Genomic DNA, 57,671 nt, shown 5'->3' with positions numbered 1-57,671 from the left:
TTTCCATCGTTGCCGGAACTGTCGAATCTTCAAAGGGTCATTTCGTTGCTCAATCGTCTGGATGGTCACATGCAGGCGCGAGCCACGGGCCAGTTTCCGTTTCAGGAAGGCCTCGATGCGGGTCTCGAGATCCCGGAACCTCGAAGGATAAGGTTTGTCCTCCGGCTTCTCGGATGTGGCACCGTAGACCGGAAGAACGATGTAGTCCAATCCCGAATCGAGAAGCTGCTCTGCGCGCTGAGAATCCAACAGGGTGCCGTTGCTGGAGAGGGAGACGATCTTACCGAGTCGTTTGGCATGTCGGATAAAACCAAAAATCTGCGGGTTGAGCAGCGGTTCTCCCAGACCATAAGGCCAAACGGCTTCGACGTCCGGATGACGATCGAGGACGTCTTCAAAGAACTCAAGACTCATGTCTTGCGCAGGAACGTTGACCGCTTGTCGGGGACACGTGGCACAGGCCAGATTGCATCGATTCGTGGTCTCCACCATCCATTCCCGTGGGGCGACGCGGCATTCAATGCGTCGTCGGACGAAATCGGCCAATTGATACAGTGCGGAGACAATCTTCAATCTGTCCTCTCTTTGGTGGGACCCGCCTGAATCAGGGTCCGGAGCAGGGAGACGTACGATTGGCTCATCCCCTGGAGGTACTGATCCCCCACATAGCTGTGGAAGCGTTTGAGCAGCCAGGAACGCAGCTGCAAAGGGAACACCCGGACAAAGGTGAGGCGAAGGACCATTCCCACGGCGAGTGAGACCCTGAATATCTTGGCCCTCCAAAAGCCAAATTCCCTTCGCACGTAGCGCTCCTGATCAGAATAGAAGTCAGAATAGTGGTCAGCCAACAGGCGGTTGACAAGGGTCGGACGGTTGGTTGAAACGAACATGGCGCCCGGATCGAAGTAGACTGGATGCCCGTCTTGATTGAGTTTGCGGCAAACCTCCACCTGGTCAAACCATCCGAACCGGTAGAATTCCCCGAACCCTCCCAGATCAATCAACAACCGCCGCCGGGCCATGAAGACGCTGTCATTAGAATGGTCGGCCTGGCAAACGCTCGAATAGTCGAAGTCGTGCATCTTGTAATGACGCGTCGTGCGGTTCCGCGGAAATAGTTTGTTAATGAAAAGGACATCCCAAAGGAGCGCGCGAAATGTGGGGAACCGGCGGACGTTGTAGCCCTTCTCAACAAGACCGCGCCCATTGCGCCAACAACCCGTCACAGCCCCCCAATCGGGATGAGCTTGAAGTTGGGTCAAAAGGTGATCTATGGCCCCGGGCTGAGGCTCGATGCCGGGGTAAAGAAAGAAAACCATTTCTCCTGAGCTGGCTCGCAATCCTGCATCTTTGGCTTTGGGGAAGCCTTGATAGGAGTCACAAAATATCACCTCGATATTGGCTGCCCGGGGCAGTCCGACGGAGAGGTCTGCTTGGCGTGATGGATCCAATCCAATGAGGATGGATTGGATCTGTTCTGCCGTTTTCACCTGAGAACGGGTCAACTGGGCAAGTTCAATGGCTTCCTGGAGATCGTCATAAAAAGGGATCAAGATGGAAAGTGATGGCACAGTTTCACCTGAATGCAATCGGCTCACACGACGGGATTGATAGGAAGGTTTGCGACCTGTACAGTGGCAACGGGGGCCGTGTGAGCTCAGAGTAAAATTTAAGGGCGACAGGGCGGCATCAGCAGTCGTGCTCCCGCCACACCTTGAACTACCCACACAGAGTATATCTTTCAGAGAATGCGGAAACAACCCCAAACAACACCTACCCATGAAAGCAGGCGCAGGTAGGTCGCCGGGCAATGCGACATTCCATGCTAAGATAAGGCTCGATTGAGGTCCATGCGAGAATCATGGCCAGGGATAGGTTCGTTGAAGAATTGAAGAATCGGGATGGGAAGGCCCAGGATTCTGGAGCAAGCCGGGAGTGAATCATGAATGGACCAACCTCATGCGACTCTTTCGGCAATCCTCAAATGAGATCTCCAACCGAGGTCCCGGTTCACCGATAGCGAAAATATGCGAGTATTGCTCCTTCGGCCACCCTACCGATCAAAGAGGATAGCCCCCAATTTTCCTATCGGGCTTGCATGCCTTGCGGCCTCGCTCGAGGAGAGCGGCCATGAGCCTACCATACTGGACCTTCCACTGACCCCGGCACCGATTGAAAGCTTGAAGAGAGCGCTTGGACAAAATGACTACCCCCTGATCGGGATCGGGGCGCTCACGGCGCAATTTGCCGGCGTGCAGGAAGTGATTCCACACCTCCGTTCCTTCTCGCCGGAGAGTCGAATTGTGCTCGGGGGGCCGCACGCCTCGGGATGCCCGGAAGACGCAATCGAACAAACGAGCGCCGACTTCGCCATCCGCGGCGAAGGGGAGAAGAGCCTCGCTGCACTCGCCCGTGCGCTGGAATGTGGCGCTGACTTGGGCTCAGTGCCTGCGTTAGTGTATAGACACAAAGCCGGCTTCATTCGAAACCCGCCGCAAGAGCCCCTGCCCCCCATGGATGAGCATCCCCTCCCCGCTTATCATTTGCTGGATTTGGAACCCTATATCCGGATGATGCTCTCGGAGTGTGTACGCCCCGGTTCCCGACCGATCCAAATTCTGACGAGTCGGGGATGCCCCTATCGGTGTACCTACTGTCACAATCTGTTTGGCAAGCGCTTTCGCGCGAGATCGCCAGGAAACGTCCTCAAGGAGATTCTTCTTCTCAACTCGAGGTACGGCGTCGACGAGTTCCTCGTCCACGACGACATCTTCAACTTTGACATGGATCGCGCCCGCGAAATATTCCGGCTCGTCCTCAAGTCCGGTTTGAAGGCGGGCTTCTCCTTTCCCAATGGACTCAGGGCGGAGTTCATGGACGAGGATTTGATGGGGTTGATGGCGGCCGCCGGCGTGCATACCGTGGGAGTCGGAATTGAATGTGCAAGCCAGCGCCTTCAGGAGTCAACGAGAAAACACCTGGCAATTCCTGATGTAGACCGGTTTCTCAGAATCGCAAAACATTGCCATATGCAGACCCAGGGATTCTTCATGATTGGTTTTCCGGATGAAGATGCTGAAGAGATCCACCGGACCATTCGATATGCGCGCCGCACAAAAGACCTGGATACGGCTTTCTTCTCTTTTCCAACGCCTTACCCGGGCACCGAACTGGCAAGACAGCTCTCAGAAAAGGGCGAGCTGGTGGAATTGGCCTCCGAAAACTCGGATACCTACACCCCTCATTTCAGGGCGGGAGGGCTTGGCTACAGGAAGCTGGTATGGTTGCGCATGAAAGCTTATCTCTATTTCTACCTCACGCCCAGGCGCCTCTGGGCAGTGTTCAAGGATCTGGGAAACCCTCAATTTACAGCGTTGTATTTGACCCCGTTGCGCCGGATGGTTCAAATGCTTACATGGAAGCCCCGTGGCCCCAGTCGCCCTTGAAGGAGTCCCGCCGACGTTCGCCGCCGGGAGTCATATTGATTTTGCGCTGTCGGTTTTATTTGTACCGCTTGGAAGTGGGCCGGGTGGCGCAGACGTGCGTGTTCTGCGTGTCTGCGGAGCAAGCCTCGACAAAAAGGATTCGGACCTTTCATCTTCCGACGCAGGCATGCCAAAAGCGCATGTCTGCGGCACCCCGAAAGGTCAGTCGGAACCCTCGAACCTCATCCTTTGCGGATTCGCGTGGGCCTATCGCAATAGTCCCAGGATCTCAAACTACTTCTCATATCGCATCGGCAAGTACTTGGGCTCCCACATGGCCTGATGAAGATTTTCCTCCAATCCTTCGAGGATCTCCTCATTCGCGTAACCTTCCTTCACTGCCTGCCGGGCCGTCGCACAAGCCACCGAGAGCGAGCATTCTCGAATCCTGGAAAGCTCGGGGTAAACGGCGGATTCGTTGAGGTCCTGCGGCGTGACTTTGGCGGCGAGGGCACGGGCGGCTTCAAGAAACATCCTTTCGTTGACACGGGTTGCGCCACCCGCACTGATTCCCAGGCCAACCCCCGGAAAAATGAATGCATTGTTCCCCTGGCCGATGCGATAGCGCTTTCCATTATGGGTCACCGGGGCGAAGGGGCTGCCGGTTGCCACGATCGCGCGACCATCCGACCACTGAATTGCGTCACCCCCGGTACACTCCGACTTGGAAGTGGGATTAGAGAGCGGAAAAATGATGGGTCGATCGTTGATCTTTGCCATGAGCTCGACAACTTCCTGGGTAAACGTGCCCGCGGTTCCTGAGGTTCCCAACAAAATGGTCGGCTTGACATTCTCAACCGTTTCCAAAAGAGTGATCTTCGACCGATCCTGACATTTGTAAGTGGCGATTTCATCCACGGCTCTGGCATAAGTCGCCTTGAAATCCTCCAGCTTGGGACGAGCCTTGGTCACCAAACCGGCGCTGTCGACTGTCCAGATGCGCTTGACGGCCTCGCCACGGGAGAGCCCATCTTCCATCATGGCCGACACGATCAGGTCCGAGATGCCCTGCGCCGAAGCCCCCGCACCGGCAAACACGACGCGCTGTTCTCGCATGGGCTTCCCCGTGATGCGCAATGCGCTGAACAAGCCTGCAACAATGACGCCGGCGGTGCCCTGGATATCGTCATTAAAGCTGCACAGCTTGTCCCGGAAGCGTTTCAGCTGGTGAAGTGCGTTCGCTTTGAGAAAATCCTCCCATTGGAGAAGCGTTCGCGGGAAGACCTTTTGAACGGCGGCCACAAAAGCGTCGATGAAGGCCTGGTAGGGTTCCCCGCGTACCCTTTTCTGCCGGAGCCCGAGGTAGAGGGGGTCCTTCAGCCGGTCCTCGTTGTCTGTTCCCACATCCAGGGTAATCGGCAGAGTGCTGTGTGGAGAAATCCCCGCGCACAGGGTGTAGAGGCACAGTTTGCCGATGGGAATACCCATGCCCCCGGCTCCCTGATCCCCCAAACCTAGAATCCTTTCGCCATCCGTGACGACGATAATCGAAGGATTCGAGATTCCGGAGTTGATCAAGAGTTTCTCGAGGATATCCTTCTGGTCGTAATTCATGTAGAGCCCGCGGCCCCGACGATAGATGTGAGAGTACTTCTGGCAGGCTTCCCCGACCACCGGAGTGTAGACGACCGGCATCATCTCATCGATATGATCGAGGACCAACCTGTAGAAGAGCGTTTCGTTTCGGTCTTGAAGGCTGGAGAGATAAATAAACCTCTCCAGGTTAGTCGTTTTGGCCAAGTAATTCTCGTAGGTCCTCTCCAGTTGCTGTTTGATAGTACAGACCGCCGGGGGAACGAGGCCATGGAGGTCGAGCTCGTCTCGTTCCCGGCTGGTGAAGGCGGTCCCTTTGTTGGTCAGCGGGTTGAGGAGCAGGGCCCTCCCTCTCTCCGAAACCGCCATGTACTTCTGCCCTGTCGCTGGATCGATCTTGATGCTTATATTCATGCCGATGATCTCCTTAGACAAAATAAGAATGTATGAAATGCTGGGACCACTTGAATGGGGGGTCTCCCCTGCGATCTGCGTGTTAAGCTCCCAAGGGAGCAACTCCGGAAGTCTCCTTCCGTCCTTGGAGCCGAAAAGAAGCTTGGAAACACGGCGAGGAGGACGAAACAGCTCCTGGAATCCCTGGCTCCAAATAACGACTCCCCACTGAACCCTGGGATCCCCACCCCTCCGTATTGACTAGGAATATACACCCGACCGCGTACTCTACTCCACCTCAATCTTTTATCTTGTGCTTACGACACCCCGTTGTGGATCCCTCCCCCAGTTCCGCCTTTCATAAAGTGTCCGGTTCTGCGACGCCTCGTCCCGCAACCGGTCAATCCAATCGCGGATGCCGGTAGAGTACATCCTCCTAAACGGCATATCCGACAAGGAGATCGAACACTTTGGAAACTGGCATTCGAGTTGCTTGCCTCGAGGGGTATAGACAATCTACAGCCATGGTAGTAGGACGCCTACATCCGGGGGAAACATGAAGGTACGTTATCAAAATAGAATCGAGTTACTGCAAGGGACGCTCGACCTGCTCATCCTGCAGACCCTGCAGTGGGGACCGCAGCACGGCTACGGGATCAGTCAGGCCATTCGGGCCAACTCGGGCGAGGTCCTGCGCGTCGACACGGGTTCACTCTACCCGGCGCTGCATCGTTTGGAACGTCAAAAATGGATTGCCGCGGAGTGGGAGGTTTCGGAAAACAGACAACGGGTCCGGGTCTATCACCTCACCCTGAAGGGGAAAAAGCAGCTGCTTGCCGAGCGCTCCCGATGGGAGCAACTGCAGGACGCGATTGCGGGGATTCTCAGTCCGGCAAAGGGAGAGAGCAAGGCATGAGATTCTTTGGGCGAAATCGCCGGCGAAACGAGGACATCCAAGAGGAATTGGACCGTCACCCGCAAATGGCGGAGCAGGAGCGAAGCGAGCTTGGGGATGCGCCTGAGGAAGCGCGCCACTCCGTCCGCCGGGAGTTGGGCAATATCGATCTGGTGCGTGATGTGACGTTGCACCAGTGGGGCCGACGATGGCTGGAACACCTGTTCCAGGACATTCGTTTTGGCGCGCGGATGCTGTGGAAGAGCCCCGGATTCACGGCCGTGGCGGTGGTGACCCTGGGGCTGGGCATTGGGGCGGTGACTACGATCGTCAGCATCGTGAATGGCTTCCTCTTCCGGCCGCTTCCCTACCGCAATCCTGCCGGACTGGTTACGCTCCACAGTCGCAACTTGAGGGCCGGCTCCGCCTGGATGAGCAATTCGCTTCCGGATTTCTCCGACTGGCGGAATTCAAATCGTGCGTTTGAAGATATGGCTGCCTATGTTGAAGACAGTTTCAATCTATCTTTCAGTGACCGGCCCGAACGAGTCCAAGGGGCAGCGGTCTCCGCCAGTCTCTTCCCGCTCCTCGGGGTTGCTCCTGAACTGGGCCGGGGCATTTTCCCCGAAGAAGACAGCGCCGGGGGCGCCCGCGTCGTGGTCCTCGGACATGACCTCTGGCAACGCCGTTTCGGCGCCGATCGGACCATCATAGGACGGACCGTCAGGCTGAACGCCCAGGCGTTCACCGTGGTTGGTGTGATGCCGGCTGAATTCAAGTTCTATGAGTTCGCCGATTTCTGGATTCCTATGAGCGAGTATGCCGGCACCGCTCTGACCGATCGCAGGGCCCGTGCCTACGAGGTCATCGGGCGACTTAAACCGGGAGTCTCCTTAGAGCAAGCTCAGACCGAAATCGATATCCGGGCACAGAATCTGGCCCTTGCCTTTCCTCAGACCAATTCTGGAATAGCAGTGGATATCGCTCGGCTCGAAGAGGAGCGCAAGGAGTTCGGATCGTCAATGCCTCTGCTTCTGGGGGCCATGGGCTTCGTCCTGTTGATCGTCTGCGCGAATGTGGCCAATTTATTGATTGCCCGGGGCGTGACACGGCAGAGGGAAATGGCCATCCGCATCGCAGTTGGCGCCGGCCGACTGCGCTTGATCCGTCAGTTGCTGACCGAAAGCTTCATGCTCTCTCTGCTCGGTGGGATCCTGGGTGTGGTGACCGCTCTTTGGGCCTCGGACTTAATCTTTGCTTCCATCCCCGTGCAGATTCCCTTCTGGTTGAAGTTTAAAATCGACGCCCGAGTACTCGTCCTGACTTTCCTGGTCGTGGCGATCACCGGACTTCTGGTCGGCCTGCTGCCGGCCCTTGATGCCTCCGGCATGAACGCCAACAAACAATTGAAAGAAGGCGGCATGCCCTCGGGCGGCCCGCGCGCGCGCCGCTTCCGCAGCGTCCTGGTCGTTTCCCAAATTGGTTTCGCGCTGGTGCTGATGTGTGGTGCGGGGGTGCTGATCCGGAGTTTTTTGCGATTGCAGGCTGTGAATGTGGGGTTGAACCCGACGGATGTTGTAACGATGCAGGTCGACCTGCCAACAGGGCAGTATCCAAGCCCCCTTCAGGTGAATGCATTTCAGGATCACCTGCTCGAACGGATGCAGAGGCTTCCGGGCGTTGAGTCTCTGGCCCTCTTTGCATCGGTCCACGGACTCGGGGATCGGGTCAATCTTCCTGGACAGGAGCCGGTGATAGCGGGGGATGGACCGCCAGTAAGGTTTCTGAGTGTCAGCCCTGATTACTTCCGTGTAATGGACATACCACTGCGAGGTGGGCGGTTTTTTTCGGAGCAAGATAGAGCCACAAGCCCCGGCGTGATCATCATCAGCGAACTCGTGGCCCGGGAATTTTGGCCTCAGGGAAATTCGGTGGGTCAACAGTTGAAGCTCAGCAGCGCGAACCGACCGGACACCCTGCTGACAGTTGTCGGTATGGTTGGGGACACCAGCCAACCGGGACTGTACGCCCAAGGTGTGGGCATCCGGGCGGGACTCGACCTCTATGTTCCAATGGCGCAATACCCGGGGCGGGCAATGACGCTTGCGGTGCGCACTCCCGACAGGCCGAACCGGGCCGCTGCCGGCGTCCGGACCGTGGTCGGGGAACTCGACGCAGAGCTTCCCGTGTTCAATGTCCAACGCATGGAACGCCGCGTATTCGGCGGCCTGTGGCCGCTCCGTACCTTGACTCTACTACTCGGCATTTTCGCAGGGGTCGGTCTGCTCCTGGCTTCGGTCGGGATATATGGGGTGGTCCTCTACTCCGCGTCTCAACGCACCCATGAGATGGGGATCCGGATGGTCCTGGGAGCAAGAGGGAGTGATGTGTTGAAACTGATCGTAGGTGAAGGTGTGATGTTAGCGTTGGGCGGGGCGGGGATCGGTCTGATGGCAGCTTTTGCCTTGACTCGGATGATGTCGAGCTTGCTGTTTGGGGTAAGTGCCACTGATCCCGCAGTTTTTATTGGCGTCGCTATCCTGCTGGTCGCGATGGCGATGCTGGCCAGTTACATCCCGGCGCGGCGAGCAACGCGGGTCGATCCCATGGCGGCGCTGCGGGTTGAGTAGGTCGCGTGAAGTGAGAAATAACGAAAATGAAGTGTGAAGTCGGAGGTCTGAAGTCGGACTTCCGGACCTGGATTCGGGATTTCTCGTTCTTAACTCGATTAAAGGCGGGGACGAAATCATGAACTTTGCTTTCTGGCGGCGTCGACAACGGGAAGAAGATCTCAACCAAGAAATTGAAAGCCACCTCGCCATGGCGGCCAGCGAGCACGCGGAGCGGGGCGAGGCTCTCGATGCAGCGCGACATGCGGTCCATCGGGAATTTGGCAATGTGGACCTGGTGTGCGAGGTGACCCGGCAGCATTGGGGCGGGCGATGGCTGGAACATCTGGTACAGGACATCCGCTACGGCGCCCGGATGTTGCGACGGAATCCCGTTTTTGCTCTGATCGCGGTGTTGACCTTGGCGCTGGGTATTGGGGCGAACACGGCGGTCTTCAGCATCGTCAATGCAGTTTTTCTCAGATCGCTCCCCTTTCCGGACGCTGGTCGAATCTACCAGGTCGGCCGGACCGGAAACCGAATTGGGGGATCCTCGATTTCCCTTCCGATTTTTCTCGAATGGCAGGACCGACAAAACGTCTTCGAACATCTCGCCCTTATTCGTTGGTCCGGGCCGGAAACCCTCACCGGCGCCGGTGAGCCGCTACAAATCAAGAGCCTGTCGGTCTCCACGGAGTTCTTCCCTGCCCTCGGCGTCCAGCCGGCCCTGGGACGCGCCTTTCTCCCTGAGGAAGGGAGACCGGGCGGACCCCACGTGCTGATGTTGGGAGAGGGCTTCTGGCAGGGCCATTTTGGCGCGGACCCGAAGGTGCTGGGTCGCGCGCTGACGTTCGACGGTGAACTCTTCATCGTGGTGGGTATTCTCCCGCGGGGTTTCGAATTGCCCATTCCGGGCGCGCGAGACGTGCAAGTGTGGTTTCCGGTTCATCTCCCCAGGGTGAGCGATAACCCGAGCAACGAGGTCTTGTGTGTAGGGCTCTTGAGACCTGGAGTTACAACGGCTCAGGCCGAAGCAGCACTCACGCCTCCGCTGGCGGATTTGTCCCGACAATACCCGAAAATGATCGGGTCGAACGAGCAAGCACACCTGGTGAGACTGCGCGACTTTGTTTCGCATCGGGCGGGTTCCGCCCCCCTCCTTTTGCTGGGTGCAGTTGTATTTCTGCTGCTTATCGTATGCGCTAATGTCGCCAATCTGCTCCTGGCCCGCGCGGCCGTCCGAAAGAGAGAAATGGCTATCCGTGGGGCCATTGGGGCCGGCCGTGGGCGAATCATCCGTCAACTCTTGACGGAGAGCCTCCTGCTGGCGCTGCTGGGCGGATCAATCGGGGTGATGGTCTGTTATCTCTGTTTTGATTTCATTGCTCGGCTCGTTCCCGCCGGCCTTCTGCGGGTGGGTGCGGTCCGGATCGATTTCCCGGTGCTTGTCACCTCCTTGCTGGTCAGCGTCCTGGCGGGTACTGTCTTCGGCCTGGTACCGGCGCTCGCCGCTTCGCGCCAGGATTTGAACATTTCGCTCAAGGAGATGGCCCGGCAGTCCAGTTCAGTGGGCGCATGGTGGCTCCGCTCGGCGCTGGTTGTAGCCGAATTGGCTCTCGCGCTGGTTCTTCTGATGGGAGCTGCACTGCTGATAGAAAGCTTTGCCCGGCTGCTTCGCGTCCAGCCTGGATTCGACTCAAGCCATCTGTTGACATTCCAAGTGGCCCTTCCCTCGAAAAAGTATGATTCACCGGACCGGCGATCGCAGGTATTCGCGCAAGCAACACAGGAATTTGCGGCACTGCCCGGCGCCAAGCAGGTCGGCCTTGCAAACGTCGTGCCTCTCAAAGGCGGGCCGGACTTGCTCTTTAACATCGTCGGAGGGACGCGTTCAATCCCACCGGAAACTGCCCTGGATGCCGAGTACCGCATCATCAGCCCGGGTTACTTCTCAGCCCTCCAAATTGCGCTGCTGCATGGGCGAAGCTTCAACGACACTGATAATCGTGCATCGCGGGCTGTCGCCATCGTAAACCGGTCGATGGCCGATGCCTTTTGGCCCGACATTGATCCCATCGGACGTCAAATCCGGATCGGCAGGCCTATGGGACCCGCCTGGACCGAACCCGCCCCACGGGAAATTATTGGGGTCGTCGAAGATATCCGCGAAGGCTCGCTGGCCGAGGGCCCCGAGGCCACCATGTACATCCCATATGCCCAAGCGCCGCAATCGGACACTGCATTTTTTCTGGTCCGAACGGCAGGTGATCCGGCCGCGTTTGTTCCTTCCATTCGGAGCGCATTAAAGCGGGTGGATGCCGCCTTGCCGCTTTTTAATGTCACGACGATGGAGGACGTTGTTGCGGGGTCCTTGGGCGATTGGCGGTTTCGCACGACCCTGCTCGCCCTCTTCGGTGGCATCGCCCTGTTCATCGCAACCATCGGTGTTTATGGCGTCGTCGCCTACTCGGTCACGCAGAGGACACATGAAATGGGGATCCGGTCGGCGCTTGGTGCAAAGCCGGGGAGCTTGCTGCGCCTGGTTATCGTCCGCGGTGTCCGGCTCGCGGGGACGGGTGTGCTACTTGGCATGCTGGGGGCGCTGGCGTTGACTCGATTGATGAGGGGCCTGCTGTACGAGACAAAAGCGACCGACCCCTGGACCTTCACCGGCGTTGCAGTCCTCCTTATGCTGGTGGCGGTAGCAGCGTGTTACTCCCCTGCCCGGCGTGCCTCAAGAGTGGATCCCGTGGTGGCGCTCCGGTATGAGTAACTCGCGAGTGCCAGGGATGACAGGATGAAGTCAGAAGTCAGAAGTCAGAGGTCGGAAGTCGGAGGTCGAAAGTCAACGCTCAGGTGATGCCAGAGGCCAGAAGCCAGACTGACAGATCTGCCGATCTGAGTTGTTTTTGGTCTTGCTCGTTTGTTGTGAATCGGTTCTGAATTGGCAATCCCGACCTCAAACCTCGACTTCAGGACCAGGAATTCTTAGGGGGATTGAAACGGAGATGGAACGATGAAATTTCCTTTCTGGCGACGTGGACAGCGAGAAGACGACCTCCAGCATGAAATTGAGATCCACTTGCAGATGGCGCGTAAAGAACGGGTCGAGCGAGGTGAAACTCCCGACAAGGCGCAGCATGCGGTCCATCGGGAGTTCGGGAACGTCGATCTGGTGCGAGAAGTCACCCGGCAGCAGTGGAGATGGAACTGGTTCGATGGCTTCCTTCGCGATACCGGCTATGGCGTGCGGATGCTCTGGAAGAACCCCGGCTTCACCGCCGTCGCCGTGCTCACGCTGGCACTTGGAATCGGCGCCACGACGGCGATTTTCAGCGCTTTGAACCCGATCCTGTTCGAGCCGCTCCCGTACCCTGACGCCAGTCGGATCTTGATGATCTGGGACATCTTCCAGGACAAGCGCTCCGACGTAACGTTTCACACCTACCGCGAACTGGCGGCACGGAGCCGTTCCTTCGACGCGATCGGCGTATTCGAGCCCTGGCGGCCGACCATGACTGGGTTAGACCTACCGGAACGATTCAACGGGCAAAGCGTGAGCGCAAGTTACTTCCGGGTGCTGGAAGTGTCGCCCGTCCTGGGGCGGGACTTCCAGGCCTCCGACGATGTGCTCAAGGGCCCCAAGGTAGTGATGCTCAGCGACGCACTGTGGCGGAGGCGCTTTGCCGGCGATCGCGCCATCATCGGGCGCCAGATCACCCTGGACGGGGACCTCTATACCGTCATCGGCGTGATGCCACACGCGTTCGAGAATGTCCTGGGTCCCTCGACAGAAATCTGGTCGCCCATGCACTACGACGCCGAGAATATCGCTAGTTTCGACACCGCAGAGTGGGGTCATCACCTGCGTATGGTGGGGCGGCTGCGTCCAGGCTTCGGAATCGACCAGGCCAGACGGGATCTCGAATCGATTGCGCACCACCCGGTGGCGGAGTTTCCCAGGCCGCGTTGGGCGTCCCTCAGGTTAGGGTTCATCGCCAATTCCTTGCAGGACGAAATCACCCGCGGGGTGAAACCGGCCCTCTTCACCATTTTTGGGGCGGTGATCCTGGTGCTCCTGATCGCCTGTGTGAACGTGACAAACCTTCTGCTTGCGCGCGGGGTGCAACGCCGGGGCGAATTTGCGCTGCGCGCCGCGCTCGGCGCGGGGCATAGCCGGCTGATCCGGCAACTGCTCACCGAGAGCCTGCTCCTCGCGGCAATGGGCGGCGTGGCCGGCACGGCCGTGGCGATGCTCAGCGTGCGCGCTCTCGTGGCGCTCAGTCCATCTGAGCTGCCGCGCGTCGCCGCGATCGGTCTCGATGGCACGGTGTTCGCCTTCGGATTGGGCGTCACCACTTTGATCGCACTGGCCTTTGGATTGATCCCGGCGCTTCACGCGGCGCACAGCGATCCTCACCGGGACCTCCAGCAGGCCTCACGGCGCCTTGCCGGCGGACCGGGGCGCCTACGCGGCGCACTCGTCGTTGCGGAGGTCGCGCTGGCCCTCGTGTTGCTGGTCAGCACAGGATTGCTTCTCCGCAGCCTCCAGCGCCTGTTTGCAGTTCCTGTGGGCTTCGATTCGCCACACCTGCTCACTATGCAGGTGCAGACGTCCGGCCACCGGTTCGACGACCACAGCGCCAGGCGCCGGTTCTTCGAGCAGGCCCTGGAAGCGGTCCGCAACGTTCCCGGCGTCGCGTCGGCAGCGTTCACCAGTCTATTGCCGCTGAGTGGCGATCAATATGGCGAGTATGGGGCGCAGTTCGAGAAGGACAAGGGCGCTTACGACGTATTTCGATATGTGGTGACCCCGGGGTATTTCGTGACCATGGGCATCGCACTCCGCCGCGGCCGCCTGCTCGACGCGCATGATGGAGCCGACGCGCCGCCCGCCGTTCTGATCAGCGAATCCCTGGCAAAGAGCGAATTCCCCGGTCAAGACCCCATTGGCCAGCGTCTTCATGTCGGGCCCGTGAATCGGCCGTGGTACATCATTGTTGGAGTCGTAGGGAACGTGAAGCAGGCCTCTGTGGCGTTGAGCAATCCGGATGCAGTGTACATCACGATGAACCAGTCGTGGTTCGCAGATGAGATGATGTCGCTTGTGGTCCGGGCACAGGGAGGCGCTGCGTCACTCGCCCCTGCCATGAGAAAGGCGATCTGGTCGGTGGACAAGGACCAGCCGATTGTGCGTGTTGCGACGATGGAAGATCTGCTGGCCGCGTCGGCGGCGGAGCGGCGCTTCGCGTTGATCCTGTTCGAGGTGTTCGCGCTCGCGGCCCTGGTGCTCGCGGCGGCCGGCATCTACGGCGTGCTCTCCGGCAGCGTGGCCGAACGCACGCATGAAATGGGGATCCGGAAGACCCTTGGCGCTCAGCGAGGTGCTGTACTGAGGCTCGTGCTTGGACAAGCCACACGGTTGACCCTCGTCGGGGTGTGCATCGGTATGGCGGGCGCGCTTGAGGCGACACCGCTCATGGCGAGCCTTTTGTTTGGGATCTCAGCGACCGACCCCGTTACCTTCTTCGCCGTGGCGGCTCTGCTCACGTTGGTCGCGCTGGCGGCTTCCTTCCTGCCGGCATGGCGCGCCATGCGAGTGGATCCGGTGGTGGCGTTGCGGTATGAGTGATTAGTGAGAAGTGGAAAGTATCGAGGGTGAGGTCGGAAATCGGAAGTCGGACCTCAAACCGCAAGTGATGCCAGAAGCAAGAAGCCAGACTAACAGATCTGCTGATCAGACCTGTTTTGGGTGTTGGCTGCTTCCATCGGCGTCTCTTCTGACTTCGGACTTCCGACATCTGACTACCAACTCAGGACTACCATTTTTGGCTTGAGGGAAACGGAGATGGACTCATGAAATTCCCGTCCTGGCGGCACCGACAACGAGGAGAAGGCCTCAAGAATGAAATTGAGAGTCACCTGCAAATGGCCGCGCGGGATCGTGCCGAGCGCGGCGAGTTGCCCGATGAAGCGCGACACGCCGCGCGCCGGGAATTCGGCAATGTGGAACTGGTGCGTGAGGTGACACGTCAGCAATGGGGATGGCGGTGGCTGGAGAATCTGCTTCAGGATGTCCGTTTCGGCGCACGCATGCTGCGCAAGAATCCTGCCTTCTCGGCCGTCGCGTTGCTGACGCTGGCGCTTGCAATCGGAGCCAACACAGCCATTTTCAGCGTCGTGAATAGCACGCTTCTTCAGCCCTTACCCCTAAGAGCTGCAAACCGTATTGTGGTTATTTGGGTCAATAACCTTCAACAGGGCTGGCCCCGCGTGGGGCCATCGGGCCTGGATTACCTGGACTGGAAGGAGCAGAACAAGTCCTTCGATGACTTGTTCCTGTTCGAGCACGGCACCGGCACGGTCACGGGCGAGGGAGAACCTGAGCAAGTGGCCGGGTTGCGCGTGACGACTAATTTCGGCGACTTCTTTGGCTTCCAGCCTGTTCTTGGCCGGACTTTCCGTCCGGAGGAATCCGCAGCCCGCCACAATCTCGTCCTCCTCTCCTACGCCTACTGGCAGCGCGGCTTTGGTTCGGATCCCGCTGTCATCGGAAGAGGGATGACCTTGAACGGCGAGTCGTACACCATCATCGGGGTGCTGCCGGCTTCCCTGGCTGCTTTTCGTCCCGTCGACGTTGTGGTTCCCTTTGATACCGGCTGGGTGAAGCGGGCGGACTCCAACCTCGGAGTCTTGGGCCGTCTGAAACCCGGAGTTACGCTAGAGCAAGCCTCCGCAGAGATGGGTACAATCGCGGAGCGAATCGGGAGGGAGCGGCCGAATCGCAAAGGATGGGGCACGGTCCTGGTTCCGATCGAGGCGGCCCGGGTGGAATACATCCGCCCGGCGTTGCTGCTCCTTCTGGGCGCCGTGGGTTTCGTGCTGCTTATTGCCTGCGTCAACGTCGCTAATTTGATGTCAGCGCGGACCGTCACGCGCCAGCGGGAGGTGGCTATCCGAAAGGCCCTGGGCGCCGGGCACCTCCAGCTGGTCCGCCAGTTTCTGGCGGAGAGCATATTGCTGGCACTCGTGGGGGGTGCCGCGGGCTTGCTTCTGGCGCTTTGGGGCACCGACTTGTTGATAAAAGTGGTGCCATCCCGCATTCCGGTTCCCCATGCCGCAGACTCAGTCTTGTTGCCCAAGGTTCACATGGACGGAACGGTGGTCGGTTTCACGGTGCTGGCTTCTCTGCTTACAGGGATCGTTTTCGGGTTGATTCCCGCATTTCAGAGTTCCCGGTGGAGTCTCAACGAAACGCTCAAGGAGAGAGGCAGGGGCACTCTTGCCGGCCCGCGAGGCCATCGGACGCACGCCACACTGGTGATTCTCGAGGCTGCCCTCGCGTTCGTGCTGGTGATCGGAGCGGCTCTAATGATCAACAGCTTTTGGCGCTTGCTGAAGGCCAATCCGGGTTTTAACCCTGAGCACCTGTTGACCCTGCGAATCAAGCTCTCATTGGACGCAAAGGATTCGAAATACCGGGAGCCGCGGCAACGGGCCGTCATCTTCCAGCGGTTCCTGGAGAATGTTGAAGCTCTCCCCGCAGTCCACTCGGCCGCGCTCACCGAGATCGTCCCTCTGAGCGAGCAGGAGCAGGACAGGTGGTTTTTCGTGATTAAAGAGGCGCCCCCCCCACCCGCTGGAGAGCAATTCGCAGCGGATTTCAGGGACGTCAGCCCCAGCTATTTTGGAACGATGGGCATCCCGCTGCTTCGGGGCCGGGCTTTCACCGATCATGACAATGCAGATGGCCCCCGGGTCGTAGCGATTGACGAGACTCTCGCCCGCCATTTCTTCCCCAACCAGGATCCCATTGGCCGGCATCTGCAAATTCCCGATGGGACTCGACCCGGGCGGGAAATCGTTGGCGTCGTCGGAGCGGTTCGGGACACAGGTTTCGACCAGGAACCACGTCCAACGATTTACTTTCCCTACCTGCAGAGCCCTGACCAGACCATGAGCATAGTGGTCCGGACGAACGCAAAGCCCGGAACGATTTTGCCTGCCATCAAGAGCGCCATCTGGTCGGTGGACAAAGATCAGCCCATCTTCGATGTCAAGACTATGGACGATATCGTGTCGGGGGTTGTTTCGGCCCAACGCCTTGCTTTTGTGCTGTTGGGGATCTTTGCGCTTGTGGCCCTGGCGCTGGCGGCAGTGGGGATCTATGGCGTCACTTCTTACGCGGTCAGCCAGAGGACTCAGGAGATCGGCATCCGCATGGCTCTCGGGGCCGGGAGGTACGACGTGTTCTGGTTGGTCGTGCGACGTGGATTGACGCTAACGTTGGCAGGCGTGGGACTGGGCGCCGGAGCAGCGTTGGTTCTTACGCGCTTCCTGTCGAGCATTCTTTACGCGGTCCGCCCCAACGATCCACTGACCTACCTCTTCGTGGCCATCGTTCTCGGTCTGGTGGCCTTGCTGGCCTGTTCCCTTCCGGCGCGCCGGGCCATGCGAGTCGACCCGATGGTGGCGCTGCGGTATGAGTAACTGACGGAAGATTGAGCAAAATGAAAGTGAGGTCAGAACCCGGAGGTCGGAAGTCAGAAGAGGACAGAAATTCTGATGGTCTGGCTTCTGGCCGCTAGTTTTCAGTTCTTTTCCGATTTCTGACGTCCAACCTCTGACATCGGATTCAGGATCGGGCATGTTCGATTCCACGAAGAAGGAGATGGCGCCATGAAATTCACCCTCTGGCGACGTAGACGTCGAGAAGAGGATCTCAAGGTGGAAATTGAAAGCCACTTGCAGATGGCGGGGCGAGACCGCCTCGAGCGGGGTGATGCACCCGAGCAGGCGCGACACGCTGTCCACCGGGATTTCGGCAATGTGGATCTGGTGCGCGAGATAACCCGGGGCCAGTGGGGCTGGCGTTGGCTGGAGAACCTTTTTCAGGACCTTCGATTCGCCCTGCGGATGCTTGGGAAAAACCCGGGCTTTACGGCGGTTGCCCTCCTCGTCCTGGCATTGGGGATCGGCGCCAATTCCGCGATTTTCAGCGTTGTCAATGCCGTGTTGCTTCGTCCCCTGCCGTTCCGCGATCCCGGGCGGCTCTTCCTGGTCTGGCACGTGCCGCCCCAAAAGAGCTTTCCCGGGACCCCCACCTTTTCTGTATCCCCGGCGAACTATCTCGACTGGCAGAAACAGAATCATGTGTTCGAGCGAATGGCGGCGCTGGGCTTGGGGCGGTTTACCCTGACGGGCCGGGGTGAGCCGGAATCGGTGGCAGGTTCAAATGTCGCCGCCGATTTCTTCACCCTCTTGGGGGTCTTGCCCGACCGGGGCCGTAGTTTTGTTTCCGACGATGACCAGCCGGGGCACGGGAATGTCGTGGTGGTCAGCCATGCCTTCTGGCAAAGCCATTTTGGAGGAAACCCGAATGCCCTGGGGCAAACGCTCCGGCTCGATAACAAGAGTTACGCGGTGATTGGCGTCATGCCTCCTCAGTTTGAATTTCCGTTTCAATCACAGCTTTGGGTCCCCATGGCTTGGTCTGACAAGGACCGCGCCATCCGCGGCATTCACAACTACCTCGTGATGGCGCGGTTGAAAGTCGGGGTGGATGTGAAAAAGGCCCAGGCGGAGATGGACACCATTTCAAACCGCCTGGCGCAAGACTATCCGGCTGACAATGCGGGATGGGGCGCGGTGGTCTTGCCCCTCCGTGATCAATTGGTGGGAGATGTGCGGCCTGCCTTGATCGTGCTGCTGGGCGCCGTGGCCTTTGTGCTGTTGATTGCATGCACCAATGTGGCAAACCTGACCCTGGCCAAGGCCCTGGGGCGCCGGAAGGAGATCGCTATCCGCACCGCCCTGGGGGCCGGTCGCGCGCGCGTGTTGCGGCAGGTTCTTTCCGAAATGGTGCTATTGTCGCTGCTGGGGGGGGCCCTCGCACTCGGCCTTGCTCGCTTTGGAGTCGCGGGGATCGCATCGTTTCTTAGTGGCCAGTTGCCTCTCAGCGTGGAAATCGGCTTGGACAAATGGGTCCTGACCTTCACCCTGGGGATTTCGATCCTGACCGGAATCCTCTCCGGCCTGATGCCGGCCTGGCACCTGATGAAAACAAACCTAAGTGATTCCCTGAAGGAAGGACTTGGAAGGACCGATGCCGTCTCCGGCGGCAGGACGCGGGGCGTGCTCGTCGTCTCCCAAATTGCGCTGTCGCTGGTGCTCCTCATCGGAGCAGGGTTGATGATTCGTACGCTGTGGCTGCTCAAAAGCGTCAATCCGGGGTTCAACCCTCATAATGTTCTGACCGTGCCGCTCGCTATTTCGGAAACGAAGTACCCAAAGATGTCGCAGCAATCCGCTTTTTTCAACGCGGTTCTCGAGCGCGTCCACGGGTTGCCCGGGGTCGAATCCGCCGGACAGATCGACAGCCCACCGCTGCAGGGCGGATCGACGCAACCGGTTGCCGTCGAAGGCCAACCGGTGGTGCCGATGGCGGACCAGCCTGAGGTCGCGGTCCGCCTGATCACGCCGGGCTATCTTCGGGCCCTGCGGATTCCGCTCCTTGAAGGTCGCGACTTCACAGACGGGGACAATGCAGACTCCCAGCGAGTCCTCCTGGTCAGCGAATCGTTTGCCAAGCGTTTTTGGCCGCATCAGAACGCGATCGGGAAGCACGTGACCCTCACCTTTTATCCGGGAGTCCTCCGCGAAGTGGTCGGCGTGGTGGGCGATGTGAAGCTGAATGGACTGGAGCTGACAAGATCCGTTGAGACGGTCTACCACCCGATGGCCCAAAACCCCGAGACCACGCGCATGGTTCTTGCGGTGCGCACCTACTCGCAACCGACCAGCCTGCTTTCGGCAGTGAGCCGCGCGGTGCACGAGGTGGACCCGGATGAGCCCATCATCAACGTGGCTACCATGGACGATATTGTCAACCAATCACTCCTTCAGCGGCGGCTCAGCATGTTTCTCCTCGCATCTTTCGCGGGCCTGGCCCTGATGCTCGCGGCGGTCGGCATCTACGGAGTCCAATCCTATGCCGTCAGACAGCGTGTACAGGAAATCGGCATACGGATGGCCCTCGGGGCGCAAGAAGGTGACGTCTTTCGCCTCATCGTCGGACAGGGGTTGGTGCTAGCGGCCATTGGAACGGGGATCGGCCTGGCCGCCGCTTTTGCCCTGACGCGCTTGATGGCAGGGCTGCTGTTTGGCCTCAGTCCCACCGATCCGGCGACCTTTGGCGGGGTCGCTTTCCTCTTGATGATCATCGCGCTGGTGGCCTCCTACCTCCCGGCACGTCGCGCCACGCGTGTCGATCCCCTGGTGGCCTTGCGGTATGAGTGAGATGCGAGGAGTGGGGCGTGATGGAGACGAAGTCAGAAGTCAGAGAAACACCCTGACATCCGACCTCCGACCTCCAAATTAATTTACTGGTCCCTACTCAAGGAGAGTGGCTCATGAGGTTCGCGTTCTGGCCTCGAAGCCGGCGAGATGAACATTTCAGGCAGGAAATCGATGCTCACCTGCAGAGGGCGACGAAAGATCGTATCGAACGCGGGGAATCCCCTGAGGAAGCCCGTCACGCTGCACATCGTGAATTCGGAAATGTGGATCTGGTGCGGGAAGTAACACGCGGCCAGTGGGGATGGAGATGGATCGAGAATGTGCTTCAAGATCTCCACTTTGGCGCCCGCCTCCTCACCAAGAATCCCAGCTTCACCAGTGTGGCCGTGCTGACCCTGGCGTTGGGCATCGGGGCGAATACCGCAATTTACAGTCTCGTGGACGCTCTCCTCTTGAGGGCGCTTCCCGTGAAGGATCCGCAACATCTCGTCCTGGTCAATCGCACCGTACCGCAGGGCGGGATGGAAAACGACTTTCCCATTTCCACCTTCGAGCAATTTCGCAATCGGAGCCATTCCTTCGCTGGAATGTTTGCACGCGACGACTCACGGGTCAGCATCACCGTGAATGGCCAGCCGGAACTGGTCTGGGGAGATTTCGTTTCTGGAGGATTCTTCGATGTCCTTGGAGTCGAAGCAATGCTGGGCCGAACCTTCGGTCTTGACGACGACCAGCCCGGGAAAAGACCGGTCACGGTCATCACTTTTGGCTTCTGGGAGCGGCGGTTTGGCCGCGACCCGTCCGTCATCGGGAAGACCATCTACCTGGGGAAAATTCCATTCACGGTGATTGGAGTCACCCCGAAGAGGTTTCATGGATTGGGTCGACGGATTGAAGGCCTGGATATCATCCTTCCTATGTTCATGCAGCCTCAGCTTGCATTGAAGGACCACGATACATTCGAGATTATCGGGCGATTGAAGACAGGGGTTCATCCAGAACAGGCCCGGGCGGAATTGAACGTCCTTTATCAGCAAGTCCTCAGGCAGGCCGCCGGATCTTCTATCTCGGCAGCGACAGCGGGAAGAATTAGCGCGAGCAGAATCGAGCTCAAGCCCGGTCAACGGGGCACGGCAGATCCGCAGGACAGCTTTGCACGAGAGCTTCGTATTCTGATTGCTGTTGTTGGGATCGTTTTGCTGATCACCGGCGTGAACGTAGCCAACCTGCTCCTGGCGCGGGGAACGGTGCGCCAAAAGGAAATAGCTGTGCGACTAGCGCTCGGGGCAAGCCGTGGCCGCTTGATTCGCCAGTTGCTGACCGAAAATCTTTTACTGGCGGCGCTCGGGGGCGTGCTTGGACTGCTACTGGCGAGCTGGGCCACCAACGGTTTGCTTGCTGTCCTTCTCAATAGAAAGGATTTCGTTCCCTTTGAACCTGCGCTCGATATAAGAATCTTTCTCTTTACCGCAGCGGTCTCCCTGTTGACCGGGATCCTGATTGGATTAATGCCTGCTCTTGCGGCAAATCGGGTGGAGGTTAATTCGGCTCTGAAAGGAATTAACGGAGCAGCAAGAGCTCGCCCGATCCGTCACGTCGCTGCGAAATCGCTGGTCGTCACGCAGGTTGTTCTTTCCCTGGTCCTTCTGGTGGCGGCGGGTCTATTGATTCGAAGCATCCGCCAGCTCTATGCCGTGGACACCGGATACGAGGGGAACAAAGTCATGATGATGTGGGCCTTCCCTGCGCTCATCGGTTACGATCACACCCGAGAATTGAATCTCTATCGCGGATTGCTTGAAAAGATGAATGCGATGCCAGGGGTCGAATCGGCCAGCGTGTCGCGGTTCCGAATGGTCTTCGGGCAGTGGTATCGAAAGCTTTGGGTGTCGGGTCGGTCGTCAGACCTCAATGAGGTGAGCAAGGTCTATTGCGACCCGGTTGGCCCCCGCTTTTTCGAGACCATGGGAATCCCATTGCTTCTTGGCAGGGAATTCACGACGGCTGATTCAGAAACAGCTTCCCCGGTTGCCGTCATCAGCGAGTCCATGGCACGGAAATTCTTCCCGGACGGGAACCCTCTTGGGCGGCGGATTGGGTTTGACGGTCCCCAATCCAGTTCTAGAATTCAAATTGTCGGCGTCGTAAAGGATATCAAACACCACCCGGCAGGTGACCGGGCGTCAGATGCCGTTTTTATTCCTTACACACAGTCACCGGCAGAGATGCTGGGACAAATGAACCTGGTGCTTCGCGCCCCCGTTCGACGGGCTGACCTTGTTCCCGCGATCCGCCACCAGGTCCAGTCCGTCGAAGCTGACCTTCCGCTGGCCGACATCGAGACGGAATCGGCAGAGATGGACGAGTTCCTCGGCGATGAGCGATCCCTTGCGACCCTGTTGAGTTTCTTTGGCGCTCTCGCGCTCGGACTGGCCTCGATCGGCTTGTATGGCACCATGTCACACGCTGTCACGCACAGGACGAAGGAACTTGGCGTCCGCGTTGCACTCGGCGCGCGGCCGGAAGACATGTTCTGGCTGATCCTGCGTGAAATATTAGTGCTCATCTCCCTGGGAATTGGGATCGGCATTCCAGTGGCCCTGGCGGCCTCCCGATTGATATCAAACATGCTGTTCGGAGTTCAAACGACAGACGCTGTGACCATTACCCTCTGCATTCTTGTGATGTGCGTGGGATCTCTGTTGGCAGGCTACATTCCCGCTCGTAGAGCCATGAAGGTGGATCCCATTAGGGCCTTAAGGTACGAGTAACCAGACACTTTGGAGTGCGCCGCCTAAGCGGCGTTTTGAGACCTTTTCAGCCTGGATTCCAATCGGTGAAACACTCAGAAGCGGCTGTGCATTCTCCCCGTTGCCGGTGGCCATGCGGGGCAGATGGCTCCTGCTAGGGTTTAATTTCAACGGGTGTTCCTTTCGGGACCAGCCGCCAGATCTCTTCGATTTCCTCATCGGTCACTGCGACGCATCCCAGCGTCCAGTCGTGAGCCGTGTGCGCCTTTCCCAACCACCCGTAGCCATTGGGCAATCCATGAATGAAAATGTCTCCCCCGGGATTACATCTGCGTTTCCTGGCAACGGCTCGATCCGTTTCGTTTGGGTAAGAAACGTGAAGTGACCAATGGTAATGGCTGTTCTTTTTTCGTGCGTCGATGATGTAATGTCCCTCGGGAGTACGTTGATCACCCTGACACTGTTTGGGGCCGATGGGGTGAGATCCCAAAGCGATGCGGTACGTCTGAATAACAGCAGTGCCTTGCAATAGCGTAAGCTTGCGCGCTTTCTTCTCAATCAACACCTTATCCGCCCGCTTTTCAACCGAAGCGCCAAAAACAATTCCGCAAAGAAAAACAGCGTGAACGAGGGCGATCAACAAAACAGGAGTAAGTTTCTTCATTGCTTTCTATAGGGATCATTGACGTCCGGTTTTAATACACAAAGACCGAGTTCTGTGAATTGTGAGACGAACCCCGATCGAATCGCCCTCTCCCCTATCGAGGGTGCGAGCCGGAGGCCTGGAACCGCCACAGGATGTTCACGATGACCCACTTGCCATTGCACTTTGCCAGGCTCAAATATTCATAGTACTCGGAGGACGAGGCCCGCGCGACCGCAATGTCTCCCGAGACCTCCAGCACTTGAACGGCGATGTTGCGGTCGCCAGCAGGCACCTTCGCCCCTCCGCCCGCGCGTGTCATCTCAATCATCAGGTCACGGGTGGCGCTGTGAACCACCTGCCTTCCACCCGGCAGGGCATCAACATATCGTTTGACCATGTCCGGATGGAGGGCGCGTGCCATCCTCTCCGGATCAGCCGTGTACCAACCCTCAAAATAATCCCGCGCGATGCGCTCGACCATCAGGCGCTCGTCAGGCTCCCCCAAGCTCCCCGCGGACCAGGCGGGCAGGGCCGGGCTGCTCATGAGGAACAGCAGGGCTGCCACACCGGACACCACTGTTTGCTCTCCCCACATGGATTCCTCCCTTCTGTTGCACGGTGACAGGCCGATCGAGTTGAATGCGCTATCCATTCATATCCGCCATTTCCCCCCATTAAGGATGTCCCTTACTCTACCAGATGGTCGCATCCACGTCAGCTTAAGGATATGTCAGCCCTCCCGCCTCTCTCTTGACATGCAAGTATTTACTTGCATATACTGGAAGGTGTGGACATGAACAAGGTGTTCAAGGCCCTCGCCGATCCGACGAGAAGGCGGCTGCTCGATGCTTTGCGAAAACATAGCGGGCAGACCTTAGGGGAACTCTGTGGAAACCTCGATATGACCCGCCAGGCGGTCACGCAGCACCTCGGACGTCTGGAGGACGCCAACCTCGTGGCAACGATTCGCCGCGGGCGCGAAAAGCTGCACTATCTCAACCCCGTGCCGATTCACGCGATCTACGAGCGTTGGATCGAGAAATTCCACCGGCACCACTTGGACGTTTTACGTGACCTCAAAAGAAGAGCGGAAGGAGATTGACATGGAAAAGCCTGAGTTTGTCTACGTGACCTACATTTCAACGACACCGGAGAAGCTCTGGCGCGCGCTCATTGATTCCAGGATGACCGTGAAGTACTGGCAGCATGTTAACGTGTCTGACTGGAAAGCGGGCTCCAAATGGGAGCATCGGCAGTCGAGCAAGGAAGGACCTCTCGACTTAGTCGGAAAGGTTGTGGAAAGCTCTCCGCCTCGACGCCTGGTCTTGACATGGGCCTTTCCTGCCGATGAGGGACGAGAGGAAAGACACTCGAAGGTCACCTTCGAAATCGAACCCTTTCGTCATGTCGTGCGCCTGACCGTGACACACGAGCGTCTTGAGCCCGACTCCGAAATGCTTCGAGGGATCACGGAGGGCTGGCCAAAAGTGCTCTCGAGTCTGAAAACCTTGCTGGAGGTCGGAGAACCGCTTCCCCGGTTATGGTAAGAGGCTAACGCGCCCTTGGCTCATTCGGTCCGCCGAAACAAGCAGTACGTGAACTGCTGCAAGGAACCCCAGGGCGTCGTGTGCGCTTTCTCCAGAGACCGCAGAGGCCGGAATCCGGAGCCAAGCCGGTGCGACAATTTCTCGGCGTCGTATCGCTCCACCGGAAGGCCGCTGCACTCCTGCGGACCCTGGGGGCTGAAGGTCGCGAAGATGACATGTCCTCCTGGACCGACGGCCTCCCGCAAGCACGACAAATACGCCTCCTGATCAGCGGGCTCCGTGAGGAAGTGAAACGCGGCCCGGTCGTGCCACAAATCGACCGGGTACGGAAGATGCAATGTCCGCGCGTCTGCCTTGAGCCATCTCACATGGTCGGCCCGCGGCCCCAGGCGCGCCTTGGAGATGTTGAGGGAAGATTCGGCCATGTCGACCACGGTCAGCCGGTCGAAGCCGCGGTCAAGCAGCTCGTCGACCAACGTGGAAGCACCGGCCCCTACATCTACGATCTCACTGTCGTGCGTCAGCGCAACTGCGCCCATGAACTCAAGTCACGTGGCGGGTTCGGCCTCAAACCATCCTACCTCATCCGGCCGTTTGCGCGCCCAGACCCGTTCCCAGTGCTCTTCGCTGCTCACGTTCATCTCCTCTCGGAAGCAAGGCGCCGCCGCATGCCCTGGTCTGCCATCATTCTTCTTTCACCTGCTCGAAGCACTCTCTGCAAAAAAGCCAAACACCGCCTCCTCCGGCTGCCGCGGTCCAACCCACGTCTCCAATGTCGATGTGTCTATTACAGAAATTGCAGTGCTCGTGGTCCCAACCCTTCATTTCCCTTTCACACAGTGACTCGTGGCCTTCCGAACAAAGCCAGGGTACCTTCGCCTTATGATCCCCCGGAACGGGATACCACCGCTGTTGGGATGAACGGTCGAGGACCTCTTGCACTTCGGCGGAAGGAGTCTGACCCTCGGGCACAAAAACCACCGCCACGTCGGTGCCGGGGAATTCGTATTCCTCGAGCATCGCTTTGGTGAATGTAACAAGTGGTGGCACGCTCATGATTACGCCAATCGACAGGCATTCAGCGGTGAGCGGGCAAAGCGTTGCTATTTATCCTGGCGTCTTCGTGTTTCCAGCCAAGGCAAGATGATGCCGAAGAGGATTGCGAAACGAAACGATGTCTCCCAGTCTATAGTGCTTGCTCCATGAACGATAAGGTTCCAAAACAAAGTCACAATGACAGAAAGAATCAGGGTTACAGCGAACACGGTTATAAAGTCAAAGAGCAATCTCTTGATGTTCACTTCTCTGCCCCCTTGAGATTAGAGAGACGGTGTGAAGTCGCGTCACGCCGCTTGTCCAATGGTGAATTCCTGCAACTCGTCGCCCCAACATTATCGCCCTTGTGACTGCCTCAATCGGCCTAACATTAAATGGATGGATCCGCATATCCTGTCCACGAATGTCAGTGACCCCGGCAATTCGTCGCCTGCAGCGCATTGTTGGGCGGATAGTCTGCATTAGCAGGGCGGATGCCCTGGTGGTACGCCTTCGAAGCTTCATTTATCAGGCAGCGGGAAGAGCAACTCATTGCCGTCGGGATCATTGATCTGGATAACGTCATTGCCCCACCACGATTCCCTGCTCGGAATTGAGTGCTCGACGATCTCACGGCGAAGTTCCGCGATGCCTTCCGGGGTCAGCTCCACGAATAGACGCGCTTTATCCTTGCGACCGGCATCCTCGCACAAAATGATTTCGCACTCTGCACGATTGACTTGGCAGACTTTGCCCTTACCGTCGCCTTCGTGCCAGGACTTCTTGAAGCCGAGCAGGTCCTCATAGAAGTGCAGCGCGCGCGCTACGTTGCCAACGAAAAACACGGGTCGCATGTACCACCGAGGCGTGATCTGCTCTCCCTGGGTTTGCTTCGTCATCTTAGTTCTCCTAATCCGTCCAACGTCTGGCGCGTCACCCGCCCGGCGCGCTCTTCCTTCTCCCGCCAGTCGGCTGCACGAGCGGGTTAAGGGCCTCCCGTCTTGGTTGACTTCTCGGGAAGCTGGGCGCTGTGCCAAACCGCAACAATCCAAACCGTCCTCCCCACCGTATGATAAAAGAAACGATAGGGTGACACAATAACCTCTCGTTGTGGTAAATCAGGGAACTCGGGAATGACCCTTCCAGAATGGGGAAACTTCACCAGTCGCCTCAGACGGGTCTCCGCCTGTCGGCGGAAACGCCGCGCGGCGGGTGGATTGTCCCGGCGTATGAAATCCAGCGCTGCAAGAAACTGGCCCCTCGCCGTAGGTGTGAAAAGTAGCTTCACCGGTCAATCTGCCTTGAGGAGTGCATCGGCCTCCGCAAGGACCGATTCGAGGTCATGTCCTCCTCCGGCTGCAATTTCCTTATCCCCCCTCGCCAAAGCCCGAAGCAGTTCCCGGTCCTGCTCACCGCGCTCGTAGGCCTCAGTACTCTGAATCACTGCCGCGGCCCGACCCCGCTGCGTAATGAAGATGGGCTGCTTGGATTCCCGGACACGCTTGAGCACACGCGCAGCCTCCTGGCGTAAATCGGTGATCGGGATAATATGCGGCACCTTGCTCATTTGTATCACCTCCAGAGATACAGTCAAACGTATCATTAATGGTAACACAGTGCAAGGGGGGAGCCGTGGTACGACTTTCGATGGAGAGCGTGCCTAACGATCTCTCGTCAAGCGGCGAGCACAAGCGAGTCCGATGCAACACGGGGTTAGGCACCTGTCTGGACGGCGACCGGAGCCTGCACAGTGCAGCGTAGGTGCCAGACACGTGGGTCGTGTTGATAGGGGCCTGCTGCGCCTCAGGACTGAGAATGATGTTTGCGAGGGCGGATGGCAGAGAGAACAATGAGGCTGACCACGGTGAGGAACACCGCGAAGAGCTGGATGAACGTTGGTATCTCGAGGCCCGTTCCGAACATGAAGCGCAGGTACTCCAGATAGAGGTCAAAGTCGATGGAGTCCCCGCGAGAAATGAAAATAACGAAAAAGGATACGTGCCACCAGAAGACATATGCTGCCAGAGCTATGGCCACTCGCGTGACGATTCGGCGGCCCGTCGAGATGAAGTCGTTCTCTGTCGTGCCCATGAGAAGAACCCAGCGATTCAGTTGCCTAACGACCAGCGCGTCACCTGGCCCGCACTTTTGCTGCTTGCGCCGGCCGGATGCACGCGCGGGTTAGGTTGCATGGTGCCTGTACTCCCCATATCGAGCACGTCTCTCGTCATCATCCGTGTCGGCACGACGCGAGACTAGACGACAACGTTTGCACCGAAAATGAAAGTTGTAAAACCGATCTCCCTTTTCACGGCTATTGGCTTCATGCCACTTGCCACCGCAGAGCGGACAAACTCGCGACGCTTCTCCGATTCTTCGTCCCCAGTATCGAGTTAGATAGTAGAACGTTGGTTTTCCCGTCGCTGCTTCAATTCTTCTACACAGTTTACGGCCAGCATCCGAAACCTTGCTTCTAGGATCAACAAGCTGTTTATACGCCGGGATCTCCAGGACATCTGACTCCAACCATATATTGTCAAGATACCCATACAAACCCGCCCACGAAAAAAGTTCTTCGCGATCTTGGTCGGAGATCGGGAGTTCGTATACCGGGACCGCTGACCCTGAATCGCCGCAGTGAACCGGGCTCCCCACATGGAGTGCATGAGTGAAGAGGTACAAAGTTGACGAACGCCGCCAGGGTGAAAAAGACCTTGGAATATTCTCCTCGATCATTTGCACGCCTGGATTCTCTCCGAACTCCTCCAAGACCTTCTTGAGCGCAGTTAGTCCCCACTTTGAATGATACTGCTTTTGGATGGAGTTGGGACGAGCCAGATACGTGAAGCACACAAGCTGCGCGTTCGACCATGCGATCAGATATTCGCCGTAGATCTGACCATTTCTGAGGAGGCAAGCCAGGTATTCCTCGGCAACATCGCGTAATGACTCCCGATTGGTGGTTTTGCTACGCGAGGAGGCAAATGTAATTTCAGCAATGAACATCGGATTGTGCGTCCGGATTATTGAATGGCCGAACGGTGCGCTTCAGCGGCGCCGACCCTGAGCGAACGCGAAGGGGAGGGCACGCGAGCGCGGGTTCGGCCGCACTGGATTTGTTACGCCACGCCGGTTTCCTGAGACAGCTGTTCCGCCGCATTCTTGAGCCGTGCCAAGGCGTCGGCCACGCTGTGGTGCAGTTGCCGGCTGGCAAAGTGCTCGAGGAGCCAGGCCCACCATCCAGGTGAGATCGAGAAGTTTCAACCAAAGCTGACCCGAGCGTGTCGGCTGTCCAAGCGCTGACACGTGATGTGGTTGTGGATTGAAATACCGAAAGGTAAACGTGTGAGCAGATCGAGTTGCCGCTTCTCCGGCTCGATGGCTTGAACGGTCAAGTGGACAACGTCCCACTGTCTTCCGAGAGCCGAAGTCTGCGCGAAGATTTGCTGGCCGGGCTGCGCCGGGCCTTCAGGGACGATTGATCGAGTCCGGACTTCCCACCAGAGGTCATACTGCATAGGGTTAGCGAGAAGGCGCCAGACTTGATCGACCGGGGCGTTCACAGTGGCGATGGGGCAAGTGCTGAAGCTCATGTGACCTCCTTTTTACCCGGATGCTGGCACGACCAGGGCTGCCCAACGTGTGGCGCTCGACCGCGAGCGGCGAAGCCGATTCTCACTCTGCCCCGATCTTCCCGCCGCTCGTCGGCTGCAGCGGCTGGTTGGGCAGAGCGTCGGCCCCCACCCAAGAACCGCGATAGGTGACACAGCTTCTTTCCAAGCGCCTCATCAGATCACGTCGATCACCACGTTTCCCCTTTTTCGCTGAGTCTCTACATAGCGGTGCGCCTCCGCCATCTCGGCAAGCGGGTAGCACCGGTCGATGACGGGGCGGAGCGTCCCGGCTTGCGCGAGGTCCCGGAGTTGCACGAGACTCTCCCGGGCCATCTTTGGATTCCACCCGTCCACGGTGACGTAGGCACCGCCGTGAGCCAAGACCTTGCGGCACATGTCTTTGGGGGGCGGGTGATACCGACCGCCAACCGCGGCGAAGATCAGGTCGTACCGATCGTTCATCGTCGTGAAGTCCTGACTTGTGTAGTCGATCACGGCGTCGGCTCCCAGCGACTGCACCAGCTCGAGGTTGCGGGCGCTGCAGACGCCGGTCACGCGGGCGCCGAAATGTTTCGCCAACTGCACCGCGGCCGTGCCGGTGGCGCCCGATGCGCCGACGATCAGAACCCGCATCCCCGGGGCGATGCCGCCCTCCCGGAGAAAGTGAAGGGCGAGGAGGCCGCCGTATGGAATCGCCGCGGCTTCCCGGTATGTCAGGTCCGCCGGCTTTGACACCAGGAGGCCGTCCGCCTTCATGCATTTGTACTCGGCGCTCGCGCGCGCCCCCCAGCGGTCCATGCCGAAGACCGCGTCCCCTTCCCTGAAGGCGGTGACTCCCGGGCCGACCCGATCGATGTCGCCGGCGACGATGATGCCGAGCACCTGTCGCCGCGGCCGGCGATAGCCAAACATGAGTCTCGCCACGAACCGGATGACCGGCTGCCTGATCGCGAGGCTTCGCACGAAGCAGTCGCTGAAGGTGACGGCCGTCGCGCACATCCGGATCCGGACCTGGCCGCGTCGCGGTTCAGGCACCGGGAGTTCAGCCAGCCGCAGGACCTCGGGTGGGCCGTAGGCCGTGCACACGATCGCTTTCATTTCGCGCCACCGCGGACCTGGCGCCTGGCTGCTGTGGCAGCACCGGATTCTGCGCACTTCATCGATGTGCTCCTCGGGTCGGTCGAACGCGCGGGTTAGGCATCCCGAGACCGCTGCAGTATGCCGCCCCGGGCATACACCTCAAGTGTGCTGGTCCTGCTCGAAAACACGAGCCCAAATGAAGGAGTCTTCATGGCTGCTAGCTGCGCCGAAACGGGCAAGGCGCCGTGCACCATGAAGTTGTCGAGAACTCGCTTGCGTAGGTCCGACAGGACTGCATATTCGACGATGACGATACCGCAGTTTTCAGGTCGTTCTCGCACCTTCTGGCCGTTGATTCGCATCCGGGGAAGATTGGGACCGAAGTGGAGTACCGGGTAGCGTCCATGTTGCCATTTCGGATCGTAAAGCTGAGAGGCCCAGGTTGACCGCCATACAAGAAGTAGCGCGGCATTCAGCGTCGAGAGAGCAGGTACACCCCGACTTAGGGCCTCCGTGCCTACTGGAAACGAAAGGCCTTGTGGCAGTCGATCTCGGAATAGCGTCGTGATCATCGGTATGCCTAAGTATTAAGCTGCATTAGACTGGGGGGGGTGAAACCACAAACACTGCATATTTTGCGGCCTAATCCGGTTGCGAAAAATGACTCTTTGAAGCTGCAATGCTTCTGAATCCACCGACTTCCCGCAAAAAATCTCTTCCCAAGTATCATGACAAACCCCGTCCGCCCGGGCGGACGGCCTAATCCCGGGAGGGTCAAGATGTCCCTTGGACAATCCTTGGGGGTTGCGGGCTCCAAATCCTCCAGATTGGGCACGCGGGTCTGGATAGCCTTCGGACTTTCGTCCCACAATGGAGCTGCTCCCGAACCGGCCTGGATGTTCAAAGATATTGCCTTCTCGAAGCCCTTCATCACACCGCCTTGCCCCAGCCGGATAAATTGACTCCCCCATTAATACTTGGCAACTGAAAATCACTAAAGACAATGCAAGCCGCCAAGCACCCGGGCTCGCGAAGATAACCCAGGACTACTACCAGCCAGCCATTCCTTGTGATCGAAAGAGCCACCTTGGGGGCGATGTGAAGTGTAGACTGTGAAAGAAGCAGATTCAAGGAGAAATGACGGTATATCAGAAGAAGTTACGCGAACGGAAGTATTCCCAGACAATTCTATGGTCTGTCCGGACTCTGCGTGGATCATCCTCCTCCATGGCACCGGAGATCCCCTTGTGAAAGTTGGATCCCCATTAGAAGGGATTGGCCCCGCAGTAATACGCCTAAGAAACCAGCAAGCGAGAGCGTACGCCGGCCGGCAATTTATTTGGCCGTTTTTTCTAAAACATCCGGCCAATTCATGAGATTCAATTGAAAATAGGATTGACCTGCCGCGGGGCGGACGATAAACTCTCTCCCAGTTTGTATTTTGAGAGGGGCTTTATGTCTACTGATGTTGAAAAGATTCTTCGTCCCATCGATAACCCTATCCCCCCGTTTCCTCCTAAATACATGAAATTGGCCAGCGGGGATGAGATGGTGATCCGTCAGGTGGGCCGCGAAGACATTCCGGATATCCTGCGTTACGTCGAACCCTTAATCCATGTAGAAAGAGACTATTACGATATTGTCGCGGTCCGCCTGTACAGTGAATTGCTGGCCTATTATCGGTACCGCGTTCAAGACGAATACGTGCTGGTTGCCCAGATCGACGGCGAACTGGCGGCGGTCGTGAATGGCCGCCTGCTCACTAAAGACGTGGGGATGTCATACCACACCGTGGCGCTGAGGCGTGGCCTTCGGGTGGGCGCTCATGCCTTTGCCGCCAAAATGGAGTACCACATTGATATTATCGGGCAGAAAGAGGTCCTGGTCGTTGCCGAGTCGCCGATCGGTTTCCGCCGTTGGATGATCGAGTATGGCCTCGAAAAACGGTTCCACATGGCGCATGAATTAGGGGGTGTTCCCTCCTGGTCATTGACCAAGGCGCTGTTCGATCAGGCCCGGGACACGGTGGTGGTCGGGAGGCGTCCGGTTCCACCGCCTCTGCTGGAGAAGGCGAAGGCAGCCATCCTTCCCCCGAGTGATCCGCCCACGCCACCCACCGATTTACTTGCCGCCACACGTTCGCTTTATGATTCCACAGGTACCGCGCTGATGTCCCAGCGTTGGAAGCAAGAGAGGAAGGGATGATCATGCGCGAGGTCTACGTTGTTGGAATAGGAATCACCAGCTTTACCCGGCTGGAGTACCCCCTGAGTGAAATTGCGGCATACCCGGCGATGATGGCGTTGAAAGACGCTGGTCTCTCGAAAGTTGACCACGTCTATGTCGCCAACATGGGAAGCGCCCGCCTGAACCATCAGACGGGTCTTGCCAGCGCGGTCGTCGACACCTTGAGCCTGACTCCCGCAGGGGCGGAAACCATCGAGAATGGACCCGCCTCGGGGGCGTCGGCCATCAAGCAGGGTTTTATGGCGGTAGCCTCGGGGCTTCATGACGTCGTTTTGGTGACCTCGGCCGAACGGCTCCGCGAGGTCAACAACCTGGAAGACACGGATTTTGTCGCGACCTTAAGCCATCCCCTGGCCGAGTACATCTATGGAGTCACCCTGCCGTCGCAGGCGGCCATGTTCGCGCGCTTGTATATGCAGAAGTATGGTGTAACGGAGCGTCATCTAGCTATGGTGGCGGTCAAGAATCATGACAACGCGCTACTCAACTTTTTCGCGCACTTGCACGAGAAGATCACGCTTGAAGGGATCTTGGACTCGCCCGAGGCCATGACCAACAACCCTTACGTCTCTGAACCTTTGAGGTTTTACGACTGCTGCCCGGTTTCGGATGGCGGGGCCTGTGTGATCCTGACATCAGCTGAGGTTGCGAAGAAGTTGAAGAAGCCAATGATCCGGCTTGCCGGTGTTGGCCAGGCCACCGACACGCATTGCGTGCATGAACGAGCGGAACCGACTGACCTTCTGGCCGTACGAGGTGCTGCATCCCAGGCGTTCAAGATGGCAGGCGTCACCCCCGCGGATGTCGACGTCGCGGAGCTGCATGACGCCTTCACGATCCTGGAGATTGTGGAAAGTGAAGAAGTTGGCTTCTTCAAGAAAGGCGAAGGACACCTCGCCTTGGAGCGCGGTGAAACCCGAATCGGCGGAAAAATTCCCATCAACCCCTCGGGAGGGTTGAAGGCCAAAGGACACCCTACGGGGGCAACCGGGGTCGGCCAGGCCCATGAGATCGTGCTACAACTTCGCGGGGAGGCCGAAAAGCGCCAGGTCAAGGACGCCAAAATCGGCTTCACCTGCAACTTCGGCGGTTTCGGCAACAATGTCGTCTGCCTAACTTTCATCAGGGAGGACTGATCATGGCCCTGGAGATATTTGCCTACCAGTGTAAGAAATGCGGGCAGCTTCATTATCCGTACCGCATGGTGTGCAAGAAATGCGGGAAGAACGAGCATAATGAATTTGACCCTGTTCCCCTTCCCAAGGAGGGGAAGCTGCTGACCTTCACAAACGTTTATGCCCTCCCCCCTGATTTCAATGTGGCCAAGCTCGGACTTGGAATCGTGGAGTTGAACAACGGCATGCGCGTGACCGGCCAGCTCAAGATTCCACATCCGAAGATCGGGATGGAAGTCCGCGCAAAAATTGAAGTGGTGCGAGAGTCTGAATACAGCAAGAACTACGGAATGGTGTTTTACTCGGCATGATATTGCTATCGATTGGAGACCAGGTTGAGCCGGGGGACTATGCGCTCCACTCCCGGTTCAATCGGGCTGTCAATTTCACGAATGGCAGGCGGCTGGTTTTTCTGGTCGACGAAACGATCGGCGCCGGACCGTTGAGTATCGTCCTCAAAGATCTTCGAACCGCCCGTAATACTTCTTACCTCCATGTCCGTCCGCATGCCGTCGCCTTCGGGAACCAGCAATTCCAATTCACCGGAAATCAGTACTATGATTCACGCCTGAAATTCGATCGATGGAAAAGCTCCCGTTTCCAACGCAATGTGGCGGTTTTGAGAGAACAGATATCCGTCGCTGCCCCCCCGCGAAGTCTGGCATTTCTTATTGACCGCAGGTGCGGGGGGGATTTCAAGCCCGGGTTTGAAAAGTCGTGGGCAGGCCAGATCGCCTGCGGGGTTGATCGGGTCTTCCAAGGAAATCTGCTGAGCGGTATTGACACTTTGAAGGGATGTGGATGGGGACTGACGCCGGGCGGCGATGATTTCATCGCAGGTCTGCTATTCGGGTTAGACCTTTTGGAGAGATTGCACGAGTGGGACTTCCAGAAGATCAAGGATACGATCTTCAAAACGGCTGTAGGAAGCAACCTGTTCTCCAACACCTTTCTCGACCTTGCGAGGCGGGGGCTGTACTTCGGGAAGATGAAGGACCTGGTCATGGCCCTGGTTCAGGGCGGAGAGGATTCCGTTCGAACATCCGCCAAGAAGTTGTTTACCCTGGGTAGTACTTCAGGGGCTGACGTGGCAACGGGATTCTTGATGACTGTTGAAGCGGAAGACGGGAGGGTGTCGCAGTGGGCAGAGAGGGCCAAAGAGATGGATAGATCCTGCTTGTTACCATCTTCCAACAGTTTGGCGCAACCTGTGGTGGTGGAAACGGAGGCCGGCATCTCATGATCGTTGTCGGTCAGATCAGAAAAGGCGCCTATTTTGATTCCATCACACTGATGCGGTGCGGCAAGGAAATCACCGCCCTGCCCGGGATCTCAGATGCAGCCGTGGTGATGGGAACCAAATCCAACAAGGCGATCCTCGACTCCAGCGGATTGCTGACTTCCGAGTTCACCGGGGCGGGTGATACCGACCTGTTGATCGCGATAAAGGCAGCCTCCGAAAAAACAGCGGAGATGGGGCTAGCGGCTGTCGACGGTCTTCTGAAGCGAGCGGTTCAAAAAACAGGAAGCAGTAGCGAATCTCATGCCGTAAGCCTCGAGCGGGCGCTCGAATTGCTCCCCGGAGCTAACCTGGCTCTCATCTCTGTGGCGGGCCGTTACGCCGCTGATGAGGCGATGAGGGCGCTGGAACACGGGCTGCACGTCATGATCTTCTCGGACAATGTCCCGCTCGAAGAGGAAGTGAAACTTAAGAAGTACGCCTTGAAGAAGGGCCTTTTGGTGATGGGCCCTGATTGTGGCACTGCCATTGTGAATGGTGTCCCCCTGGCATTCGCCAATGTTGTCAACCGGGGCGACATCGGAATTGTTGCGGCCGCCGGGACCGGTCTTCAGGAGGTGAGCTGCATCGTCTCTACTGCGGGGGCCGGCGTGTCGCAGGCCATCGGAACGGGCGGGCGAGAAGTGAAAAAAGAGGTTGGCGGAATCATGTTTGTCGAGGCGATCAAGGCCCTGGCGCGTGATCCGAATACCCGAGTGATCCTGCTGATCTCGAAACCTCCTGACAAGGAGGTTCTGGCGACGATTAATCGGGCGATCAAAGGCATTCGCAAGCCTGTCATCACCCTTCTGATCGGAGCGAGGACCGAAGACGGAGGACCCTCGACACTTGAAGAGGCCGCCCTGACCGCGGTTGCAGCATCACGGGGAGAAAACACTGACAGTCTCAAAAAACAGCTTCAAGCGCGAGACGAGAAGATCCTGAAGACCGCCCGGGGCGAAGCCGTAAAAAGGGTGAAGAACCAGAAATACGTAAGAGGGCTTTTCAGCGGCGGCACCTTCTGCGCGGAAGCGCAGGTTCTTTTCAGCGACATGATTTCGGATGTGTATTCCAACGCACCGGCCGGCGCCTCCAAACCACTTAAGAATGCCTTGAAAAGCCAGAAGAACTCCGTGATTGATCTCGGCGAAGATGAATTCACCGTTGGTCGACCTCATCCTATGATCGATTACTCTTTGAGGAACCGGAGGATTCTGCAAGAGGCCGCAGACCCGGAAACCGCCGTGATTCTCCTGGACGTTGTCCTTGGCCACGGCTCCCATCCCGACCCCGCCGCCGAACTATCCCCCATCATCAGGGAGGTTTCCAAGAAGGTTGCAGTGGTGTGTTCGGTCACTGGGACCGACCAGGACCCTCAGAACCGCAGCGAGGTTGAGAAACGTCTCAAGAAAGCCGGCGCAATCATCATGCCCACCAATGCGGCCGCCTGCAAGCTGGCGGGGTCCATCATTCAGTACCGGGGAAAAAAGTGACCTCTCTCACTGAACTGTTCAGAAGCGACCTCAAGGTCATTAATATCGGCCTTTCGTCATTCAAACAAGCCCTGGATGAGGCGCATGCCCCTTCGGTCCAGGTCAACTGGAGGCCGCCGATCAGTACGGATCCAGCCCTTCTGAAGCGGGTGAACGCCGTGCGTCCTCGCATCGAGGAGGCCAATGCGCAAGCCGTCGAGATTATCCTCAACGGCATGCCGCAGCTGATTGGAATGGAGCGGGCCATCGATGTCATTCCCGGGATGAAATCCAACATGCTGCTCCACGCCGGTCCGCCCATTTCTTGGGACAGGATGTGCGGGCCCATGCGCGGCGCCGCAGTCGGGGCGCTGCTGTACGAACGAAAGGCAGACTCTCCGGACGAAGCCGAGCGGTTAGCAGCCTCGGGTGAAATCGAGTTTGCTCCATGCCACGAACATAGCGCCGTCGGCCCGATGGCCGGCATCGTCTCCCCCTCCATGCCGGTATTCATTATTAAGAATGAGCGGTATGGGAATTCTGCGTATTGCACCATGAACGAAGGATTGGGCAAGGTGTTGCGCTATGGAGCTTACAGCGACGACGTGATCCAGAGACTCCGTTGGATGGAGGAAACGCTTTATCCGACGCTGAAAAGAGCCATTACCCGGCTGGGTAAAATCGACCTGAAGAACATCATTGCGCAAGCCCTTCATATGGGAGACGAGGTGCACAATCGGAACCGGGCCGCCACCTCCATCTTCTATCGCACCATTGCGCCCGCGATCGTGACCACCTGTGATGACGCGACAACAGCCGCCGAGGTGCTGGAGTTCATCAACCATAACGACCACTTCTTTTTGAATCTTTCCATGCCGGCTTCCAAGGCGACGTTGGATGCAGCGCGCGGAATCAAGAACAGCAGCGTTCTGACCGTCATGTCGCGAAACGGGACGGACTTTGGCGTTCAGATTTCCGGCACAGGCGATGAATGGTTCACGGGCCCGGCCGACGTGCCGGATGCCCTGTTCTTTCCGGGCTATTCGAAGGCCGATGCCAACCCGGATATCGGCGACAGCGCCATTACGGAAACCAACGGCCTGGGCGGCTTTGCGATCGCGGCCTCACCCGCGATTGTCCAGTTTGTCGGGGGCAACACGGATGACGCGATGAACTACACCCGCCAGATGTATGAAATTACCGCGGCCGAGAACAATACCTATCAAGTCCCGTACCTGAATTTTCGAGGGACACCAACTGGGATCGACGTGGTTAAGGTGATCGAAAACAATATTCTGCCCTTTATCGACACGGGCGTGGCGCATAAGCAGGCCGGCATTGGCCAGGTTGGGGCCGGCGTGCTGAAGGCCCCCGTCGAACCATTCAAGAAGGCATTCGAAGGTTTTGCCAGGAGACTGAAGCATCAATAACTAACGCATTACTAAGCGAGGTCATATGAACACAGAGCAATTCCTGCAATTCATGGACAAGGTACGGGTTTACGATCTGACGCAGCGGTTGAGCATTCACACCCCGCCGTGGCCGAGTTACATGCCGTTGGGCATCCAATACTTCAAGCGCATTGCGGGTGCCCACATGGGACAGGGCGCGAACGGACAGATCATCACCACCAGCAATCATGTGGGCACCCACATGGACGGGGAGATCCACTTCCACGCCAGCGGGCGAGCCATTGGCCAGGTCCCGATTGATGAATGGATCGGTCCCGGGGCCATCGCTGACATCTCCAAAGAGGCTGGCGACTACGACCTCTATTCTCCTGAAATGATCACCCGAAAGGTCAAGGTCAAGAAGGGAGATATCCTCATCATCAATACCGGCTACCACCGCTACGCCTGGGATCAGAAGGGCTCCGACGAGATCCGTTATTTCGTGAAGCACCCCGGCCCGGACCCCAAATTCCATGAATGGGCGCTCGATATGAAGTTAAAGTGGATTGGCGTGGACTGCGGCAGCGCCGATCATCCGATGAACACGATCATCCGCAACTGGCACCCGGCGCGATTTGCCGAGGCCGAGAAGAAACTCCAGGGGAAGTATGGGAAGGCCTGGGATCAGATGTTTCCGCCGGAGAAGTATTACCAGGTCATGCACCTCAAGCTTTTTCCGAAAAAATTGGTCCACGCCGAGAATCTGGGCGGCGAGATCGACAAGGTCAGCAACCAGAGGGTCTGGATTGGTTGTTTCCCACTGCGTGGAATCGAGATGGAATCCGCGATGTGTCGCATCGTGGCTCTGCTTCCGCCGAAGTAGGGAATAGGTGATAGGTGGTAGGCGATAGGTAATAGATTATGGGTAGTAGATGTATGGGGCGAACTGGTAGATATGAGCTCAGGGCGTTCGGTTGTCGGGGAACCGCGGTTCATTCTCCATAATCCTTTGACAGATCTTAGCAAGTGCCCTGCAATGTTCCTGTTCAATGGCTCCGGTCTTCGATTTGACTCCTGTCTGTCAACCGACACTTGGCCCCTAACACCTATCACCTATTACCTAACACCTGTTCGCAAGTATTCAGCAATTAGAATAAGGATCTCATCATGGCCATTGCGCATCAATTCGAATACATAAAGCCACACCGGCTGATCGAGGTGGTCAAAACGCTCGCTCGATATGGAAGCCGCGCCCAGCTTCTTGCGGGAGGAACCGATCTTGTCGCCCTGATAGCAGAGGATGCGGTCAAGCCGGAGGTTGTCATCGATCTCAAAGGGCTCGCGGGTCTCGATCAGATTGAACTGAAGAACAACATCCTTTCCGTCGGAGCCCTGGTCACCTTCAGCGACTTGAGGCACTCCCCCATCATTGAAAAGAGATTTCCGGTCATTCGGGAAATGACAGAATGGGTGGCTTCGGTCGGTATTCGGAACCGGGCGACCATGGTCGGCAACATCTGCTCTGCAGTTCCCTGCTGCGACAGCGGGCCGATTCTCCTGATTTACGATGCCTCTGTCCTTGTCACGGGGCCTGTGCGCAAGCGCAAGATTTCGATCGCCGACTGGTTCACAGGGCCGCGGAATACCGCCCTGAAGAGGGGCGAAATCGTCACCGGGCTGGCCATCCCCCTTCCGAAGAAGAAACACGCGGCATGCTTTGTCAAACTGAAGCGATACGAGGGGGGCGACCTCGCTCAGGCCAGCATGGCAGTCCTTGCCCTGGCGGGAAACAGTTATCGAGTCGCATTCGGGTCTGTGGCGCCGCGTCCGATCCGTGCTCCTAAAATCGAGGCGCACCTTGAGGGCAAAGCGTTGTCCGACACACTTCTGGAAGAGGTCATGCGGCTTATTCCGGAGGAAATCGCGCCGATTACCGACATTCGAGCGACACGCGAATACCGGGCTCACATGATCGGTGTCATGTTGAGACGAGGCCTGCGGGCGGCAACGTCGAGGCTGGAGGGCAATGGGCCCGAATACGGGTCAAGCGTGATCTAGTGCGAACGCCATTGAAAATATCACAAAATCGCACTTGATTCCCGGTAGGGGCGTCCGCCGGGGCGGACACCCCCACCGCGAAGATTCCACAATTGCCCCATGTAACTCTATTTCCAACGTTTGTATTAGGTGGAATTCATGAAAAAACAAATCACATTGGAGCTCAACAATGAGACGCGCACCCTGGAGGTGCAGCCCAACGATATCCTGCTCGATGTTCTTCGCGAAAATCTCGGCGTGAAAAGTCCGAAAATCGGTTGCGAGCGGGGAGACTGCGGCGCCTGCACGATTCTTTTGGACGGCAAGACTGTCCGAAGCTGTCTTATCCTGGCGATCGAGGCAGACGGCCATGAAATTGTGACCGTCGAGGGCTTAAGCAAAGGGTCACTGACGCCGGTCCAACAGGTCATGCTCGAGCACAATTCGTTTCAATGCGGATTCTGTGCTCCCGGTGTGGTGCTGGCTGCCACCGAACTTCTTGGAGAAAATCCCCATCCGACGGAACGGGATATCAAAGAAGCTCTTTCCGGTAATCTCTGCCGTTGCACAGGTTACCAGTCAATCATTGAAGCAATTGTTGATGTCCAAAAGAAAGCGCCGAAAAGCCTATGACACAACTTAAATACGTCGGAGAGTCGACCGAGCGGATTGACGGACTCGACAAGATCACCGGGGCCGCGAGGTTTGTGGATGACCTGGAGTTCGGACCCAATCTTCTTCATGCGGAGATCGTCGAAAGCCCATACGCGCACGCGTTGATCAAGCGCATTGAGACCTCCGAGGCCGAAAAGGTACCCGGCGTAGTCCGTATCGTCACTGGGAAAGATTTTCCCTACCGGTTCGGTCTGTACATGCAGGACCGTTACATTTTCCCAACTGACCGCGTGCGATTCGTGGGGGAGCAGGTGGCGGCTGTCATTGCGCGCGATGCGCAGACCGCAAAACGCGCCGCCAAACTGGTGAAGGTGGTTTATAAGGAGCTCGAGCCGGTTCTCGATCTCGAGAAGGCACTGAAGCCAGAGGCCGTGCTGGTTCACAAGGATTTGGGCAGCTATCCTCGCTGTCCCTGGTTCTTTCCCGAAGCGGGGACTAATATCGCGCATCGTCGTAAAACCCGGAAGGGGGATCTCGAGAAGGGCTTTCAGGAGGCCGAGGTCACCTTCGAGGACACTTATACAGTTCCGCGCTACGCCCATTGCGCTATTGAGCCCCATGCGATTGTCGGTCTCTACGATTTGTCAGGACGGATGACCCTCTGGTCGGCCTCCCAATCTCCTTACACGCAGCGTCACGTGTTCGCGCAGGCCCTTGCTCCCCTGGGGATATCTCATAAGGATATCCGCGTCGTCACCCCCTACGTCGGGGGCGGCTTCGGAGGCAAAGCAGGGGTCTCGATGGAGATCATGGGCGTGGCGCTGGCTGCCATGGTGAAAGGAAACCCGGTAAAGCTTCGCTGGTCAAGGGCCCAGGAGTTCTACAACACTTACCAACGCCAGGGTGTCATCGCCCGGATCAAGATGGGCGTGAAGAAAGACGGCACCATGACCGCCATTGAGCATACCCTTCACTGGGACGCGGGGGCCTATGTCGAATATGGCGCCAATGTCGTGAATGCCGTAGGACTTTCGGCGACTGGTCCGTACCGCATCCCGAACGTCAAGATCGATTCCGTTTGTGTGTACACCAATTTGCCGCCGGGCGGCCCCTATCGCGGGTTTGGCTACTCGGAGTTCCATTTTGGGCTGGAATCCCATATCACTGCAATCGCAAAGAAGATCGGCATGGATCCGGTCGAATTTCGCAAACGAAATGCGATCCGCGAAGGAGACACCCTGGCTTACGGGGCGAAGATGAATCCCAGCGGACTCGCGGAGGCGATCGACAAGGTCGCCCGGGAGATTGGGTGGGGGAAGAAAGAGGTGTCCAAGGATCCCAATAAATCAATCGGAAAAGGATTCGCCTGTTTCTGGAAGGCGCCGGCGATGCCTCCCAACGCGGCCTCTGCGGCTTTTATTAAATTCAATGAAGATGGGAGCGTGAACATCAGCGTATCCGGGATGGAAATCGGCCAGGGCTATCTGACAGTAATGGCGCAGATCGCGGCTGAGGTCCTCACCGTGCCTCCTTCAAAAATCCGGGTTGAGCCCCCCGACACCGATCGCAACGCTTATGAGTGGCAGACCGTCGGTTCCCACGTCACCTGGGGTTGCGGCAATGCCGTGAAGGCCGCTGCAATCGACATGCGAGTGAAGATGTTCGAGGTGGTGAATCGGGTGCATGGCTTCGCCAAAGACGACCTCTACCTCGAGGATGAGAAGGTCCGGTGCCGGACTCATCCGGAGTTTGCACTCTCATTCAAAGATTTCGTCATCAGCGGAATCCAGACGCCGAAAGGAAACTTCATCGGAGGCCCCATTCTCGGCAGCGGTATCTTCATGCCCGAATTCACATCGGCTCTAAGCGATCCGGAAACAAGCCAAGGTGGCCATCCCAACGTCCATTACACCGTCGGCGCCGCGGCGGTGACTCTCGAAGTCGACAAAGAAACAGGCAAGATGAAGGTTCTGAAGGCGACACTTGCGGTTGACGCCGGCAAAGCTGTAAATCCAGACCTTGTCAACAGCCAAATCATGGGTGGGATGGTTCAAGGAATAGCGACGGTCCTTTACGAGGACATGCGATACGATCTAAAAGGCAAGCTCCTGAACGCCAACTTTACCGACTACAAGATTCCAACCTCAATGGACATCCCGCAGGAGGTCATTCCTATTATCGTTGAGGTCCCGCAGCCTGATGGCCCCTATGGAGCGAGAGGCGTGGGCGAGCATACGATGATTCCCGCAGCAGCAATGGTGGCCAATGCGGTCGAAGATGCCGTCGGGCTGAGACTCAAGGCCCTGCCCATCACGGCCGAGAGATTGGCTTTGGCGCTGGCCGGAATACCGTTCGAGGATGTCAAAGGCGCGTACATGGGATTCTGCTTTGCCGGCAAGGCCGACGCCTATAAGTTTCTCACTGGAGGGAAGAAACAGAAATAATCAAGCTTTGGTAGCCGTGATGCCGTCCGCCGAGGCGGGCATCACGGGGTTTTCCATGGGGATCGCAAAAAACCCGCGATCCGCCAAAAAGGCGGCGGATCAGGGCTACCAAAACAGAGGTTTAATCTTTCAAGATTGTTTTCATTAAGGATTCAATCCTATGATCAAAGCAATGAATTTTCCTAAAACTGATGATGATGTTCGTAGACTTCGATCGAAGGCGGGTGATGCATTGCGCGCGAAGCTGCCTGCCGCGGGTGGAGAGAAACTCCTGGAAATCAAAACGACGGATAAAGACAGGGAACGGAGGAATCCCATCGATCCGCCTTTTCTGCTTGTCGACACCGACGCCACAACCTTACCGGACTGCATCATCCAGATGGCTCGGGAATATGGAAGGCAGGATTCGGTGTCTACCGTGGAGGTCTTCTGTCGCCGCAAGGATAGTGGGGGCGAGTACTACAACGAGCACGTGGTGAGTTTTCACCGGCCTGATGGCACGCCAGGAGACAATCGTCGTGAAAGCATTGCCATCACGGTCCTCGGTAACATCCTCGTTTATAAGCCTCAACCCGATTCGAAGCAAACGGTGCTAGAAGAAGCCGAGGTTTTGGTCTAGTCCCCTCGAATTCGAGGCTGATTCCTTGTCAAAGCCGCGGAGCGGCCCGCCGCACGCGGATAGCCTGGGGCGTGCGCTCCAGGAAGGGTCGCCACCTTTAAAGCAGCATAGCTCTATCGTTCAATGGCAATTCTGTTTCTAGGCTTCCGAAAGAAAGGGACTGTCCCTAGGGACTGTCCCTAGGGACAGTCCCTCGCATCAGTCCAAGAAAAGTCACGTTTCTCGCTTTCTTCCCTCTTTGGGCTGGCCCATGCATTCAGAGATTAATCCGCGAGGTAGCCTGACCCCATACCCATCTGCGTGAATCAGCGTAATCTATGGATTAGAAACGGATCTGCAACCCCGCAAAGACCTCTCGATCTGCACCGGGCTGGTAAGAATTCCCGTCAGGATCGGGCTCTCGGAAGGCGATGTACTGGGTGCCGGTGAGATTTTCTCCGTAAGAAAAGGGACTGTCCCTAGGGACAGTCAGAAAAGGGACTGTCCCTAGGGACAGTCCCTCGAACCGGTCCGAGAAGAGTCGCGTTTATCGCTTTCTTCCCTCTTTGGGCTGGCCCATGCATTCAGAGATTAATCCGCGAGCTAGCCTGACCCCATACCCATCTGCGTAAATCAGCGTAATCTATGGATTAGAAGCGGATCTGCAGCCCCGCAAAGACCTCCCGCTCCGGTCCGGGCTGGTAGGAATTTCCGTCGGGATCGGGCTCGGTGAAGGCGATGTAACGGGTGCCGGTGAGATTCTTTCCGTAAACGAAGGCGGTGGCATAGATCTTCCGCCGCTGCCAGGTCCTGCTGAGGCGAGCGTCCAGCAGACCATAGCCGTCGATCCAGGTTCGATTGGTCGCGTCAATGTAGGCCCGGGAGAAGGCTTGAGTGCTGACGTTCAAAGTCAGCTTTTGTGGAAAATCAAAAGAGGCCTCTGCAAAGAATTGATGCACTGGAGAATTGGGGAGCAGGTTTCCAATCAAGTTCCCGGGATAGGTGATGCTGTTATACTGCGTGTAGAGGAAATGCGAATAGGTGTACGAGCTATTGAAGGTCACGCGACTGGTCGGCAACCATCGGACCGAAGTCTCCAGTCCGTAGCGGCGGCTTTGGCCGGCATTGCGATAGAAGGTTTCAAGCGGCCGTGAAGACACGCGGTACCGCTCGAAGTCATTCTTCGTATCGAGACGAAACACGGTGGAGTCAAAGTAAAACCGGTTCTTGACGTGGCCCCTGATCCCTACTTCTGCACCCGAAGAAGTCGCAGGAATGAGGGACTGGTTGAACCCACCCAGGGCGGCCGGGTTGGCGTAGAGCTCTTCGGTGGCCGGCGGCAAGAATCCCTGACCCCACGAGGCATAAAGGCCGATCTGCTCTTTAGGGTTCCAATTGACCCCCACCCTGCCTGTTCGGCGGTTAAAGATCCTGTCCCCTGAAAGGTCGAGGCCGTTAAATTTCAGGTAGTCCGTGAGCGAATTACCGATGTGGTCGAAGCGCATGCTAAGCAACAGCGCCCATTTTGTCCCCAGTCCCAACCGGTCCACCACATATCCCGCCACACGGTTCTGGGTGATCGATTGGTTGGAAAGCAGACTTGTGCCCTCAACTGCGTTTCCCAGATTTGGATGGCGAAATTCGTCAATGAATTGACCGTCCAGGTCAAAGCCCAGACTGAGGTGATTCTTGACCCAACCGCTCCCCTGTTCCAGGTCATACTGGCTCGATCCACCCGGGGAAAACAATGTGCGGTGAGCGACCGAGGAAGGAACCGGTTCGTCGTACTGAGTTCGTCGTGAGTAAAAAGTGAAGGAGAGTCGTTGTCCTTCGGAGATCGTCCACTGCCCGCTCAAACCGCCAGTCCCGCGAATCGTCTTCTGATATTCATTGTAGGTAAGGGCATCCGGATTGGCCATTCGTCGATCTTGTTGCAACCAGGCGAGGTTCAATCCTTCGGCATTCTGGTTGAAGAAACCGGTACCCATCACAAGCGCATTCAGCCGAAGACGGGACGTGACATCAAAGCTGAGTTTTCCATAGATGTTGTCCGACCAGAAGGCGGTGTGATCCCGATAGCCGTCGCCGGCATCTCTTGATCCCGCCAGGAAGAAAGAACCGTGCGAGAAGGGACCCGACAACTCGCCGCGCCCCTTATAAAAACCGTTAGAGCCCCCGGAGGTCGAAAGTGCACCGTGAAAGGTGTTCCCAGCGTCGCGAGTTTGAATATCAATGACGCCGCCGGCCGATCCTCCTCCATAAAGAAAAGCGAGCGGCCCACGCACGATTTCCATTTGTTGGACACCGGCCCAATCGACGTCAAACAAGTCAGGAACAAAGCCGGTCGGGTCATTCAAGGGAAGGCCATCAAGCAACACCTGGATGCCGCGAATTCCCCGCTCCGTCAGTATGCCCTGCCCTCGAATCGACATATGCACACGCTCGCCATTGGCCTGGTTATCGACCTTAACGCCGGGAATGCCACGAAGCGCTTCATCCACAGCGACAGAGCGTGACATGGCATCGAGGGTGTCCGGCCCCACCAGCGAGGTTGCAGCCGGGGTCGTGCTTAAGGGAATATCCAGCCTGGAAGCCACGACCGTGACCTCTTGTCTGACGATTCTTACCGGTGTGAGCGTCACCTCGACTTCAGCATCTTGGTTTCTAAATTCAAGAATTAAGCTCTCAGGATAATAGCCGGGTAGCTCGAAATCGAAACGGATCTGCCCGTCGGGGGAGGCGGGATGGATTGTGAATTCCCCCCGGTCATCGCTGAAGGTTTTCAGTCTGAGGGTCGCTGAGGTGATCGCCACGTCTTTCAACGGCTGGCACTGCAGGTCCCTGATTCGACCATGGATCGCCTCGCGGTCTGCACGTGCCATATCCTGTTTCTGATTTTGGCCCGCGGATGCCGAGGATGCACCACTCGTTGGCTTGCCTTGTGGTCCCAGGGGGAAAACGAACGAGCCTATGAACACCACACATACGACGCAAATCCAGGACAATTTCAAAAGACAACGCACACTTGGAGAAATCACCTTGAGGCCTCCCGGGGTTTGGCAGCAATAAACGGAAAATTCCTATCGGACACTTCGGAAGTCGAGACGGATGCGGCTGCGGAGAGAGCCTCCTCATCTCCGCAGGTCTAATCATATAGGAAGACGTATTAAGCTTGTTAATGGTTTCACAAAGCACCTTCCGTTTCCGGATGACCTCGGAAACTTGACCCGAAGCCATTCTGCTCAGAGCACCCTACGACGGAGAGGTCGAATTTGAACGATCCACCAGCTACCGCTGGTGGGATTTTCAGGTCAGCCGTTGTCGGGTGATAGGCCGAAATTCAATGATCCCCCACCTGCCGGTGGGGGAATTTGGATGTGGGTGTTGGGTGTGATTCACAAGGCAATGCGGCTATGAATGGGCTAATACCTTTCCATAAACCCATGGGTGGTTGTCCGGACAAAGAACATTGCTCAACTCCTTCTCTTCCTCCAACCCATCTTCGAACCGACCGGGGGCACTGAACACGGTGGTCCAACCCCTCCCGCATCCCCAAGCCCCAGGGAGTCCGGACCTGATTCAAATCAACGCGCAGGGTTGACCGGTCTCAGATTTGCGCCTAGTCTCTTCAATTCCAAGAATCGTTCCACCCGCTCTTTGGCGATGGAGGTCTGATTTTCCGGCCCTTCGGCTTGTGCGACCATTCGACGGACGATGGTCTCGGGCGGTTCAAGATGCGCCATCCGGCTCTCGAGGTATTGAGCGTAAGCGATCAGGGCCTGCTGATGCTGGCTCAGGGGTGTGGGCGGTCCCGCCATCAACGCGGGGGAAGGAGCAATCTGAGGGACTGCGATGGAGCTGGGTGTATCGGTTCGGGGAGAACTGAGCGTTTGAAATTCCTCCCCAAACGAATTGGCGAATGCGGTCCGGTTTCCCAAGGACCCAAGATCCCATTTCTCGGTCGCGTATTTCAATAAGCTGGTATGGTCCAGAATCGTGGAGATGACTCCAGCCTTCACCCAGGGCGACACCAGAAGCGCTGGGACGCGGACCCCTAAACGATCGAACGTATATTCTTCGGCATGCGTGTCCGGGGGAAATGCACTGGGTGGAGAGACGTGATCGTAAAAGCCCCCATGTTCGTCATAGATAATGACCAGAAGCGTACTCGACCACAGTTCCGCGTTCGCCCGAAGGCCATTGTAAACTTGCGCCAGCAGGACTTCGCCCTTCGTTATGCTGGTCGGTGGATGCTGGTCGTTTTCCTCGGGTTCGAAATAGGCAGGCTCAATGAAAGAGTATTGTGGAAATTCAGAAGCCTGGCCCTTTGCATCCTGAAAGAAGGTATCCATGCGGCTGTAGCCAAAGGGGTGTTCCAGCTGGCGTACCAGGAGGAGTGAATGCGGGAAGTCGTGATAGTAAATTTTCCACGAAATGCCCTTTTCGCTGAGCCGGTCGTAGACGGTGGTCTGGTCCCAAACATGAATGTTTGGATCATGCATTCCGTTAGGCATCTTGACCCAGCCCAATGAAGTTCCACTGTGTACAAAAAACCGGTTCGTCCAGGTGGGCCCGGGCACCGAAGAGAACCAGTGATCACAGACACCGAACGACCGGGCCAATGCGTGGATCACCGGCAGCGACCCGAGTTTGTAGTACGCCATGATCTCCTGGCGTTGGGCGGTCGTCGTCTGCGGGTGGGCCTGCGCATAATCCGCCACGAATCCCTGGCATGGACCATCGATCTGTCTCAAAACGCTATCCACCCCATGATTGGGGTCAGGGTTCACGCCGTCGGATGTGGTGCTGGCCTGACATAGGGGAGGATTTGTGGCCGGAAAGTCAGGGTTACATTGCGGCGCGTCCGGCTCCACCCCTTCCATCGACGGATAACTCGACTTCAAACAGCCCAGCATCCGGTCGAAGGACTGATTTTCAAGCATGAGAACCACGATATGTTGAATGGGATCTGAGATTGCCATGACGTCTTTTCCCCTCTCTCGTTAGCGGACCAGGGAGCTTGTCCCCGGCGACTGATTAATTTGGGATTGCACATTCATTCATCCAGGGCGGTCCCCAGGATCGTCCCATCCCTTTTGGAAATTCTTGCTGTCGCCACACGCGAAGTTGTCTGATCGAGATAGGTGCCCGTCACCGTCCATACTCCGTTTTCAAGTTCAGTCTTATACGGTTTTTGCAACTCAATTCCCTTTTGACCGTAGAGCCCGATCCACACGGCCTCGGCGACCCTGACTGCTGTTTCCTTGTCCGGCACAAAACCCTGGGTTGGTATTGAGGAGTCCCGGCCGCCAGACCTAAGAGATCTGTCCCGCTCGAGCTGTGCGAGGACGGAAAAGTATTCGACGCCATGCGCTCGAAGGACCTCCGACGCCACGCAGCTCTCCTCCCGGAGCAGTCCAAGCAAAAGGTGTGCCGTGTCAATCTCTTTATGAGACAACGCCTCCGCATCTTCGGCAGCATACATGAGAACCCGCTTGGATTCCTGAGTCAGGGGCAAATCGACAGATGTGGACACTTTCAGGTCATACCTGGCGGCGCGCTCCTGAACGTCTAAATGGACAGCTTCAATTGATTCGCTGGGGGGAAGAAAGCGGCGAACCAGCGCCGAGTCCTCACGCAAAAGGCCGAGAAGCAAGTGCTCCGTCTCTATCGATTGCGCCCCCAGGTGACTGGTTTCATACCGGGCAAAGAAGATCACGCGCCTGGCCTTCTCTGTGTATCGTTCAAACATCCCGCTCTCCTGTTCCAGTCTGCCGACCCTGATAAGCCCTATCGCTTCTCCCTCATCAAGTACGAAGACACCCTGAACTTCATCACGTGATGCTCACGCCCATAAGGATCATCGACACTGATGGATGGCATGGGAAATCAGGCGGCGCCCGGTGAAGCCAAAAGGCATTCAGCTTTGCCGGCTGCAGGCAAGTTTCTGGCGGATGGCGCCCACGTGATAAGCAACGTGGGCGATCACCCCGATGGCTCCTCCCATGGACTCGGCACTGGAGGCGGCCTTGGTCTCGACGGATTGGCGCAGTTCGTCATAGCCTGCGCGCAGCTTCTCCAACATGCCGGCCCACGCGGCATCGTCCACCGAGCTGACGCTCCAACTCTCAGCCCAATCCCGCGGCATCCGGTCGCCCTGTATCCACGCCGTCGAGGCCGTCAATCCAAATGTCAAGTGGTGCACGTGGGCCGCGATGGAGGTTCCACCCCATGGGCGCGACGCCTCGCCCGCGCTAACACGGGCAAGGGTCCGGAACAGGCCCGCGACCGCGCTTCGGTCTGAAAAATAATTCCAACGTCCCGGTCCTTCAAATCCCTCTCGGAGTACCGCAAGAACATGCCCAACCGCGACACCGATGGCGACCTCTGGCATATCGTCACTCCTCCTGGCCTGCCAGCCTCAACATCGGTCGGCAAGGCTACGTGAAAAGATTAAACTTTCATTTGCGCGTCACAAGAATCAAGCCCACGACACAAAACATGATCCCAAGGACATTCGCAATCGACAGATGCTCTTTAAAAGCGATCAGTCCTATCGGGATGAGTAACAGTGCGACTGCGACGCTGGAGGCCACCGGGGCGATGCTGATATTCCAGCCGACCCGGTAGGCCAGCAAAAAACCGATCTCAATGGAGGCCGCTCCTAAGGCGACCACGAAAACCGCCCAATTCAATTCCCGGACAGAATCTAAGAACGGCCTGGGATCATGATAGAAAACGGTGCACACAACGAAGATCAAGATTCCCAAGGCATAGGCAAGCATCATGGTGATCAGCGGGTTGGTTGTCCTGGGGAGAGATTTCTGGGCGACATGGTAGAGGATGCTGCCACCGATCGTTAATAGCAGGGGGACGTAGAACGATTTCATGACTGGGAGCGCTCCATGAGGAAGTCGGCCTGAGGATCGGAACCCAACTGGAAGACATGCTGGCCAACAACCTGAAAGTTCCATTTGCGGTAGAAAGCCTGCGCCCGCCCGTTGCGCTCCCACACGCCCAACCACATCGATTGATATCCTGCGTGGCCGGCGGCCTCGATACAAGCCTCCATCAAAGCCTCGCCCACGCCCCGACCGAACCATTCCCTTGACACATACATGCGAACCAATTCAATCGACCTGCGATGGGCGACACAGGCCGGAACCTCCCCTGCTCGTATCTGGGCATATCCTGCTGCCGCTCCTTCGAATTCAGCGATGAAAAAGGTGACATCCGGCTCAACCAGCTCCGCCGCTTGCTTCTCGGGGCTGAATGAGGAGGCCAGGTAAGCCGCCATGTCTTCAGGCGCATTGTCGGCCGCAAAAGTGTCGTGGAAGGTCCGCGCTCCAAGCTCCGCCAGCAGGCTGGCATCATCCACCGTGCCCAGTCGAATTGTGGGAGTGAGTTTTTGGGTCGTCATACCCTAGCCCTCTGAAGCAGATGCTCCAGTCCAATGTGGTCCTGAGCACGCGACCAGCGATACACATTCCCGAAGTGCACTTCACCCACCTGCCCGGTGCGCCAGATCCCTGTTTCATTGAAAATGACCAGAGGACCATTGTCCTGGACGTTGACGGTTCCGTCCCCACTTCCACTCCAATGGATTTCCGAAGGGCCTTCCGAGGCGGCCAGAATGCGAAGATGCCGAACGCACTGAAGCCTATACCAGATTTCCCCGATTATCCCGTGGAAGAGGTCCGGACCACCAGTCATAGAGCTCCATTCATTGACTGCACACCTGATATGCTCCCCGCGCGATCGATGGGAACAAGCTGGTCCTTCATCGATTGGCCCAAGTGACGAGGGCTACTCTTCCGCCGAGGAATTTCATGGTTTTTTCAGGGGAGAATATACCACATCGCAGCCCAAACAATCCGTTCGAACTCTCCTTCAATGGATGTCACGTTGTAGGTCCTGATTGCCCCTTCAGGATAACAGGCGAGGCCGAAGCAATGCGCAGGCAAGCTTGCGCACTCCAAAGGCATTACCGTTTGAATGGAATCATGTAGCCAGGCGTTGTAACGTGGCAACAGTGTCTACCCGGGTGTTATCTGGACCGCCTCCAGCCAGGCCGCTGCATCCGAACGGGTCTGAAAGACACCTGTCTGCCAACCGGCGCCGTCGACCAGGGCTTCCCAGGTGCGCGCAAGGCCAAACATGTAATCCTTGGGAGCCACGATGGCCACAGCGAGGTGAGGGGCCAGCCTTGCCAGTTGCTGATCCAATCCGACGACCCGGCGGATTTCTTCGGTCGAAACCTCCAAGACCGTTACTTCGGCGAAAAGGACCATGGCCCGGGTAACACTGCGCACCTGCTCCTGTTGAGTCAGGAGCGTTTCTTTCACATGAATGATTTCGCGCCCGGTCACGACTCCCGTGCCCGACAACAGCAACGTCCGTCCGTCGTCCCGGAAATCAACAGCAAATGCCATCATTTCCTCCATGGATCAATGCTGCAGCGTTGTGTTCCCTTCCGCATCCCAAACCATCCGCGTCATGCCGAAATTCGCGCCCTGGCCCTTCAACCCTTGCAGTTAAATTGAAAACAACGCTTCGCTAACAATGGTGGACGGAAATCACCGAATGGTTCGTTACAAATAGCTTGCCGTGAACGACCAGTAGCCTCCACGGCATGGAACAGAGGATTTCTCAGAATCAGGTCTTTTGATCCAAGTTTCCCCCATGAAGTCAAGGATGCTCTTCCGGGTGTCATCCCGCATTTTGCATAAAACCGAGAGAAGCTGTCCAGACAATTCCTGCATGGCCTTACGTCACTGTCCGGAATATATCGATTCCGATTTGATTCAAAACGGCCGCGGGTTCCGGGTTCAATCCAGTCGAAGTTGTATCGGCCGTAGACGCCTCGAACTGGTCGCGATAGTGTTCGCCAGTGATCACCTGCTGTCTACCGGCTTACGGGCACGAATGAAGGCGCTCATGAACTTCTCGTCCACTTGCGGGCCGATGACCGCCACGTCGATCCCCTGATCAGTCAAAAAGTTCAGGGCATCGGCCACCCGATAGATGCGCGTAGGTTCCAGGTCGATGTCTTCAAAACCCGCCTTTCTCAATTTTCCTCGATACTCGTTCTCGTCCAGCGCTCCCGCCACACAGCCCACCCAGAGCAACACGCTCTTCCGGATGTCGGAAGGGATTTCGCCTCGAGTCACCACGTCGGAGACGGCAAACCTTCCGCCCGGCTTCAGCACCCGAAATGCTTCCGCGAGCACCCGGTCCTTATCGGCCGAGAGATTGATCACGCAATTTGAGATGATGACATCCACGGAATTATCCGGCAGTGGGATGCGCTCGATTTCACCCTTGAGGAACTCAACATTATCGATTCCGGCTTTCCGCTTGTTTTCGTTTGCCAGCGCCAGCATTTCATCGGTCATGTCCAGACCGTACGCCTTCCCGGCGGGACCGACGCGTTTGGCGGACAGGAGGACATCAATGCCCCCGCCTGAACCCAGATCGAGGACGGTCTCACCAGGATTCAGCTCGGCGAGGGCAGTCGGATTGCCACAGCCCAGGGAGGCCAGCACTGCCGTGTCAGGCAGCCCGCTCGTCTGCTCCAGATCGTAAAGTCTGCTTGTGATGGGGTCATCGCACACCGAGACGGAGGTCGAGACCGGGCTGCAACAGGAGGTCTTGGCGCCTCCGACTACCCTCAAAGCAGCCTGACCGTACTTCTGTTTTACCACTTCCTTGATATTCGGGTTCTCCATTGTTCCTCCTAGGTGGAAAGTTGAACGATTTGATCGGGGTCGATGGCCTTTGAGCGCGTGCAGCATTCAGCATACAGAAAGGTCAGGAGTTCTTTCAGGGCTTCGGTATTCGCCCGGTAACGCAGGAATGTGCCTTCCCGGGTTACCTGGACGAGGTCCTCGTGTTTGAGTTTTTCCAGATGATGTGACAGGTTAGAGGGTGAAATCCCCAATTCCTCTTGAATCTCACCGACCACCATGCCGTCCGGATGTGCAGCCAGTAGCAGCCTTACAATATGGAGTCGGGACTCGGTTCCCATGGCGGCCAGCATGTCGGCGTACCGGATAATGTCATTGAATGGGCTGTTGACAGGTGGCTTCTTCATATTTCAATAATACTAGAAGTATTGAACATATCAAGTCCAAAAGATCATTCTATGGACGATGGAACGGGTAAACGAGAGGCAGGGTTAAAATCAGGAGTAGTTTGTAAAGGACGGTAGTGGAAGGGGGCAGCAGTTTTTCGCTGTCTTCACCCCACGGCCCCGGACTCGGTTCTTCGATGTAACGATGGACGTCCGGTTTGCGTCATGATAAATTCGAACTTTTTATATATCAAAGGTGCCATGATGTCCGCCTATAGTCCCCTGGAGGGGAGTAATACCCGAATTCCACCAAGCGTCAAAGAGGAGGAAATGAAGGTGCGCGCGCACAAACGCTATTGGCTTTGGCTCCTGATCCTGATCCTTTTGGCTGGAGTCGCCTGGGGTGCCTACAAGCTGAGAGCGCGCTCTCAGGAGGCGTCCGCAGGGAAGCCGGGCCCGGGCGCAGGACGTGCAGTGCCTGTTGCTGTGGCCCCGGTAGAAAGTAGAGATGTCCCTGTCTATCTGGAGGGTTTGGGATCGGTCACGGCCTTCAACACAGTTACCGTGAAGAGTCGGGTGGACGGACAACTCGTCGAGGTGGTGTTTCGCGAAGGCCAATTCGTGCGGGCTGGAGATTTTCTTGCTCAAATTGATCCACGCCCTTACCAGGTGGCGTTGGACCAGATGCAAGGGCAACTGGCGAAGGACCAGGCCCAGCTGGATGGGGCCCGAATCGATTATGCAAGATATCAAAAATTATCGCAGGAGGGGGTTACCCCACGGCAGCAATTCGATACGCAAAGTGCTCTGGTGAATCAGCTCGAAGGGTCCGTTCGCGCGGACCAGGCACAGATCAACAATCAGAAACTGAATTTGACCTACTGTCGAATCACGGCGCCCATCGGCGGTCGGATTGGTCTCCGCCTGGTCGACCAGGGCAACATCATTCACGCCAACGATCCCAACGGTCTGGTGGTCATCACGCAACTTCAGCCGATTGCGGTGATCTTCACGCTCCCGCAGGATCAGCTCCCGCTGGTCTACAAGAAACTGCGTGACGGAGTGAAGTTTCCTGCCGACGCCTACGACCGCGACAACACGACAAAACTGGCCAGCGGAACGCTCCTCACGATCGACAATCAAATCGATCCCAATACCGGGACCTACAAGCTGAAGGCCGTTTTTGGGAACGAAGACAACGTCCTTTTCCCGAATCAGTTCGTCAACGTCCACCTGCTGGTTGATACCCGCCGCGGCCTCACCGTTGTCCCTGCTGCGGCAATCCAGCGCGGTCCACAGGGAGCATACGTCTATGTCGTCACGGGTGGCGACTCCGCGAAAATCCGTCCTGTGACGATCGCTTTGACCTCGGGCAGTTACGTGGGGATCAACGAAGGGCTCCGGCCCGGAGAATCGGTTGTGGTTGACGGGCAGGACAAGCTGCAAGACGGAAGCAAGATTGATGCCCGGACGCCGACCGGTGGAACGGCTGGGGCGGGCGGACCCGGAGGCGGTCAAAGAGGTGGTCAAGGCGGGCGCGGTGGGGCCAGAGGTGCCGGGGGACGGTCGCAATGAGTCCATCGAGGCCATTCATTTTACGGCCTGTGGCCACCAGCCTGTTGATGGTGGGAATTTTGCTCGCGGGGTTCGTGGCATACAGGCAACTGCCGGTTTCGGCATTGCCGCAGGTCGATTATCCCACCATCCAGGTCGTTACATTTTATCCCGGCGCCAGCCCGGACGTGATGGCGTCATCGGTCACCTCCCCCTTGGAACGGCAGTTCGGCCAGATCCCCGGCCTGAACCAGATGACGTCCACGAGCTCGTTCGGGAGCTCGATTATCACTTTGCAGTTCGTGCTCGACCTCAATATTGACGTGGCCGAGCAGGAAGTCCAGGCGGCGATCAACGCCGCTTCCCAGCTCTTACCTCGCGACCTGCCCAATCCCCCGATCTATTCCAAAATCAATCCTGCCGACGCCCCCATCTTGACGCTCGCACTCACGTCCGATTCTTTGCCGCTTTCCAAAGTGGAGGACCTGGCCGACACGACCCTGGCGCAAAAGATTTCGCAGCTTCCCGGGGTGGGTCTGGTAAGCATCAGCGGGGGCCAACGTCCGGCGGTGCGGATCAAGGCGAACCCGACGGCCCTGGCCTCCTATGGATTGAGTCTGGAAGACCTTCGCGTATCACTGGGGCAGGCGAATGTGGATCAAGCCAAAGGGAATTTTGACGGACCTCAGCAGGCCTACACCATCGGGGCAAACGACCAGCTTACCTCGGGCAACGACTACCGGCCCCTGATTGTAGCCTTTCACAACGGCGCCCCCGTGCGGCTGAGCGACGTGGCTTCGGTCATCGATGGTGCTGAGAATGTCAACCAGGCCGCCTGGGCCAACGACAAGCCCGCCGTCATTCTCAATATCCAGCGGCAGCCGGGCGCCAACATTATCGGGGTGGTTGACCGGGTGAAAAAGCTTCTCCCAGTACTGCAGGCTTCGCTGCCCGCCTCCGTGAAGGTCAATGCCCTGACGGATCGCACCACGACGATTCGTGCCTCGGTGGCGGACGTGCAGTTCTCGCTCATGTTGACCGTGGCGCTGGTGGTCATGGTCATTTTCCTGTTTTTGCGCAGTGTCTCCGCCACCGTCATCCCAAGCATTGCCGTGCCCTTGTCCATTGTCGGGACCTTCGGGGTCATGTACCTGCTCGGCTACAGCCTGAACAACCTCACCCTGATGGCGCTGACCATCTCCACTGGCTTCGTGGTCGATGACGCCATTGTCATGATAGAGAACATCAGCCGCTTTATCGAAGCGGGAGAATCGCCGCTTCAGGCTGCGCTCAAGGGAGCGGAGCAGATCGGGTTTACGATTGTTTCGCTGACGGTGTCTCTGATCGCGGTGTTGATCCCGTTGCTCTTCATGGGCGACATCGTGGGCCGGCTGTTCCGTGAATTTGCAGTCACCTTGGCGGTTACGATCCTCGTGTCAGCGGTTGTGTCGTTGACCCTCACCCCGATGATGTGTGCCAAGCTGCTGAAGAGCGACGAGAAGAACAGGCAGAGCTGGTTCTACCGGAAGTCGGAAGAGTGGTTTGAGGCGATCATCGCTTTTTACGGACGCACGCTGCAATTTGTCCTGCGCTATCGAGGAACGACGTTGGTCATCACGGCGGGCACGCTGGTGGCAACCATTCTCCTGTACGTGTTTGTTCCCAAGGGTTTTTTCCCGGTACAGGACACCGGGGTCATCCTCGGAGTGTCGGATGCGCCGCAGAATGTGTCTTTCACGGCGATGGCGCAGCGGCAGGAGGCGTTGGCGCGTGTTATCCTCCAGGATCCCGCCGTTGAAAGCCTCTCCTCGTTCATCGGAATTGATGGTGCAAACACCACGGTCAACAGCGGGCGGATTCAAATCAACCTCAAGCCGCTCGAGGAGCGTCGGCTCTCGGCCT

Annotated in this window: 48 protein-coding genes (2 of these 48 running past the window's edge); 23 read left to right on the top strand and 25 right to left on the bottom strand. The window is 57.5% G+C overall.

Annotated elements, in window-relative coordinates; genetic code table 11:
- Together LAO21_05285 and LAO21_05280 are read right to left on the bottom strand one after the other, a co-directional pair.
- Positions 1–573: the 5' portion of a radical SAM protein gene (locus LAO21_05285; GenBank protein MBZ5552113.1), read on the bottom strand. 426 nt of this gene lie to the left of the window's left edge; 573 of the gene's 999 nt are visible here — the first part of the coding sequence; its start codon is at positions 571–573; its stop codon lies beyond the left edge, outside the window.
- On the bottom strand, positions 570–1,571 hold the full coding sequence (locus LAO21_05280; GenBank protein ID MBZ5552112.1) for a hypothetical protein: 1,002 nt from the start codon (positions 1,569–1,571) through the stop codon (positions 570–572). Before LAO21_05280 ends, LAO21_05285 begins: the two co-directional genes overlap by 4 nt.
- 456 nt (positions 1,572–2,027) lie before the next feature.
- On the opposite strand from LAO21_05280, the gene LAO21_05275 reads away from it, so the two are divergent.
- The gene (locus LAO21_05275; protein MBZ5552111.1) at positions 2,028–3,446 is read left to right on the top strand and encodes a B12-binding domain-containing radical SAM protein; all 1,419 of its coding nucleotides are present in this window, start codon (positions 2,028–2,030) and stop codon (positions 3,444–3,446) included.
- A 273-nt stretch (positions 3,447–3,719) separates the two neighbouring features.
- On the opposite strand, the gene LAO21_05270 is transcribed toward LAO21_05275, so the two are convergent.
- On the bottom strand, positions 3,720–5,432 hold the full coding sequence (locus LAO21_05270) for an NAD-dependent malic enzyme (GenBank protein MBZ5552110.1): 1,713 nt from the start codon (positions 5,430–5,432) through the stop codon (positions 3,720–3,722).
- A gap of 535 nt (positions 5,433–5,967) precedes the next feature.
- Here LAO21_05270 and LAO21_05265 point away from each other — a divergent pair.
- The 7 genes from LAO21_05265 (at position 5,968) to LAO21_05235 (ending at position 22,984) form a co-directional block, all read left to right on the top strand.
- Complete coding sequence (locus LAO21_05265) at positions 5,968–6,327, top strand: PadR family transcriptional regulator (GenBank protein ID MBZ5552109.1); 360 nt, start codon at positions 5,968–5,970, stop codon at positions 6,325–6,327.
- The gene (locus LAO21_05260) at positions 6,324–8,936 is read left to right on the top strand and encodes an ABC transporter permease (GenBank protein MBZ5552108.1); all 2,613 of its coding nucleotides are present in this window, start codon (positions 6,324–6,326) and stop codon (positions 8,934–8,936) included. Before LAO21_05265 ends, LAO21_05260 begins: the two co-directional genes overlap by 4 nt.
- A gap of 118 nt (positions 8,937–9,054) precedes the next feature.
- Entirely contained in the window at positions 9,055–11,688 is a 2,634-nt protein-coding gene (locus tag LAO21_05255; GenBank protein ID MBZ5552107.1) for an ABC transporter permease, read from the top strand.
- 243 nt (positions 11,689–11,931) lie between these two features.
- Complete coding sequence (locus tag LAO21_05250) at positions 11,932–14,547, top strand: ABC transporter permease (GenBank protein MBZ5552106.1); 2,616 nt, start codon at positions 11,932–11,934, stop codon at positions 14,545–14,547.
- A gap of 224 nt (positions 14,548–14,771) precedes the next feature.
- Positions 14,772–17,405 carry an ABC transporter permease gene (locus tag LAO21_05245; protein ID MBZ5552105.1) on the top strand — a complete coding sequence of 878 codons (2,634 nt, stop codon included), beginning with the start codon at positions 14,772–14,774 and terminating at the stop codon, positions 17,403–17,405.
- A 189-nt stretch (positions 17,406–17,594) separates the two neighbouring features.
- Entirely contained in the window at positions 17,595–20,213 is a 2,619-nt protein-coding gene (locus tag LAO21_05240; GenBank protein ID MBZ5552104.1) for an ABC transporter permease, read from the top strand.
- 113 nt (positions 20,214–20,326) lie between these two features.
- Entirely contained in the window at positions 20,327–22,984 is a 2,658-nt protein-coding gene (locus LAO21_05235) for an ABC transporter permease (GenBank protein ID MBZ5552103.1), read from the top strand.
- A 133-nt stretch (positions 22,985–23,117) separates the two neighbouring features.
- Here LAO21_05235 and LAO21_05230 read toward each other — a convergent pair whose 3' ends face one another.
- Positions 23,118–23,627, bottom strand: coding sequence for a L,D-transpeptidase family protein (locus LAO21_05230; protein MBZ5552102.1), 510 nt, complete (start codon positions 23,625–23,627; stop codon positions 23,118–23,120).
- A gap of 94 nt (positions 23,628–23,721) precedes the next feature.
- A complete protein-coding gene (locus LAO21_05225; GenBank protein MBZ5552101.1) occupies positions 23,722–24,204 on the bottom strand; it encodes a nuclear transport factor 2 family protein in 483 nt (160 codons plus the stop codon).
- Positions 24,205–24,396: 192 nt separating this feature from the next.
- Here LAO21_05225 and LAO21_05220 point away from each other — a divergent pair, with 192 nt between their 5' ends.
- The gene (locus LAO21_05220; GenBank protein ID MBZ5552100.1) at positions 24,397–24,711 is read left to right on the top strand and encodes an ArsR family transcriptional regulator; all 315 of its coding nucleotides are present in this window, start codon (positions 24,397–24,399) and stop codon (positions 24,709–24,711) included.
- A gap of 1 nt (position 24,712) precedes the next feature.
- Positions 24,713–25,156 (top strand): SRPBCC family protein, encoded by a 444-nt coding sequence (locus tag LAO21_05215; GenBank protein ID MBZ5552099.1) that lies wholly within the window; start codon positions 24,713–24,715, stop codon positions 25,154–25,156.
- Between the two features lie 20 nt (positions 25,157–25,176).
- On the opposite strand, the gene LAO21_05210 is transcribed toward LAO21_05215, so the two are convergent.
- The 10 genes from LAO21_05210 to LAO21_05165 form a co-directional block, all read right to left on the bottom strand.
- Positions 25,177–25,695 (bottom strand): class I SAM-dependent methyltransferase, encoded by a 519-nt coding sequence (locus tag LAO21_05210; protein ID MBZ5552098.1) that lies wholly within the window; start codon positions 25,693–25,695, stop codon positions 25,177–25,179.
- A 145-nt stretch (positions 25,696–25,840) separates the two neighbouring features.
- Positions 25,841–26,212 (bottom strand): hypothetical protein, encoded by a 372-nt coding sequence (locus LAO21_05205; protein ID MBZ5552097.1) that lies wholly within the window; start codon positions 26,210–26,212, stop codon positions 25,841–25,843.
- Between the two features lie 500 nt (positions 26,213–26,712).
- Entirely contained in the window at positions 26,713–27,090 is a 378-nt protein-coding gene (locus LAO21_05200) for a VOC family protein (GenBank protein ID MBZ5552096.1), read from the bottom strand.
- 86 nt (positions 27,091–27,176) lie between these two features.
- Positions 27,177–27,479 carry a type II toxin-antitoxin system RelE/ParE family toxin gene (locus LAO21_05195; GenBank protein ID MBZ5552095.1) on the bottom strand — a complete coding sequence of 101 codons (303 nt, stop codon included), beginning with the start codon at positions 27,477–27,479 and terminating at the stop codon, positions 27,177–27,179.
- 3 nt (positions 27,480–27,482) lie between these two features.
- Positions 27,483–27,758: a type II toxin-antitoxin system Phd/YefM family antitoxin gene (locus LAO21_05190; protein MBZ5552094.1), complete on the bottom strand. Its 276-nt coding sequence runs from the start codon at positions 27,756–27,758 to the stop codon at positions 27,483–27,485.
- A gap of 236 nt (positions 27,759–27,994) precedes the next feature.
- Entirely contained in the window at positions 27,995–28,282 is a 288-nt protein-coding gene (locus LAO21_05185; GenBank protein ID MBZ5552093.1) for a hypothetical protein, read from the bottom strand.
- Between the two features lie 90 nt (positions 28,283–28,372).
- Positions 28,373–29,197, bottom strand: coding sequence for a Zn-ribbon-containing protein (locus LAO21_05180; GenBank protein ID MBZ5552092.1), 825 nt, complete (start codon positions 29,195–29,197; stop codon positions 28,373–28,375).
- Between the two features lie 254 nt (positions 29,198–29,451).
- A complete protein-coding gene (locus tag LAO21_05175) occupies positions 29,452–29,784 on the bottom strand; it encodes a hypothetical protein (protein ID MBZ5552091.1) in 333 nt (110 codons plus the stop codon).
- 195 nt (positions 29,785–29,979) lie between these two features.
- On the bottom strand, positions 29,980–30,903 hold the full coding sequence (locus LAO21_05170) for an NAD(P)-dependent alcohol dehydrogenase (protein ID MBZ5552090.1): 924 nt from the start codon (positions 30,901–30,903) through the stop codon (positions 29,980–29,982).
- Between the two features lie 95 nt (positions 30,904–30,998).
- Entirely contained in the window at positions 30,999–31,247 is a 249-nt protein-coding gene (locus LAO21_05165) for a hypothetical protein (protein MBZ5552089.1), read from the bottom strand.
- Between the two features lie 1,093 nt (positions 31,248–32,340).
- Between LAO21_05165 and LAO21_05160 the strand changes: the two genes are divergently transcribed.
- The 11 genes from LAO21_05160 (at position 32,341) to LAO21_05110 (ending at position 44,164) form a co-directional block, all read left to right on the top strand.
- Positions 32,341–33,090, top strand: coding sequence for a hypothetical protein (locus LAO21_05160; GenBank protein MBZ5552088.1), 750 nt, complete (start codon positions 32,341–32,343; stop codon positions 33,088–33,090).
- Between the two features lie 2 nt (positions 33,091–33,092).
- Entirely contained in the window at positions 33,093–34,268 is a 1,176-nt protein-coding gene (locus LAO21_05155) for an acetyl-CoA acetyltransferase (protein ID MBZ5552087.1), read from the top strand.
- Positions 34,269–34,270: 2 nt separating this feature from the next.
- Positions 34,271–34,618: an OB-fold domain-containing protein gene (locus LAO21_05150; GenBank protein ID MBZ5552086.1), complete on the top strand. Its 348-nt coding sequence runs from the start codon at positions 34,271–34,273 to the stop codon at positions 34,616–34,618.
- The gene (locus LAO21_05145) at positions 34,615–35,550 is read left to right on the top strand and encodes a DUF2877 domain-containing protein (protein MBZ5552085.1); all 936 of its coding nucleotides are present in this window, start codon (positions 34,615–34,617) and stop codon (positions 35,548–35,550) included. The genes LAO21_05150 and LAO21_05145 overlap by 4 nt, the downstream gene beginning before the upstream one ends.
- Positions 35,547–37,079 carry an acyl-CoA synthetase FdrA gene (gene fdrA / locus LAO21_05140; protein ID MBZ5552084.1) on the top strand — a complete coding sequence of 511 codons (1,533 nt, stop codon included), beginning with the start codon at positions 35,547–35,549 and terminating at the stop codon, positions 37,077–37,079. Before LAO21_05145 ends, fdrA begins: the two co-directional genes overlap by 4 nt.
- On the top strand, positions 37,076–38,488 hold the full coding sequence (locus LAO21_05135; GenBank protein ID MBZ5552083.1) for a DUF1116 domain-containing protein: 1,413 nt from the start codon (positions 37,076–37,078) through the stop codon (positions 38,486–38,488). The genes fdrA and LAO21_05135 overlap by 4 nt, the downstream gene beginning before the upstream one ends.
- Before the next feature lie 25 nt (positions 38,489–38,513).
- Positions 38,514–39,332 carry a cyclase family protein gene (locus LAO21_05130; protein MBZ5552082.1) on the top strand — a complete coding sequence of 273 codons (819 nt, stop codon included), beginning with the start codon at positions 38,514–38,516 and terminating at the stop codon, positions 39,330–39,332.
- A gap of 284 nt (positions 39,333–39,616) precedes the next feature.
- Positions 39,617–40,507: a xanthine dehydrogenase family protein subunit M gene (locus LAO21_05125; GenBank protein ID MBZ5552081.1), complete on the top strand. Its 891-nt coding sequence runs from the start codon at positions 39,617–39,619 to the stop codon at positions 40,505–40,507.
- Positions 40,508–40,645: 138 nt separating this feature from the next.
- Positions 40,646–41,119: a (2Fe-2S)-binding protein gene (locus LAO21_05120; GenBank protein ID MBZ5552080.1), complete on the top strand. Its 474-nt coding sequence runs from the start codon at positions 40,646–40,648 to the stop codon at positions 41,117–41,119.
- Positions 41,116–43,545: a xanthine dehydrogenase family protein molybdopterin-binding subunit gene (locus LAO21_05115; GenBank protein ID MBZ5552079.1), complete on the top strand. Its 2,430-nt coding sequence runs from the start codon at positions 41,116–41,118 to the stop codon at positions 43,543–43,545. The genes LAO21_05120 and LAO21_05115 overlap by 4 nt, the downstream gene beginning before the upstream one ends.
- A 172-nt stretch (positions 43,546–43,717) precedes the next feature.
- Entirely contained in the window at positions 43,718–44,164 is a 447-nt protein-coding gene (locus LAO21_05110) for a hypothetical protein (GenBank protein ID MBZ5552078.1), read from the top strand.
- A gap of 629 nt (positions 44,165–44,793) precedes the next feature.
- Here LAO21_05110 and LAO21_05105 read toward each other — a convergent pair.
- The 10 genes from LAO21_05105 to LAO21_05060 all read right to left on the bottom strand — a co-directional run bounded on the left by LAO21_05105 (position 44,794) and on the right by LAO21_05060 (position 54,236).
- Entirely contained in the window at positions 44,794–47,025 is a 2,232-nt protein-coding gene (locus LAO21_05105; protein ID MBZ5552077.1) for a TonB-dependent receptor, read from the bottom strand.
- 702 nt (positions 47,026–47,727) lie between these two features.
- Positions 47,728–49,125: a phospholipase gene (locus LAO21_05100; GenBank protein MBZ5552076.1), complete on the bottom strand. Its 1,398-nt coding sequence runs from the start codon at positions 49,123–49,125 to the stop codon at positions 47,728–47,730.
- A 74-nt stretch (positions 49,126–49,199) separates the two neighbouring features.
- Positions 49,200–49,895 (bottom strand): hypothetical protein, encoded by a 696-nt coding sequence (locus LAO21_05095; GenBank protein MBZ5552075.1) that lies wholly within the window; start codon positions 49,893–49,895, stop codon positions 49,200–49,202.
- A gap of 168 nt (positions 49,896–50,063) precedes the next feature.
- The gene (locus tag LAO21_05090; GenBank protein ID MBZ5552074.1) at positions 50,064–50,537 is read right to left on the bottom strand and encodes a DinB family protein; all 474 of its coding nucleotides are present in this window, start codon (positions 50,535–50,537) and stop codon (positions 50,064–50,066) included.
- 67 nt (positions 50,538–50,604) lie between these two features.
- Positions 50,605–51,033 carry a DMT family transporter gene (locus LAO21_05085; GenBank protein ID MBZ5552073.1) on the bottom strand — a complete coding sequence of 143 codons (429 nt, stop codon included), beginning with the start codon at positions 51,031–51,033 and terminating at the stop codon, positions 50,605–50,607.
- On the bottom strand, positions 51,030–51,563 hold the full coding sequence (locus LAO21_05080; protein MBZ5552072.1) for a GNAT family N-acetyltransferase: 534 nt from the start codon (positions 51,561–51,563) through the stop codon (positions 51,030–51,032). Before LAO21_05080 ends, LAO21_05085 begins: the two co-directional genes overlap by 4 nt.
- A complete protein-coding gene (locus tag LAO21_05075; GenBank protein ID MBZ5552071.1) occupies positions 51,560–51,856 on the bottom strand; it encodes a hypothetical protein in 297 nt (98 codons plus the stop codon). Before LAO21_05075 ends, LAO21_05080 begins: the two co-directional genes overlap by 4 nt.
- A gap of 323 nt (positions 51,857–52,179) precedes the next feature.
- Complete coding sequence (locus LAO21_05070; protein MBZ5552070.1) at positions 52,180–52,575, bottom strand: hypothetical protein; 396 nt, start codon at positions 52,573–52,575, stop codon at positions 52,180–52,182.
- A 462-nt stretch (positions 52,576–53,037) separates the two neighbouring features.
- Entirely contained in the window at positions 53,038–53,871 is an 834-nt protein-coding gene (locus LAO21_05065) for an arsenite methyltransferase (GenBank protein MBZ5552069.1), read from the bottom strand.
- 8 nt (positions 53,872–53,879) lie between these two features.
- Complete coding sequence (locus LAO21_05060; protein MBZ5552068.1) at positions 53,880–54,236, bottom strand: metalloregulator ArsR/SmtB family transcription factor; 357 nt, start codon at positions 54,234–54,236, stop codon at positions 53,880–53,882.
- Between the two features lie 240 nt (positions 54,237–54,476).
- Here LAO21_05060 and LAO21_05055 point away from each other — a divergent pair, with 240 nt between their 5' ends.
- Both LAO21_05055 and LAO21_05050 read left to right on the top strand, forming a co-directional pair.
- Entirely contained in the window at positions 54,477–55,790 is a 1,314-nt protein-coding gene (locus tag LAO21_05055) for an MdtA/MuxA family multidrug efflux RND transporter periplasmic adaptor subunit (protein ID MBZ5552067.1), read from the top strand.
- Positions 55,787–57,671, top strand: the 5' portion of a protein-coding gene (locus tag LAO21_05050) for an MdtB/MuxB family multidrug efflux RND transporter permease subunit (GenBank protein ID MBZ5552066.1). The gene runs 1,220 nt beyond the window's last position; only the first 1,885 of its 3,105 coding nucleotides appear in the window; it begins with the start codon at positions 55,787–55,789; its stop codon lies off the right edge, out of view. Before LAO21_05055 ends, LAO21_05050 begins: the two co-directional genes overlap by 4 nt.

The organism is Terriglobia bacterium, from assembly GCA_020073085.1.
Classification (GTDB): domain Bacteria; phylum Acidobacteriota; class Terriglobia; order JAIQFV01; family JAIQFV01; genus JAIQFV01.
The sequence above is the reverse complement of the archived record's forward strand: the minus strand, read 5'-3'. Positions and strand labels throughout refer to the sequence as shown.

Excerpts from the sequence above, each read along its gene's own strand:
- LAO21_05275 (MBZ5552111.1), top strand. The coding sequence starts at position 2,028 with ATGCGAGTATTGCTCCTTCGGCCACCCTACCGATCAAAGAGGATAGCC.
- LAO21_05270 (MBZ5552110.1), bottom strand. The coding sequence starts at position 5,432 with ATGAATATAAGCATCAAGATCGATCCAGCGACAGGGCAGAAGTACATG.
- LAO21_05265 (MBZ5552109.1), top strand. The coding sequence starts at position 5,968 with ATGAAGGTACGTTATCAAAATAGAATCGAGTTACTGCAAGGGACGCTC.
- LAO21_05260 (MBZ5552108.1), top strand. The coding sequence starts at position 6,324 with ATGAGATTCTTTGGGCGAAATCGCCGGCGAAACGAGGACATCCAAGAG.
- LAO21_05255 (MBZ5552107.1), top strand. The coding sequence starts at position 9,055 with ATGAACTTTGCTTTCTGGCGGCGTCGACAACGGGAAGAAGATCTCAAC.
- LAO21_05250 (MBZ5552106.1), top strand. The coding sequence starts at position 11,932 with ATGAAATTTCCTTTCTGGCGACGTGGACAGCGAGAAGACGACCTCCAG.
- LAO21_05245 (MBZ5552105.1), top strand. The coding sequence starts at position 14,772 with ATGAAATTCCCGTCCTGGCGGCACCGACAACGAGGAGAAGGCCTCAAG.
- LAO21_05240 (MBZ5552104.1), top strand. The coding sequence starts at position 17,595 with ATGAAATTCACCCTCTGGCGACGTAGACGTCGAGAAGAGGATCTCAAG.
- LAO21_05235 (MBZ5552103.1), top strand. The coding sequence starts at position 20,327 with ATGAGGTTCGCGTTCTGGCCTCGAAGCCGGCGAGATGAACATTTCAGG.
- LAO21_05230 (MBZ5552102.1), bottom strand. The coding sequence starts at position 23,627 with ATGAAGAAACTTACTCCTGTTTTGTTGATCGCCCTCGTTCACGCTGTT.
- LAO21_05225 (MBZ5552101.1), bottom strand. The coding sequence starts at position 24,204 with ATGTGGGGAGAGCAAACAGTGGTGTCCGGTGTGGCAGCCCTGCTGTTC.
- LAO21_05215 (MBZ5552099.1), top strand. The coding sequence starts at position 24,713 with ATGGAAAAGCCTGAGTTTGTCTACGTGACCTACATTTCAACGACACCG.
- LAO21_05210 (MBZ5552098.1), bottom strand. The coding sequence starts at position 25,695 with ATGGGCGCAGTTGCGCTGACGCACGACAGTGAGATCGTAGATGTAGGG.
- LAO21_05205 (MBZ5552097.1), bottom strand. The coding sequence starts at position 26,212 with ATGAGCGTGCCACCACTTGTTACATTCACCAAAGCGATGCTCGAGGAA.
- LAO21_05200 (MBZ5552096.1), bottom strand. The coding sequence starts at position 27,090 with ATGACGAAGCAAACCCAGGGAGAGCAGATCACGCCTCGGTGGTACATG.
- LAO21_05190 (MBZ5552094.1), bottom strand. The coding sequence starts at position 27,758 with ATGAGCAAGGTGCCGCATATTATCCCGATCACCGATTTACGCCAGGAG.
- LAO21_05185 (MBZ5552093.1), bottom strand. The coding sequence starts at position 28,282 with ATGGGCACGACAGAGAACGACTTCATCTCGACGGGCCGCCGAATCGTC.
- LAO21_05180 (MBZ5552092.1), bottom strand. The coding sequence starts at position 29,197 with ATGTTCATTGCTGAAATTACATTTGCCTCCTCGCGTAGCAAAACCACC.
- LAO21_05175 (MBZ5552091.1), bottom strand. The coding sequence starts at position 29,784 with ATGAGCTTCAGCACTTGCCCCATCGCCACTGTGAACGCCCCGGTCGAT.
- LAO21_05170 (MBZ5552090.1), bottom strand. The coding sequence starts at position 30,903 with ATGAAAGCGATCGTGTGCACGGCCTACGGCCCACCCGAGGTCCTGCGG.
- LAO21_05165 (MBZ5552089.1), bottom strand. The coding sequence starts at position 31,247 with ATGCGAATCAACGGCCAGAAGGTGCGAGAACGACCTGAAAACTGCGGT.
- LAO21_05160 (MBZ5552088.1), top strand. The coding sequence starts at position 32,341 with ATGTCTACTGATGTTGAAAAGATTCTTCGTCCCATCGATAACCCTATC.
- LAO21_05155 (MBZ5552087.1), top strand. The coding sequence starts at position 33,093 with ATGCGCGAGGTCTACGTTGTTGGAATAGGAATCACCAGCTTTACCCGG.
- LAO21_05150 (MBZ5552086.1), top strand. The coding sequence starts at position 34,271 with ATGGCCCTGGAGATATTTGCCTACCAGTGTAAGAAATGCGGGCAGCTT.
- LAO21_05145 (MBZ5552085.1), top strand. The coding sequence starts at position 34,615 with ATGATATTGCTATCGATTGGAGACCAGGTTGAGCCGGGGGACTATGCG.
- fdrA (MBZ5552084.1), top strand. The coding sequence starts at position 35,547 with ATGATCGTTGTCGGTCAGATCAGAAAAGGCGCCTATTTTGATTCCATC.
- LAO21_05130 (MBZ5552082.1), top strand. The coding sequence starts at position 38,514 with ATGAACACAGAGCAATTCCTGCAATTCATGGACAAGGTACGGGTTTAC.
- LAO21_05125 (MBZ5552081.1), top strand. The coding sequence starts at position 39,617 with ATGGCCATTGCGCATCAATTCGAATACATAAAGCCACACCGGCTGATC.
- LAO21_05120 (MBZ5552080.1), top strand. The coding sequence starts at position 40,646 with ATGAAAAAACAAATCACATTGGAGCTCAACAATGAGACGCGCACCCTG.
- LAO21_05115 (MBZ5552079.1), top strand. The coding sequence starts at position 41,116 with ATGACACAACTTAAATACGTCGGAGAGTCGACCGAGCGGATTGACGGA.
- LAO21_05110 (MBZ5552078.1), top strand. The coding sequence starts at position 43,718 with ATGAATTTTCCTAAAACTGATGATGATGTTCGTAGACTTCGATCGAAG.
- LAO21_05105 (MBZ5552077.1), bottom strand. The coding sequence starts at position 47,025 with ATGGCACGTGCAGACCGCGAGGCGATCCATGGTCGAATCAGGGACCTG.
- LAO21_05100 (MBZ5552076.1), bottom strand. The coding sequence starts at position 49,125 with ATGGCAATCTCAGATCCCATTCAACATATCGTGGTTCTCATGCTTGAA.
- LAO21_05095 (MBZ5552075.1), bottom strand. The coding sequence starts at position 49,895 with ATGTTTGAACGATACACAGAGAAGGCCAGGCGCGTGATCTTCTTTGCC.
- LAO21_05090 (MBZ5552074.1), bottom strand. The coding sequence starts at position 50,537 with ATGCCAGAGGTCGCCATCGGTGTCGCGGTTGGGCATGTTCTTGCGGTA.
- LAO21_05085 (MBZ5552073.1), bottom strand. The coding sequence starts at position 51,033 with ATGAAATCGTTCTACGTCCCCCTGCTATTAACGATCGGTGGCAGCATC.
- LAO21_05080 (MBZ5552072.1), bottom strand. The coding sequence starts at position 51,563 with ATGACGACCCAAAAACTCACTCCCACAATTCGACTGGGCACGGTGGAT.
- LAO21_05075 (MBZ5552071.1), bottom strand. The coding sequence starts at position 51,856 with ATGACTGGTGGTCCGGACCTCTTCCACGGGATAATCGGGGAAATCTGG.
- LAO21_05070 (MBZ5552070.1), bottom strand. The coding sequence starts at position 52,575 with ATGGCATTTGCTGTTGATTTCCGGGACGACGGACGGACGTTGCTGTTG.
- LAO21_05065 (MBZ5552069.1), bottom strand. The coding sequence starts at position 53,871 with ATGGAGAACCCGAATATCAAGGAAGTGGTAAAACAGAAGTACGGTCAG.
- LAO21_05060 (MBZ5552068.1), bottom strand. The coding sequence starts at position 54,236 with ATGAAGAAGCCACCTGTCAACAGCCCATTCAATGACATTATCCGGTAC.
- LAO21_05055 (MBZ5552067.1), top strand. The coding sequence starts at position 54,477 with ATGATGTCCGCCTATAGTCCCCTGGAGGGGAGTAATACCCGAATTCCA.